Raw genomic sequence first — 57,671 nt, 5'->3', positions numbered from 1 at the left:
GACAAAGGGGTTGATTCAGTTATTTTAACTAGCGTATCAATAAGTTCTTTATTGGTTTTGATTTTGACAATACTTGATTAGGAGTGGAAGAGAAATGATGAGTAGACCAATTTTAAAAATATTGATATTCCTATTTGTGATTATGTGTATATGGAACATTTGCATATTTCTACTTTTTGGAGATTTATCACGTTCTTATGGATGGTTTCTGTATTCTATTAAAGCATTTAATTTCAGATTTAGCCCCAAGCCTTTATTATTTAGAATTGAAAACAACATTGAATTGATTTTCAAACAAGCAGCATACCACCAAAAAAATAAAATATATTATTGTAGAGACAGAGATTCTAATACATACTGTTTTAAGGGTACCATTTTACTTTTCCATTGACTTATTTCCTTAACTCTTTTGTAAATTACATGAAATTTTCACCTTGTGCACCATTCTTGATTTCAACTTTAGCTTCAGCTAATTTTTCGAACATTTCAATACTCATTACAACCATGCCTCCAATTCCATTGCGTAATATTTTCATGCGATTATAAGTCTTTGACTTTCACATATTTCTGTTTGCTGCTGTTTGGTTTGTCCGGTATTGTCATTTCAATGAAACCATGTTCCATGGCAGGTAAAAGATAATTCTTTCTGAAAGTGGGTCGATGTTTGATGCCTACAAGGTTCATCAGCTCATTATTGCTCAGTGGCATACTACCCATGACTGATAATAGTTTTATGACTTGTTCGGTAACTTGTACGCCAACTTGTTCGGTTTGTTCCAATTCCAACAATGAATCGTAGATAGCTTGAAGAAGAAAGTCAATAAATAGTTTTGAATCTGCGGCTTTGTCGCATACTCCAAATACCTTATAGTATTCATCCTGTCTTTCCTTAATCATTGACTCTACAGGAAGCCATCCGAATATTTTTTTCCATTTGTACAGTATTAGTGTTTGCCACATTCTTCCTATTCTACCGTTTCCGTCAGTGAAAGGGTGGATAAATTCAAATTCATAGTGAAAAACGCAACTCTTGATTAGAGGATGAACATCTGAAGTTTTACTCCAATGTATTAACTGTTCTATCTGCTCCCTGACCAAATGTGCAGGAGGAGCCATGTGAACCAGTTGTTCTCCTGCAAAAATGCCTACACCGCCACTCCTGAATTTGCCCGATTCTTTTGTGAGATCATCCATCAGGAGTTTATGTGCTGTCAGCAACGAATCTATATGGTATGGATTCAGGTCAAGGAGTTTTTCATAAGCTTCATAGGCATTTTGGACCTCTCTAATATCTTGCCCGGGACCGAGAACTCTTTTTCCATTGATAATAGCAGTGACCTGTTCTAATGATAATGAATTATTTTCGATTGCCAGTGATGCCTGAATAGTCTTGATCCGGTTATTTCTTCTCAACTTTGGATTTATTACATCAACTTCCTTTAAAATGATTCTGGTAATTAACTCCATAATATCAGCGACCAGATTTACTGTTTTTTCGCTTATTGTGAAAGGTGGTTTGTAAGCCATCATGCACCTCCGGAATATACTTGTTCTTATTATACCGTACAAGTTGATATTATGAAATAGTTAATTCACTGGAGGTTAATATAGTCAAGGCAAGTATAGTTAGGACTATACTAATCATATCTAATGAAAACTGCACCAAACCATAACCTGTCAGGCAATGGTTGGTTGTTTTGTTTGCCATGTCATAGACGGGCTCGTTAACGAAGGAAAGTCTTGATACTTCCCATGTTGAGAACCATCTCAGGGCGGTCATCAGAAGAGCCAAAGGAAAGATTGAGAATGACGACGTATCCGATCTTGACAAGTACCTTGACAGTCACCTTAAGCTGGAGCAGGTCTTTGACCAGTATGTTGCCCTCAAGAACATAAGGATAAATATATCAAAGATTGAGCAGAACAACATATCAAGGATATCCTGGGAAGATGTCAGCAAGACCTCTGGAGGAGAGGTGTTTGTAAGCGTATTCGTCCTTTTCATCTCCTTAATGAGCTATACAAGAGGTTTCCATACCGGAAAGAAGCAGCAGGGCAAGGTGATTGTGATGGACAATCCTTTCGGACCGGTATCATCGGGACACCTTCTGGAGCCGCTGTTCAAGATTGGCGATGGGGACCAAATTGGATTCATATAAAAAAGACCTAATGGAGATTCATCTTTTCCAAATGAAGAAAATTCGTTATAATGGAATTAACAGGTATGAAAAATAAATGATTAATGCCAAAAGGAGGAAAGCAATATGTTAGAATGGCTACAACAATTCAACCCGATTATTCAGGCGCTGTTTGGAACATTGTTTACTTATGCTTTGACCGCACTCGGAGCTGCTTTGGTTTTTTTCTTCAAATCAATAAACAGGATGGTATTGAATGGAATGCTGGGTTTTGCTGCAGGTGTAATGATTGCCGCCAGTTTCTGGTCTCTTCTTTCGCCAAGCATTGATATGGCTGAAGATTTGGGTCAGATACCGTGGATAACTGCCAGTATCGGCTTTCTTGCAGGCGGCGCATTTTTGTGGATTGTAGACAAGATACTTCCTCACCTTCACGATGGCTTAAAAACGGAGCATAGAGAGGGAATCAAAACCAACTGGCAGCGTAGCGTCCTGCTTGTTCTGGCTATTACACTGCACAATATACCGGAAGGGCTGGCTGTAGGTGTCGCCTTTGGAGCGGTAGCTTATGGCTTGCCATCAGCTTCGATTGCAGGTGCCGTCGCACTGGCTATCGGTATAGGGTTGCAGAACTTCCCCGAGGGTGCGGCAGTATCCATACCTCTGCGCAGGGAAGGTTTGAGTAGAAAAAAAGCATTCATGTACGGACAGGCTTCTGGAATTGTGGAGCCTATTGCCGGTGTTCTTGGAGCAGCCGCGGTCATATCCATGCGCCCAATTCTGCCATATGCCCTGGCCTTTGCGGCAGGAGCCATGATCTATGTCGTCGCTGAAGAACTGATTCCTGAAGGCAAGGTTGAAGCCACTGATTTTTCAGATGTTGCCACCATTGGTGTCATGTTGGGATTTGCCGTCATGATGATTCTCGATGTTGCTCTTGGCTGATTGAAAAACATATGGATACTCGGATTATCCTGCACAAATTTATGGGAATTTGAGATCTTCAGGTTAGTGTTTCAATAATTTTAGGGCTTGCTGATTTGTAATCTGATCAGCAAGCCCTAATTGTCATATTTTGTAGTTAGAAAAATTTATTGCATTTCGACAAGAGACTATTCTTATATTGGTAAACTTTTATCTTGAAGCTGAGAATCGCTGCATTTTATTTTGTTTTTCTTGCTGTACTTTAAGACAACAAATGACAACACTGCTGCAATAATGCCTGATAAAGCAAGGAATCCGAAAATCAGATTATAACCACCAGCTTCATACTTATCCATCCAATTGCCAAACATAATAGAATAGATGGAATCAGGCATATATCCTACAATAGAAATAATGCCAATTACTGTTCCCGTCATAGCTTTCGGAATTCCCACTTCGGAAACAATAGAAGTTATTACACCATATGACATCATAACTAATGCTCCGGGAATTAATGTGTAAATGCTTGCCAGTTGAGGATTAATATCTGCGGGTAATAATAGCACTGCGCCAAATAGACCGGATAGGATAACAAATGACACACAGAGCCATTTGCTTGTAGATTTGAAACATTTATCTACAAGTAACCCACCAACAGGAGCCAACAATAGAAGAAGATATGTTCTTATAGCTGAGAGAAACCCTGAATCCACCATGGAAATTCCAACAACTTCTGTCAGGTACGGAGTAAAATATGAAACGCTCATATAAAAACCATATCCACAAAACACAATAATTGAGATAATCCATACTACAGGATTCTTTAACAATTGACTTACATCAGCCATATGGAACTTAGGCTCTCCATCCTCTACACTTGGTATGCAATCTTCATCTTTGAGTAAAACCATCAGAATAATCGATACTACGATGGGTACAAATCCGCCGAAAATACAGGCGCGGAAATATCCGGCTTTCATGTCGATACCTGTCTGAAAAACATACACGGCCAAAATATTTATAATTGTCGCCGCAATTCCATTGCATGAATAATAAAGTCCATATAGAAATCCCTGCTCTTTTTCTGTGCCTATAATTCTTATTGTTTTCAATAACGAAGCCCATATAACAAATCCTGTACTAAATGCAAGTCCCATCCAAATGAGCATGGAAATTGCAAAATTCTCCATATTGAATGAATAAAGAAATACCAATGCAGATGTTCCAAGGCAGGAGAAGATAAGAGCTTTCTTTGTCGAAACCCTGTCTGCAATAATTCCCCCTGGAATGTATAGAATCATATTAGCAATCGTGTACGCAGTCATTAACAGCCCAGACTGGGTATTGCTAATATTCATACATGCAATATGTGCATCATAAAAAACATATTTTATATATGGAAGGAAATAGATTGAGCCACCTGCTAAACCGAGTGTAACTATAAGTAGATATTTACTAAATTTACTATTCATTGTAGACTCCTTTCATGTTGCTTGTTAACAAGCATTTCTCACTGGTATTAATACGCTCCAAGGCTTTTTCCAATAGAGCATACACTTTTTTTACCGATTCAATATCTAATGTTTCCGATATGGTATGTGCATTTAAAATAGTCGGGCCTATTGATATGGTTTCTTTAATTGAGGGGCAATTTCTCATGATGATGCCACATTCCAGACCGGCATGGACTTTTTCACAGACTGCTTCTTCACCGTACAAGTCACCATAGGTTTCTAAAAATATTTTTATAAGCTGTGAATCCTTCTTGTTAATCCACGCAGGATATTCATCTTTGTACACTGCTTCTCCACCCAAATGACGAAGTAGCCGCCTGATTTTTTTGACTTCATCCTGATACCATGATTCATAGGAAGAACGCAAAGTAAGCTCTATTGAAATGTAATTTCCGTTGTCTCTAACCATAGCTAAATTAGCAGAAGAACATAAGAAGTCTTCTGTTCTCTTGCGAACTCCATGAGGAAGATTTTCCAGAAGTAAAAGCAGCCTTTCCCTGCATACGTCTTCATACACAATAGAATTATATTCTAATTCTTCTGTTTTTATGGATAATTCCTTTTCCTCATCCCACCACTCGGTTTGACGATTTTCTATAAAACTGAATATTTCTTTTTCCAGCAACTTGTCATCGTCTATGTTAATGACTGCAGTTGCCCATTCGGGAATAGCATTGGAACGACTTCCACCTTCCAAAGAGTTCAGTTCATATGAATCATTGGGCAAAGTTTGCAGAAACCGTGTCATAATTGAAATTGCATTTTCATGCTTTTTTCCGATCTCCAAACCGGAATGGCCACCACCGCAACCCGTTACCATTACTTTAACTGTCTTGTTCTTTACGGAATGTTTTTTCTTCAACGGCAGCTTGCAGAGGGAAGAAATCCCACCTGCAGCTTCTATTGTAAAAACTCCTTCCTTCTCGCTATCCAAATTAATCATATATTTGCCTGATACATTTTCTTTTCGTACAGACATGGCCCCACCCATGGTTTCCTCCTCGTTTGAGGTAAACACGGCTTCTAAAGCTGGATATTCATTTTTGTCATTTTCCAGGAGAGCCAGTATCATAGCAACTCCAATTCCATCGTCTGCTCCAAGAGTTGTTCCGTTGGTACGCATTTTCCCATCTTCAACATGGATTTGATATGGTATTTTTTCTAGCATATTTTCGTTTTTTGAGTCCCATACCATATCGGTATGAGCCTGCAAAACGACAATTGGACTATCTTGTCTATTTCCTGGCTTTTTTATTATCACATTGTTTTCCTTGTCCCGAAAAACTTCCAGTCCCATTTTTTCACCTTTGTATACGAGGTAATCTGCTATCTCTTTTTCTTCAAAAGATACTCTGGATATTTTAGATATTTCATTAAAATAGTGAAATATACTTTCAGTATTCATATATCCTCCCTTGGTATTTTTAGTTTGTGAAATATTTGTGTGGATATTCTCCCGTACTAGTCTTCAAGGAACACGCAATCCACATCAAATCCAAAGAATCGCGGATTCAAAATTTCTAGAGCTCTGTCGGTTTTCCACAAATCGTGGCAGTGGAAACCTAATACATAAAGTTCCATACCTTCTTTACAATTTGGATTTGTAATTGGTTTACCGGTCAACTTATCAACTACGCAAATCAAATCGGGACAGGTTAAACGTAGTTTGTCATCCACCCACATCATCATATTTTCATTCTTGTACCATATCCTTGCTTCATGATTCCTATATTCTTCTATGCCTTCCAGATAAATATCGCCGAATGTGAAGCCATCTTTATTTTCCCAGTCTGTTTGCCTTGTAGCACATCCAGTAAATAACAGTTTACCGTTAGCGGCTTCCAAAATTGCCTGTACTGGATTTTTTCCTGAATTTTCCGCTTCCCGTCTTGCCTGACCTACTTTCTGTGCATGTGAGAGTGCTCCTGGAATTACTGAATTTTTCAGGTCTTTTCCTTTGATTGGATGATCGGTCATTCCCACTGCTCCATTGGTAGCAACTGCCATTGACCTTGTTAGAGATTCGGCTCTTGAATCTTCTTTAACTGTCGGAATAACTACAACATCCCCATAAATTGTTCCTACGGCCAATGGAGTAATCGGCTGGCCCGTTACATAGTAAGTTGAAAATTGAAGTTCCGGTACGGCTCTGCCGGCAGCATCTGCATCTACAATATATTTACCTGTTTTTGCAGCGATTGCCATTACTTCACCTGTATTACCTGCTCCATATTCAATGGAAACAACTCCATGGAAACTGGTCTGCATGTATTTTTCTAAAGCCTCCAAGGATAAAGCAATATCTGTTCCGTCAAAAATATCCTCTTCTAATTCCTGTTCTTCTGGAACCATACATCCGCAATAGTATGGATTTGCATAATATGCTTCATCCTCAATTTCATCAAAATCCAGCATCTTGAATTCTTTTCCTGATTTCCATTCATGTTCAACTACCGACAGCCCTTCTGCCAAAGAACCTCCGCCACCAGTTCCTAAAATCGCACAACCCATCATTATGTCCTTTAATTCTTGTAAATCTAGTTTTCTCATACCATTCTCCTTTTTTATTTTATGCGTGTATCTATATTGTAAATATATGTCTCGCACAATGCATTGTAGTTGAATACAATGAAAAAGAATCTTTATTGTAGATTTTCCAGCGGGCTCTTTACTTCGACGGTTGTCTGCATCGAGACAGTAAACGCTTCTCTGGTATTTATTGACAAATTTCTTTCAATAAATCTATAATAAGTGTAGAATTACTCAAATTCTTATTATGAAAGGAGTTAATTATGAGCATTACGGTTAAAGACATCCTACAACTGGATGTCTTGAAAAATGCAGAACTTATAGCCGGGAAGAACGGACTGAACAGAGAAGTTTTACGCGTTAATTTTACAGATTGCCCCCTGGAGCCAGAAGACCCCGGCTATAAATTAGTTGAAAAGGGAGATTTGTATATACATAGTTTCTATATAGATAGAATTGCAGACGATCTCATTTATAATATAATCCAATTTTATATACAGACAGAAAGCTCCTGCTGCATTGGCCTTAGATATTATATCAATCAAATCCCGGATAAAACTCTGGATTTAGCAAATAAAAATAAATATCCGATTATTATGATTGATGCTGATGTCCCTTATGGACAAGTCATCAAAGATATATCGGAACTGATTTTAACAGACCAGATAGCTCTAAACTCCGAAAATAAAATAAACAGACTTTTATATGATAGGTTGGATAGTCAGGAATGCAATGAGATTATGCAGTATTTGTCTCCGGATTTGCCATTAAAATATCTGTGCGTCTATATTAAATATTCGGAGCTTACATCTTTGCGTTTTAAGTTATTAAAAAGCGATTTATTTTCACAATTCCAGCTCAATTTCTTGCGTTATCGAAAAGGTGGCTTTTTAATCCTGGATCAAATCACACATCATGATTTTTCTCATACAATAAATTCTCTAATGAACCTTTTTGCTCATTATGGGAAAACTTTTTCTATTGGTGTGAGCAGCAGTTGTGAAGGATCCAGCGACTTTGCACGAAGCTTCAAGGAAGCTCATTCTACACATGAGGTTGCTGAGATAACAGGAAAAAAAATAACTTATTATAATGACTTGTCAATCTATAACTTACTGCAACCCTTGCGAAACCATGAAGCTTTGAAGGTGTTTTGTAAGAAAACACTTGAACCCTTGAAAGAATATGAAAAGCGTCATTCTTCAAATCTCATAGAAACCATTCGAATCTATTTGGAAAATAACGGTGATTACAAAAAAACAGCATATATTCTTCATACTCATGAAAATACAATACGGTTCAGGATCAAGAAAGCCATGACCATCCTTGGTATGGAAGATAATTCGTATACCTTTATCGAGCATCTTTCTCTTGCACTAAAGGCAGAATTATTGCTGTAATGTCCGGGTTGCAGTAAACAAGAAGATGAAAATGAAACAACCAACCAAAACCTGTGGGTGATGGTTGGTTGTTTATTTCTATGCCATTATAACTTCCAGGAGTTCTGTGGCCTTTCTGGCCTTCCTTGCTGCTCCGTAGCTGAACTCCACATGATCCTCCTGACCTGCCTTGGTTGCTATGTTGTCTGCAGTTGCAGGTATAGCAAGCTGGTCAATGAGGTTAATAATGTTTGCAGTCTTTTCCACTGCTTCGTCGGTGCAGTTTTTGCAGATGAACTTGGCGATGTCTGAGCTGATCACGGGAACAAGGTCCATTACATATCCAATCTGTGTATTCGAGCAGTTGCAGCCCATAACGGGTTCGAATCCGCCGTTCTGGTCGTCGAAAAGTGTCGGGTTGTCACATGTCACATTGTTTTCCTTGTTCAGGTTGAACCTCATGAACTCCATTGTGTTTGCCATTGACTGGTAGAGAGCTTCGTCCTTCTCCTTCATTTCCCGGCAAATAATATCGAAAAGCTTTTCAAACTTGTCGTAAGAAAGCACTGAATTTGCCTGCGTCACAGTTGAGCCGTTCATTGTAGCAAGTACTTCCTTGCATTCGAATTCAAAGGTTTCATCAAGTCCCGCCTTCTTGAAAGCTTCCTGGGCATTGATGATTTCTCCCTCGTAGTAGGCTTCCGACTCCTTGAATCCAGCTATGAACATTGCCATTTCCGCTAGGGGGGCAAGATCGCTTAGCCCTGTGGAACCAAGCTCGTGCATAACTGGAGATACTCCTGAATTGAAGATCGCCAGGTATCTGTCTATCAGCGCAGGCCTCACTGCCGAATATCCTCTTGCCAGTACGTTGGCCCTTATGAGAAGTGTTGCCCTTGTTATATTCTCATCCAGCGGATTTCCTATGTTAACCGCATGGGGATAAGGTATTGTCTTGTTCCACCTTATATGCTCTTCCGGCGAAAGTGCCGTATCCTTCATGTTTCCAAGGCCTGTGTTGATGCCATATACTACGGGAGCATCTCCAGTGAGCCACTGGTTTATTTGGTTTCTTGTCTGTGTGCAGAACTCCCTGGCGCTGTCTGCAAGCCTTACTTCCACATTTTTGTCCGACACTGCCTTGACCACTGTATCGATGTCCAGGTCGTGTCCGTTTATATAAATTATTTCCCTGTTCATATTTCCTCCTATTTAAGACTTCCAACTGCATCTTCAACAGCCGAAATCAGTTCGCCTGTGAATATCATTCTGTCAAGTTCGTTCATTTCGGGTATTATGTATCTGTTCGATTCAACAAGCTTTACGCTTTCCCTGATCCTGCTGTAGGCAGCCTCCGTACCCTTTCCAAGTTTAAGTTCGGGAAGCACCTTCCTTACAAGATCGATTCCCTGGCATGACATGAATGCCTCTATCATGAGTATCTTTGACAACAGTCCCAGAGAATCAACCACTCTTTTAGCCGAAGAGAAGGCAAGTGTCCTGTTGAGTCTTTCGTCCATTGAGGATCTTGTAGGAAGTGCGTTTGTCTTAAGTTCTCCAAGGATTGCAGTTCCTACTGCTTGAACAACTACGAATCCGTGGTTGTATCCCGGGTCCTTGTAGATCAGGTTTGTAGGAAGGCCGTAGGAGAAGTTGTGGTCGTTGAGCCTGAAAGCCCTTCTTTCCGAAATGTTTCCAAAGCCTGCAAGGGCGGTTATTGCCATGTCTGCAGCATATCTAAGCTGGGTCGACAAATCAAGGTCGCTTTCCATGTATTCTTCTATGCTTTTCTTCATGAAGTCAAGGGCATCCCTTGCTCCTCCGTGAGTTTGCGGTGCAGCCCTGAAGGAGATGGCATCCTGGCATCTCGGATGGGTGTCGTATCCGAAAGAGAATCTTCCCTTGTCGTCTGCAAACTCAGTGTCTTCAAGGATTCTCAACGTGTTTTCTGCAGAATTTTCCTGTTGCTTGAAAGGTCTTGAAATGTTGTGGAGTCTAAGATCGAAGGCTCCCCTTTCTCCCCTGATTGCCTCAAGGTTCAGGGCAAGGGTAAGATCCACTGCTTTTGCAAGGTTCATTGATTTCACAACGCCGTAGATGCCATAGGCTGCCGGAAGTACCTTGTGAAGAACTTCCCTCATGTTGTCTGCCATGCCTGCCAGGTCTCCTAGTACTTCAATTATAAAGTCTGCCTGTTCCTTTTCTGTTGCAAGAGACGCAGGTATGGATGGAAGGCTTGCCTCCGCCTTTTTTTCAAGTGCTGAAGCAAAATTTACCTTGTCTGAATATTCCCTTGCCAGTAAATATAGTGTCAGTGCTGTTATTGATTCCGGATAATGTGAATCAATGAGTTTGTTGTCTGATTTAATCTTGCCTGCAAGAAAATCAAAGTTAATAGTTTTAGTTTTCATGTAATCACCTCTAAAAATATTAAAGCAATTATCATGCCAGATTTCGAACAGCTATTTACAACGTATTCAGCAGTATGTGCATAAAATATTTGCATTAAACGCCATGGAAAAACTTTGCAATGCATAAAAATTATGCATATAATATATGTATGATATAGGGTTTCGCCTGGCAGGTTCCAAATATTTCGGCATTACAGTCTTAAATCTGTAGTTTCTCGAAGTCGGGATTACCCTGCAATGGGAAATTAATTTGATGATAAGGATTATGGGAGGTCATGATGGTAATAAAAAAGACCGGATCAATGAGCCATGAAGATATGGAATACTGCATGAAGATAGTGTTGAATACGGTGACGGAAGGGGCCATGGTAGCCGATACCGACGGCACAATCATGTACTACAACAACCAGATGGGTTTAATGGAGGGATTCAGAGCCAGGGATGTAATTGGAAAGAAGATAACCGAGGTCTACAAGGTTAGCCAGGAGACCAGCGAGCACTCCATTGTAATGAGGACCCAGACTCCAATCCTTGACAGGTACCAGGACTATTACTCCAACAAGAACCAGAAGATAACCTGCGTGGCAAGCACATACCCCATAATGAGAAACGGTGAACTCCTTGCAACATACTCGGTATCGAGAAGCGTCAACAAGGTGGCTGATCTTCTCAAGAGGACCAGGGAAATAGAAAGCAGCGCAGGACTCAATGCAATAAGCACGGAGAATAATACCAGATACACCTTTAAGAACATAATTACAAACAGCGAAAAGATAAGTTCCATAATAGAAAAGGCAAAGAAGTTCTCTAAATACAACAGCAATGTTCTCATATTCGGCGAGACGGGAGTGGGGAAGGAAATTTTCGCACAGGGAATACACAACTACAACTCAACGAACAAGAGACAGCCCTTCGTTGGAATAAACTGCTCGGCCATTCCGGACAACCTTCTGGAAAGCAGTCTTTTCGGTACCGTAAAGGGGTCATACACTGGAGCTGAAAACAAGATTGGACTCATTGAAAAGGCGGGCTTCGGCACACTGTTCCTTGACGAGATAAATTCCATGCCCCTGTCTCTCCAGGCAAAGATGCTGAGGGTCATACAGGAGAAGAAGTTCAGGCGCATAGGAAGTACCGAGGAGATCAGCCTCAACTGCAGGATAATCAGCTCCACAAACATCAGCCCTGAGAGGTGCCTCAGCGAGAACCTCATAAGGAAGGACCTTTACTACAGGATATCAACAAGCACACTGGAGATTCCACCCCTCAGGGAAAGAAAATCTGATATCCTTCCCTTGATCAACTATTTCATTGAGATGTATGGGTCAAAGTACGGACTTTTCAACCTTCAGGTAACGGACGATGTATACGAGATCCTTAAGGGATATTCCTATCCGGGAAATGTAAGGGAGCTTGAGAATATAATTGAATCGGCAATTACCCTTGCAGACGACGACCAGATTGTGGATGTGAACTGCCTTCCCGACAGGATTTACAGCGAAAGTGGAACTCCCACAAGGAAGAGGGAGGGTCTGGGAGAGTATCTGAGGAATGCTGAAAGGGACAGGATAATAGAGGCATTGGAGGAGAACGACTGGAACATATCGAGGAGCGCAGAGAGCCTCGGTATAGTGAGACAGAACCTACAGTACAGGATGAAGAAACTCAACATAAAAAAGATGAAAAGCCACGGAAACTGGTAAAAGCATATAAAATTTTATCAATAGAGGATTAAAACCAAGATTTTGTTAATGATAATTAATATCATTTGCGAAAGCTTTGTTGTATAATGAGTATATAAACAAGGAAATTCAATATTGGATTAAACAAATAGGCGGTGGAAAATATGATCGGTGAACAAATTTTTATAACAACGGTATTTGCGGCAGGATTCCTGTCATTCTTTGCACCATGCACCTTTCCCCTCTTGCCTGTATATATAGGCGTAATCACGGGAAAGGCTGACCAGAAGAAGGCAAACAGAGGGAAGTACAGGGTTAACCTTGTAGCTATAGGGAGGACAATGGTATTTGTGCTGGGGCTTTCGACAATTTTCCTAATACTGGGATTTGGAGCAGGTGCCCTTGGAAAATACATTTATGGAAAAGCATTCAGAATAATAAGCGGATCAATAGTAATAATACTTGGTCTATCCCAGATGGACATCTTCAAGCTAGACCTGTTCAAGTTCAACAAGTCTGTAAGGTTTGAAAGAAGCAAGAAGCACGATCTTCTGGGAACCTATCTGCTGGGACTGACTTTCAGCTTTGCATGGACCCCATGCGTGGGACCGGTCCTTGGAGCCATAATAGTGGTGGCATCAGGTGGTGGACAGGCTGTATACGGATTATTGCTTATGCTTGTCTATACACTTGGACTTGCGGTACCTTTCCTGATAATGGCACTACTTTCGGACATTCTTCTTGAGAAGTTCACGAAGATTGAGAAGCATCTTCTTACAATCAAGAGGGTCGGAGGAGCTATAATAGTGCTCATGGGAATACTGCTGATGACTCAGAATCTCAATGTGTTGACAGGATTCTTTGAAGGTCTGATTTAGGAGGAATAGAAAATGAACAGCAAGAAACTGATAATATTTATAATTGTTGCAGTTCTTGTTGCTGCAGGTGGAGCGTATATTTACAACAGTCAGAACAGCGACACTGCAATGAATGGAAATGAAATGACTGAAGATATGAATAGCATGGATAGTGACGACATGGATTCGGACATGGACAAGAGGGATGAAGGTATGACTGATGACAGGATGAACGAGGGAGAAATGGCTCCCGGTTTTACCCTTGCTGGTGTGGACGGTATGGAATACTCACTGGCAGACTACAAGGGTGAGAAGGTATACATAAAGTTCTGGGCATCATGGTGTCCTATATGCTTGTCGGAACTTGAAGCTCTGGATGAACTGTCATCAACAGCGGATTTTCCCATACTTACCATAGTATCTCCGGGACTTGGAAGTGAAATGGACAGGGATGAGTTCATAGAATGGTACAGGGGACTGGAGTACGACAACATAATCGTCCTCCTGGATGACGGTGGAGATATAGCTTCCGATTACATGGTAAGAGGCTATCCTACATCAGCATTTGTTGGAAGCGACGAAGTACTTATAGAGAGTCTTCCCGGACCTAAAACCAATGAAACTATAATTGACAAAATCCAGGGTATATATTAAAGAAGGTGATGAAATGAACAGCAGAATATTGATTGCGGTATTGCTTGTACTGGTGGTGGCTGCAGCAGTGTTTGTTCCAAGAATACTGAATACTGCCGGTGACGAGGATATGGTCTCCGAAGAGAAGGATATGGAGATTGTTGAGGAGGAAAACATGGAAGATATGAAAAATGAAGAAACCATGGCAGTCAAGGTCGACGAGAGTAAACTCAAGGACCTCTACCTTGCAGGAGGCTGTTTCTGGGGACTTGAGGAATACATGCAGAGGATTCACGGTGTATACGATGTGACATCGGGATATGCAAACGGAAATACGGAAAACCCTACATATGAAGAAGTATGCTACAAAAACACAGGACATGCGGAAACTGTACATGTAAGATACGACCCTGAAGAGACTGACATGAGAACACTGCTTCTTTACTACTTCAAGGTCATCGATCCTACAAGTGTGAACAGGCAGGGAAACGACAGGGGAACACAGTACAGAACTGGAATCTATTATACCGATGAAGAACAGGTTCCTATAATACAGGAAGTTATTGCAGAGGAGCAGGAAAAATACTCCAAGGAAATAGTGGTTGAAGTTGAAATGCTTGACGGATACTATCTTGCAGAGGAGTACCACCAGGATTATCTTAAGAAGAATCCAAACGGCTATTGCCACATAGACCTTGGTCTTGCAGACGAGATAATAATCGATCCTGCCAGGTATCCGAAGCCTGACGATGCATATCTAATGGATAATCTTACAGACCTGCAGTATGCAGTAACCCAGGACGCAAAGACTGAAAGGGCTTTTGACAATAAGTACCATGACTTCAAGGGAAAGGGAATATATGTGGACATAGTTACAGGAGAGCCTCTCTTCTCATCCATCGACAAGTATGATTCCGGATGCGGATGGCCCAGCTTTACAAAGCCAATAATTCCAGAGGTTGTTACCTACCATGTGGATGAAAGCTTCAACATGGTGAGGACGGAAGTGAGAAGCAGAAGCGGAGACTCTCATCTCGGACATGTATTCGACGACGGCCCCAAGGACAGGGGAGGAAAGAGATACTGCATAAACAGTGCTGCAATAAGGTTTGTTGCATATGAGGACATGGACGACGAAGGGTACGGATATCTCAAGGTACTTTTCGAATGATGCATCAGCCAAAGATATAGTATAATATAAGAAAAAGGATTATCGGACACGCCTGCGGGAGTGTTCGATAATTTGATGGCTTGATTATTACGCATGAGAAATATGATTAACGGCAGTATTCTGAAAGGTCAGGTGCAAAATGTACAAGCTATTGATAGTAGACGATGAACCATTCATAAGACGGGGGATAAGATCCCTCATCGATTATGGAAAATTGAATATTGAAAAGGTTCTGGAAGCTTCAAACGGCGAGGAGGCCTTGGATATCTATGAAAAGGAAAAGCCCGAAATCATACTGGCTGATATTAACATGCCCAGAATGAACGGGCTTGTTTTTGCTGAAAAGGTGAAGGTGGACAACAAGGAGATACTCATAGCATTCATTACGGGATACGACTATTTCGACTATGCAGTAGCAGCCCTTAGGACGGGTGTTGATGACTATATATTGAAGCCTGTATCCAGGAAGGATATCGAGGGAGTTCTGAAAAAATTCACATCAATTCTTGAGGATAGGAACCGTGACAAAAAGGTATATGAAATTGTGGACGGACTCAATGATGAAGATGCATTGGATGACGGTGGATACGGGGAGAAAATGAAGAAAATCATCGATGAAAATATAGGAAACCATGACTTTTCCCTTACATTCATGGCCGACGAGATGGGATTCAGCACAGGCTATCTGAGCACAGTTTTCAAGAAGACCTTCGGGGTTGCATTTCAGGAATATGTATTGGACAGGAGGCTTTCAAGGGCAAAGATACTTCTTTTGACGACGGACAAGAAAAACTATGAAATAGCAGACGAGGTGGGCTTTGATGATGTGAACTATTTCGGTACACGGTTCAAGTCTGCCTACGGCATGTCCCCTAAGCAATACAAGAAGAAGGTGAAGACCGATGATGACCAGGTTTAGATTTCTCAAGTACCTGAAGGTCCAGGTGTCCCTCTATTTCCTTACGGCAAGTCTTCTCATAATTGCTATCCTCGGATCCATAATGTATTTCAGCATATCAAATGTAATCCTTCAGGACGAGCTTGCATCCACAAGGGATTCCGTAGACAGAAGCGGCAGGTATGTTGAGCTGTACATAGACAAGGTAAAGGCACTTTCCTCCATGATCGCCAAGGACCGGGTTATAACAGGATATCTGGAAGGCAATGATGGAATACAGAGGGTCTCGGTAATGGACAGGATCGAAGATGTTCTTTCAACGGACGAGTTTCTGGTTTCTGTGATAATTGTCGGGAAGGATGGAGCTGTCATATCCAATGAGAAGGAACTGGATATGACAGTGTCCGATGACATGATGGAACAGGATTGGTACAAGGACGTGGTCTACGGTGACGGCATGCCTGTCCTCACCTCTATAAGGATGCAGGAGTTTTCCATGGACAAGGACAGTTGGGTACTGTCCATCAGCAGGGAGATTGTAGACGAGAATGGTGAAAATCTGGGAGTCCTCCTCATGGACATTGGCTACAGGGTCATCGAGGACTACCTTCAAGGGTTGGACCTTGGAAGGGAAGGCTATGCCTATATACTCAACGACAATTATGAGGTGGTATACCATCCCGATACGCTCTACTTCACAGATGATGAAAAAATCGGCAAGCTTGTGGACATACTCAAGATGCAGGACGGATACGACAGCAACATGGGAATACTCACCCACCACTACAGCATAGAGGGAAGCGACTGGATACTGACTGGCATCTCGACCCTGGATAACCTTTCCATGATCCAGAGACAGATTCTCGAGACCTTCGCAATAGCAGGTCTCATACTATTCGCCATAACCATGGGAAGCGGAATATTCATAGCGGGAAGGATAACGGACCCCATCAAGGAACTTGAAAAGGCCATGATAAATATAGACGAAAACCTTGATGCTGAAGTTGACGAAAAGGGATGCTACGAATCCATAAACCTGGCGAAACATTTCAATGAGATGACGCTTAAGATCAGAGACCTAATGGATGACATAAGCAGCAAGGAAAAGTATCTGAGGACTTATGAGATAAATGCACTCTACAGCCAGATAAATCCCCATTTCCTCTACAACACCCTGGATACCATAATATGGATGGCGGAGTTTGGAGAAAGCGAGAAGGTAATAGACATCACCAAGTCCCTGGCATCATTCTTCAGGCTCTCCCTAAGCAAGGGAGATGAGATGATAAGTCTTGAGGATGAACTGAACCATGCCAGGGAGTATCTCTTCATTCAGAAGCAGAGATACGAGGACAGGCTTGAATATGAATTTTCCGTGGATGAGGAACTATTGCAGATGATGGTTCCAAAGATAATCCTCCAGCCCCTTGTGGAAAATGCAATCTATCATGGAATCAGGGAGCTTGAGAAGGGAGGAAAAATCACAATATCAGCAAAAAAAGTGAAAAACACAGTGGAACTGTTGATAAAGGATGACGGAAAGGGATTTTCTGTGGACAAGATAGAAAAATCCGACATAAAGCTTGGCGGAATAGGAATCAGGAATGTGGATGAAAGGATAAAGCTCTACTATGGAAATGATTATGGTGTTGAAATAAGTTCTGAAGAGGGGAAGGGGACGGAGGCTCTGATAAGAATTCCGCTACTCCATCTCCCTTAGCTGTACTTCCATCCTGTTTGAGAGAATCTTGTATGACAGTACTGTCAGAACAGCTATTATCAAAAGGTCGACGGCTGTAATAAGCATTGGCGACAGTTCATTATTCAGCATTAGAAAGGTCAATAGGCCTAGCCCTAGAGTCACAAGAGATCCTATCCCCATTGATATGAGTACGTTCAAGTTCTGCTTTACGGCTCTCTGGGGATTGTCCCAGTCGAGGAGGGGACGGGTGATGTCTATAGCAAGACCGGCCATTACGAGAGGAATGGATCCTGCCAGGCCAAGCAGGGCTGAAGTCAAAAGACCTGTGATTCCTACAGGTATGTAGAATCTTATTCCTGTTGACACGATGATTATTGTCAGAAGCTGCAGCAGCATTGGGGACAGTCCCTTGCCAATTATCTGGTCTCTTGTTTTTACGGGAATTATCCTTGATATCCAGAATGTCTTTCCCTCCCTTGAAAAGGCTGACGGTGCCGTCGGATTCATTGCAGCAAAAAACATGAATCCTCCAGCCATGCCGAAGGTGAAGTAACTTTCGTACATTGAATAGAAGTTCCCGAGTTCCTCTATATCACCTGCAGTGCCTGTCAGGGAAGGCATGACAAGGAGAATGAAGGGGATGAGAATAACAATGCTGACACAGTTGAACATGTAGATGGGTGTCTTAAGCAGGGTGATCATGTCCGCCCTGAATATGGCGATGTAATTCTTGGAAACCCTTCCTGAAGCTTCTTCCAGTTCCTTGCTTGTCAATTTTCTTTTCTTTGCCTGTGCTTCCTTTCCTCCGATTATTCCACCCAGATATATTTTTTCGCTTACTGCAACCATTGCTCCAAAGGCTGCTGCATTTGCAGTAATTATCTTCAGGAAACTCGTGACTGAAGCAATTCCGGAGTCGGAAAGGCTGATTGAAGTCCACTTTGAAACAGGGAAGTACCTTCCCATCATATCTATGAGTACCCTGTTGTCCTTGAAGAGGGTAGCGATGAATTCCTGTTCCTGACCGGGAGGGATTTGCACCATGCTTCTCTGAATGACTATCTGTATTCCCAGAATTACAAACATGAAAAGGAACATTGACACCAGTCTTATGAGGTCTTTCTTGCCCTTGATATTGGTGGTCCTCATAAGTACAATTATCACTATTGATGCAAATGAGAGGGGAATCACTGGTGTCAGCAGGAATGTAAGTGCTGATTTCAGTATATATAATATGATATTGCCGCCAACAAGACTTTTGTTGATGACAAGTATTGGTATTAGGAAGACGGCCAACAGGACATATTCATACACAAGTATGGTTATGAATTTTGAAACAACTATGGTTTTTCCCTTCAGTGGCAGGGGGATTAGCATTTCCGTATCCCTTGAGAAATAGTAATAGGACAATACATACAAAAGCCCGAAGAAAAAGACGATAGATGATGCCATATAGTGGGCAAGGGTGGAGAAATAAAGCTCTTGATTGAGCATTAGCAACGATTTGCTTAATTGTTTCAAAAATGTAACATAATAGTGGTAGGTAGGCATAAGGGCAATTATTACAAGAATGAATATAAGGGGCTTTGCCTTGTCCCTAGTGGTTACACTGTTTTTCGGATTGAGGCCGTGAACGTTGAAGTTGTTCATAAGGCTGGCTTTTGTAAGAAATAGTATTTCTCTCATTTTTCTGTTACCTCCAGGAATATACGTTCCAGAGACTCCTCTTTTCCGGCTTTTTGCTTGAGTTCAGCCATTGTTCCTTCGGCTATTATCTTTCCTTTGTTAATTATTGCGATTTTGTCACAAATCTTCTCTGCAACCTCCAATACGTGGGTTGAGAAGAATACTGTCTTTCCGTTGTCACACATTTCCCTCATTATCTCCTTTAGGTTGAATGACGATTTTGGATCGAGTCCCACCATTGGTTCGTCAAGTACGAAGAGGTCGGGATCGCTTATGAGTGCTCCCGTAAGGACAATCTTCTGCTTCATACCGTGAGAATAGGAACTGATCAGGTCGTTTACTGCATCTTCAAGTTCGAAGGTGCTGAGATATTTTGAAATCCTCTCTTTTCGTTCATTTTTACCTACGTTGTAGACGTCGGCCATGAAATTGAGGTATTCTATTCCCTTGAGCTTCTCATAGACCTGTGGGTTGTCGGGCACATAGCTTGTGAGGAGCTTTGTTTCAAGGCTTTCTCGTACTGTGTCCTTTCCGCTTATGGAAATACTTCCTTCATCCTGCTTCAAAAGCCCCACTATCATTTTTATGGTTGTTGTCTTGCCTGCGCCGTTTGGACCCAGAAATCCGTAGATTTCTCCTTTTCTTGCAGTGAAGGAAATATTGTCCACTGCTTTTTTTGTACCCTTTGAATATGATTTCGACAGGTTTTTAATTTTCAACATGATATTTTAAGGCCATAACTGCTATTCCGGCCTTCCTCCTATGAATTATTGTAAATGTTTTCATACTAAATGATTTATCAAATTAATGTACTCAAATTATTGATTAACCATGATGAAATCGATAATATCGTCAAGAAGAGGAGGGTAAACGGTGTTTTCTACATAATATTCCTGGGGCGTAGGCTTTTCTGTGCCGAACATGAGAAGGTGGTTAAGCCCTTCATACACCTTGAACTTGAAGTTTTCCTTCTGGGAAAGAGTATCCTGCAGGAGCTCCAACTCACTGACGGGAATCTGATAGTCCCTGTCTCCCTGAAGGACAAAGACCGGTTTTTCAATTTTCTCTGCAAGTGCAACGGGATCGTACTCAGCCAGGTCTTTCCAGTAAGCCTTGTAGGCTCCGAATATTATTTCTCCTTCCTCTATGTCATCGGGATTTTTCATCAGGTGTGACTGGATTATTGCTTCATCCAGCTGTTTCTGTTCCTCTTCGGTTACTTTTCCGTCAAGGTTTACCAGGTATTCATACTGATAAGGAACTATGTCTGCAAGGCTGGTATATATACCGGAAGCCATTATATAGCCCCCGGCATCATCGGTGACCTCTGCAATCCTTGGCATGAGATAGGCTCCCAGGCTGTGACCCAGTACAAAGATATTGTCACTGTCGATATAGTCTAGACTTGAAGCGAATTTCACAGCTTCAGCGGCATCATCTATGGTTTCGTCATATACTGTGAATTCTTCCAGATTCACTATGGATGACTGATAAGTATAGGTTCTTTTGTCGTATCTTAGAACTGCTATACCCTTCTCGGCAAGGTAGTATGCTATATCCTTGAATGGCTCGTTGAGGCCTACGGTTTCATTCATGTTGTTGGGGCCCGATCCATGTACAAGAATCAACAGGGGATATACGCCTTCTTCTTTTGGAAGGGTTATCTTTCCAGTGAGCTTCCAATCTTCAAGGCCGAATTCAACATCCGCTTCCCTGAGGCCTTCCGGCACCTCGTCTTCGCCGAATGTATAAATTGTGAAATTCAATCCTCCAATCTTTCCGTATGAATCGAATATAACATTCATGTTGTAGTTTTGTTTCTCGAAGAGTGTTCCTATGGCAACGGACTTGTATGTTCCAAGGATTGTAACTTCATTTCCATTGAAGCTTATGAATTCTCCCGAAGTCTTCTTGAGTTCTGCAAACATTTTTTCGTATTCTTCAGGATTCAACAGTTCTTCCATCTGTTTGCTGTGGGGATGCTTGTTGTATCCGTCTATGTACCTGCCTTCCAGAAGGTCCTTCAGGTAGGCGGTGGCCATTTCAACAAGTTGATCGTCTGTCAGGTTTTCAGGCTCGTCAAATCCAAAGGTGTATTCCGAGAAGTTTATTCCTGCAAGTCGTCCCTTCTTGTCAAATACTACATTTACATTGAGTGCTCCGTATTCGAAGAGAGCTCCTGAAGTAAAGATAATATAGTCTCCCTTGATATTTGTTTCCGAACCTTTGAATTCCTTGAATTCACCCTGTTGTTTATAGACACCATCCATGATGTTCTTGTATTTTTCAGGATCGACAGCATCTTCCATTGCGCTGTCATGAGGATAATTGTTGTAGGCTTCTTCATATTTTTCATTGAAGAGGTCCTTTAAGTATTTATTTCCGGTTTCTTCAGCATACTTTTCGTCAGCTACGATATCCTCCTGCATTTCTTCAGGTGGTTCGTCTTTTTTACATGATGTGGAAAAAACAATAATCAAACATAATAGCAGTAAAAATGGTTTTTTCATAGTTGGTCTCCTTCCGGTTTTGTCTTTGATTTGGCATGGCCAAAGCAGAGTGACTGATTTCTTGCGCTGAGTCGAGCATAAATATTATCAGTATTTAAAATATATATAAAATAAAATGAATAACCTTACTGTTTTTATTATATAATAAATATAGACCATAAAAAAGGTGCTTATATATAAATATAGGAAGGAGGAGGATAATATTTTACCTGTTCGGTACTTGATGCAGCAAAAATGGGGAAGGTTGCATTAAAAATGCAGGCGAAATTGCAAAACCGTAAGATGAGCGCCCGTTTATTACAAATTCTTAACAAAATAATCGTTTTCCCTATTTCCACATTTTTTCAATTGTGTTACTATTGCTTTGAAGTTCAGTCGACGAAATTTTGATTTAGCATAATGTTTAAAGAATTAAAATTTATGATTTATGGAGGAACAAAAAATGAACGCTTACATTGAAAGAGTATTGGAAACTACAAAGAAGAGAAATGCTGCAGAGCCTGAATTCCTACAGGCAGTTGAAGAGGTACTAAAATCTTTAGAACCTGTTATAGAGAGACACCCGGAGTATGAAAAGACTAATCTTCTTGAGAGGCTTGTTGAGCCTGAAAGACAAATACATTTCAGAGTATCATGGATTGACGATGAAGGTAACGTACAAGTTAACAGAGGATTCAGAATCCAGTTCAACAGTGCAATAGGACCTTATAAAGGTGGTTTGAGATTCCATCACACAGTTTATCAGGGAATAATCAAATTCCTTGGATTCGAGCAAATATTCAAGAACTCACTTACAGGACTTCCTATAGGTGGAGGTAAAGGTGGATCAGACTTTGATCCTAGAGGAAAATCTGATGCAGAAATCATGAGATTCTGTCAAGCATTCATGTCAGAACTTTATAGACACATTGGACCTTACATTGATGTTCCTGCAGGAGACATCGGAGTTGGTGGAAGAGAAATCGGATACCTGTTCGGACAGTACAAGAGACTTCAAGGTGCATACGAGAACGGAGTGCTTACAGGTAAGGGACTTTCTTACGGAGGTTCATTGATCAGACCTGAGGCGACTGGATTTGGAGCTACTTACTTCTGTAGAGAAATGCTTAAGCATGAGGGAGAATCAATAGAAGGAAAGACTTTCGCAGTATCAGGATTCGGTAACGTTTCATGGGGAGCTTGTACGAAAATAACTCAGCTTGGCGGAAAGGTTGTTACTATTTCCGGTCCTGACGGATATGTATACATTCCAGACGGAATCAAAGGCGAGCAAATTGATTTCCTTCTAGAAATGAGAGCTTCAGGAAAAGACAAGGTTAAGGATTTCGCTGACAAGTACGGCGTTGAATATTTTGAAGGCGAGAAGCCTTGGGGCAGAAAAGTTGATGTAATCATGCCATGTGCAACTCAAAACGAGATTCATATGGAGGATGCGAAGAAAATTGTTGAGAACGGAATCAAGTTCGTATGCGAGTCTTCAAATATGCCTACTACAAACGAAGCACTTGAGTTCCTGATGGAGAACGGTGTGGTAATAGGACCTGGAAAGGCTGCCAATGCAGGTGGTGTTGCAACTTCAGCTCTTGAGATGTCTCAGAACAGTATGAGAATGTCTTGGACAGCAGAGGAAGTTGACAGGAAGCTTCAGGAAATCATGAAGAACATCCACGACAGTGCAACTGCTGCTGCAGGAGAGTACGGATTCGGATACAACCTAGTAGCCGGTGCAAACATTGCAGGATTCAAGAAAGTAGCTGAAGCTATGTTGGCTCAAGGTATTGTTTAATATAGATATAGTATAATAATAGAAGTAAACCAAGTCACAGTCTTTTTCAAGGCTGTGACTTTTCTGATGTTTTCTATTGCGCGAGAGACAAGACAAGTGCAAGATAGTTTTGCTTTATGCGGAATAAAATAATATAATTGAAGTATAGCTGAAATTATATTTTTTATCAGGAGGAGTTGTTTTGGATAATAATGGTGTTGAAAACAAAGGTAAAAAAGAAGGGTTTTTAGCCAGAAAGAATATTGAGATATCAGTGAAGAGATATCTTATAGACACATTGGGATTTATGGCACTGGGATTGTTTGGCACCTTGATAGTTGGAAGCATACTAAATGTAATAGGACAGAAGTCGGGAATCACCTTTCTGTCAGAGACGGTATGGCCCATAGCAAGAGCAATGACAGGGCCTGGAATTGGCGTTGCTGTCGCCTATGGTCTTCAGGCACCTCCGCTGGTCATGTTTGCGTCAACAATGACGGGAGCAGCCGGTGCAGCCCTTGGAGGTCCTGTAGGAGCTCTTTTGGCTGGACTTGTCGGTGCAGAGTTCGGAAAGCTTGTTTCACGGGAGACAAAGCTTGATATTATTGTAACTCCTGCAGTGACAATAATAACAGGAATGCTGGTGGGTACCCTTGTAGGACCTGGAATCAATGCTTTCATGACTGGATTTGGCAATCTCATAAATGCAGCTACAGAACTGCAGCCCATACCGATGGGCATTCTGGTATCTGTATTGATGGGAATAGCATTGACTTTGCCGATCAGCAGTGCAGCAATCGGCATTATGCTGGGTCTTGGAGGTCTTGCTGCAGGAGCCTCGGCAGCCGGGTGTTCGGCGCAGATGATAGTATTTGCCGTTATAAGTTTTGAAGTCAACGGCATAGGAGGATTGTTATCCCAGGGAATTGGAACTTCAATGCTTCAGGTCCCCAACATAGTAAAGAACTGGAAGATATGGATACCTGCCATTGCCACTTCGGCAATTACAGGTCCATTAGCAACTGCGTATTACGGAATGGAGAATACTGCCATAGGCTCGGGTATGGGAACGTCCGGACTGGTTGGACAGTTTGGTGCAGTCGAGGCAATGGAAGCTGCAGGCAAGGGAGGAGCTGAGATGTATATAGCAATTATTATAGTTCATTTTCTACTGCCTGCATTTCTTGGGCTGCTGTTTTACAATGTCATGAAGAAGATGAAGCTCATAAAGGCAGAGGATTTGAAGCTGGATATATGATTTACATCTTAAGGAATACAGCGGGTATAAGAAAGCGACCGAAAGGGTCGCTTTTATTTACATGACGTTCGAGATAATTCCGGTATCTGGGAATTAACATTCATTTGAACGTCAGATAATTCGAAGGACTCGATGTCCTGAGAATTTTATTATGCTGTTTTTCTCAGCATTGTTTTTACAGTATCATCTAAATAAGTATGATTTATTTCAGTTATGTCAAAATTGGCCAGTCTGAATGCCAGGTTCACAAAGAATCCTACAGAAATAGCCATAACGGCTGTTCCGATACCTACTTTACCGCCCATAAAGTATCCAAAGACTAATGCCAATGATTCTATTCCGCTTCTGATGGTCTTGACCGACAAGGGTGTTCTTTTCTTTATTACAGATACAAGGCCGTCTCTGGGACCTGATCCCCATCCTACACCAACGTAAATTGCAGTTGAGTAGCCTACTAAAAACATACCCATGAACATCATGGTGTAGCTCAAGTATATGTTTTTAAATATGGGAACCAAGTTATTGAACATAAGTAAATCTATATAGATGCCTACAAGTGCCATATTAGCAACTGTACTCCATCCGATTTTTTCCTTGAATATGAAATTGATGATTATAATAACAAATCCTACTAGAATGGTGGCTTGGCCTATGGTTAGTCCCAGCTGAAGCCCGACTCCCTGATGAAAAACAGTCCAGGGTGACATGCCCTGATCAGCATTAATGGTCATGGTGATGCCTAAAGCGTATAAAAATTGCCCGATGTTCATAATTAGAAACTTTTTAAACAAATCTTTCATATTTGCCTCCTGGAAATAAAATTTGAAATCAACTTAGTTTTAATCAATTGTACCACCTGTACAAGTGGTGTCAACGAAAGTTTTGTTTTTAACAGTATGTGCAGGTGACAATGCAGCCTTGTCAAAAAAATATTCAATCAGTATATAATGCAAGAAGGTGTGTTAAAACTTGCGCAATCAATAACGTTTTCCTATGAAAAATCAATAAAGGACGTTTCAAGGTTGAAATAATAAAGATTGGAAAAAGAAAACATAACTCAAGTTAACATGATATTAAATTCACAAAAAGATACATGTTTAATAAATATTACTCAGATATGCAATATAATAAAACATTATAAGAATGATGAATAATTATAAAAATATATTTACATTCTTGGTTTCTGATTTTTTTTGACAGTCCGTTAACAAAGGTTGTATATTTAGCATGGAGATATGTTGGAAAATGCTGTAACTAGCTTATTGCAACGCATATGTGTTATGTCTGGATATGAATGTTTTTGATTGCGCGTAACATAGGAAACGAAACATCTAAACGTTTCAAGATTGAAACGTACATAAAAATGCATAGTTTGAAAGGGAGGGCAATTGTTACGATTTGTTAATGAAATAGTTGTTTTTCCAGGTTTTCACTTTTTTTCTATTGTGTTAATATTGCTACTAGATTAGCTGACGACGAAACAGCAATCAAAATCAAAATTAAAATTTAAATTATGAACCTATGGAGGAAACAAAATGGCAGAAAAAACTTTAAATCCATTTGAGATTGTTCAATCACAAATCAAGGAAGCGTGTGATGCTTTAGGAGAAACACAAGAAGTATATGAAATGCTTAAGCAGCCAAAGTCTTGTATGGAAGTTGCTATACCAGTAAGAATGGATAATGGAGAACTAAAAATATTCGAAGGATTCAGATCTCTTCACAGTGATGCAGTTGGTCCTGGAAAAGGCGGAATCAGATATCACCAAAACGTATCAAGAGATGAAGTTAAAGCTCTTTCAGCTTGGATGACTTTCAAGTGTTCTGTTGCAGGAATACCTTACGGTGGAGGAAAAGGCGGAATCATAGTTGACCCAAGAGAAATGTCCAAGGGTGAAATCGAGAGAATGTCTAGAAAATTTGTTGAGCTTATATATCCAGTAATTGGTGAAAAAGTTGATATTCCAGCTCCAGATGTAAACACTACTCCTGAAATCATGGGATGGATGGTAGACGAATTTTGTAAATTGGAAGGAGAACAAAGAATCGGCGTATTCACTGGAAAGCCACTTGCGATAGGTGGATCTCTTGCTAGATTCGAAGCTACAGGTTACGGCGTTGCTCTTATGATGAAGGAAGCTTTCAGAGTTAAAAATATAGATATGAAAGGCGCAACTGTTTCCGTACAAGGATTTGGAAATGTTGGTAGATTTGCGGCACTTTACGCTCAGGAAATGGGTGCAAAAGTTATAGCTGTATCTGACGTTTCTTGTGCGCTTGTTAATGAAGATGGTATTGACATAGCGGCTCTTTATGAGTATGTAAATATTCCTGAAAACAAGAACATGATCAAAGGATTTGAAGGAGCTAGAGAATATGACAGAGATTCTATCTACGATATGAAAGTTGATCTGTTCGCACCATGTGCACTGGAAAACTCAATTACTTCCGAGACAGTTAAGCGTTTGGATGCTAAAATAGTTGTTGAGGGAGCTAATGGTCCTACAACTCCTGAAGCCGACAAGGTGCTCCAGGAAAGAGAAATACTTCTTGTACCTGATATCCTTTCAAATGGTGGTGGAGTTATGGTTTCATACTTCGAGTGGGTACAAAACCTACAGGGATATTATTGGTCTTTTGAAGAAGTTCAGGAAAAGCAGGAAGTTAAAATGGTTAACGCATTCAATGACATCTACAAGCTGATGGAAGAAAGAAATGTAACAATGAGAGTTGCTGCATTCATGATGGCAATTAAGCGTGTAGCAGATGCTATGAGATGCAAAGGATGGGTTAAGTAATCCAGAAATTCAATACTATATAAATATTAAAACACCTCTTACATTAATGTGAGAGGTGTTTTGCTTTATGAAGCGCTTAAAGGTATTGTTTCTCTAATGATTCCAGTGCTTTGATTCCGAGACTTGTAATAGTGGTGCCTCCTCTACCGTTGGACAATTTAACCAAGTTATATACTTGCATTACGGTAAGCATTTTTTTGATTTGTGCTTCGCTCAAGAATAGATCGCTATCTTTAGACATGCTCAATATGCTTCTTCTTCCTATTCTGGTTCTGTTTTTGTAGCTGGAATGCAAACACTCTAAAATGAATTTATAATTTTCGCGTTCTAGTTTTATTGTTTCAAAGAAACTCAACAAATTGTTATCTAAATCAGGATACATAACAGCGGATGGTGATTTTTGCCTTAAGATATTGTTTAAATCATATGGTGCAATAATATCCTTACCCAATGTATTCAGATACTCAACGCAGTTTTTAAGTTCCCGAATATTTCCTCCCCACGGATAATTTTTTAATATTTCAGTTGCTTCAGTGGACAGCTCGAAACCAGCTTTTATATTATTTTTTTGATTTTCAAACAACAACAATATGTCATCAGGTCGCTCTCTCAAAGGAGGAAGTGTGAGTGGAAGTACATTCAGTCGATAATATAAATCATTCCTGAATTTACCCTCTTCAACCAAATGCCATAGATTCTTGTTCGTGGCAGAAATTATTCTGATGTCAACAGGAATTACATTGCTGCCACCGACTCTCGTCACTTCTCTTTCTTCCAGTACCCTTAACAATTTTGCTTGCATAATGCTGTTGATTTCCCCTATTTCATCCAGAAATATTGTCCCTTTATGCGCCAGTTCAAAATAGCCTGGTTTCCCGCCTTTTCTGGCTCCGGTAAATGCGCCTTCTTCATACCCGAACAACTCACTTTCCAGAAGATTTTCAGGCAAGGCTGCGCAGTTCACTGCGGTAAAAGGATGATTTCTTCTGTTGCATGCATTGTGTATGGCTTGAGCAAACATTTCCTTCCCTGTGCCGCTCTCTCCATAGATTATCATTGACAGGTCAGATTTGGCTTGTTTCTCGGCCAGTTTTTTTATTTGTATGAATGAATTGTCGCAGCTCAAAATATCATCGAAAGTATATTTGGCATTATAATTTTTGCCAACGAGCTTGGAACGCAGAATAAACTGTGACTGCTCTTTTTTGTTGAAATCGTTAATGATGATTACTGCGCTTGAAGCCTCGTTGTATGTAGTTACGGGAACTGTCTTGATGGAAAGATCCTTTGAACTATATTTGATGATAGTAGGTTCGCTTTCCTTTAAGGTTTTGAATACATTTTCGAATTCAATCTGGGGAATGATGTCCTTGATTTTTGAATTCAGCAAATTGCTTTTCCCGCCAAGTATGGCAAATGCCTTTTCGTTGAAAATGTCAATACTGCCTTCTCTGTCAATAATGATAATGCCGTCATCAACAACGTTTAAAAGACTTAGAATCTGGTTTTTCAATAGATTGCTTTTGTTCAATTGAGATATGAGGCTGTTGTTGACAATTTTTATGGTTTTCAGATATTCAATAAAATAGTCTTGCGTCAACAAATGTTCCAGGTTCAAAGAAATTGCTATTTCTGTCAAAGTATCGACATCTATTACCCTGTGTCCAATATCTATTATTTTATCAACAAAATCCGGCACGATTTCTGACTCTCCAGGTGTGATTGCAACATCTGTTTTATGGAAACTTTCTATTCCCGGGAAATAAGGCAAATATTTCAAATGATCCAATCCCAAATCATGAAAGAGTACGATTGTTTCCATTGTTGTCTCAAAATCGGTGTTGACAACCAAAACAGTGGTGCCGGAGGGTATTTTTTGGATTTGTTCATATTGGCGGTTGTTTATTGTGTTTTTAAAGACCAGTACCTTTGAATTCTTCGGTATGCTTCTAATAGACTTGTGGTACAAAGAAGGTATTGAAGTCAAGAACAAATCGGCATCAATTACCTCGTCGATGGTATTGTTATCGTAGGAATATGAACTTACTTCAACATCATCCTTAAACAAATTTTTTAATGCGTTGGAATGAAAGTCGGCATATTCTGAAGAGGTGGTAATTATAGCTATTTTTTTCATAACGGTCGTATCCTTTCTATAATTCTATGGGATAATTATAGCATAACTTTATCCCGGTTTATAGATATAACATTGAAGTATTTCTGGTGTTTTATATATTGCATAAAAAATAATTAATTTAATATTAAAATGCAAAGGCCTGAATTAATTGAAACGGCTGGGTGATAGCTTGCTAATTGGATATTGCTTGTTGTGGTTTTTGCTTGTTGGATGGACGGACTTAAATTGGCATGCTTTGTGCTTATGTAGATAGGTGTCGACAAACTGAAAAAAATGAATTCATTGTTTCAAGCAAATCAAAGTTACAATCTTATACGTATAAGTAAAGTGAAAATATGTTAGGAGACTGGAATTGATGATTAGAAACAGAGGGACACAAATAATAAAGAAGGGTTCTGTAGTCAAAGGAAAAATGAACGAACCTGAAATTGCACCGATATATCTTACGACTGCCTTCCATGGAAAAGATTTGGATGATTTGGAGAAATACTATTCTGAAAAAGGTTATACTTACAACAGAATCAGGAATCCGAACCGCGATGCTCTTGCAGAACTGGTAACATATCTGGAAAATGGAGAAGATTCAATGATTTGCAGTTCGGGTATGGCTGCGATATCAACAATATTTCTTTCGATGCTGGCAGTGGGTGACCATGTTGTTGCAAACAACAATTTGTACGGCGAGACCTTGGACTTGTTGAAGTCGCTGAAAAGATATGGTATTGAAACAACGGTTGTTGATTTCAACAACTTGGAAGAATTGGAAAGTGCCGTAAGAAATGAAACAAAGGTGATATATACGGAAACAATATCTAATCCGCTTATGACAATAGTTGACATTGAAGCGGTTTCCAATATTGCCCATAGAAACAATGCAAGACTGATTGTGGACAATACATTTGCGACATCTCTAATGTTCAGGCCGTTGGATTTTGGAGCGGATGTTTCGATCAACAGTCTAACGAAATTTGCAAACGGTCACAGTGACGTGGTAGGTGGAGCTGCAACATCCTCCAAAGAGTTGATAGGCAAAGCGAAAAGTTTGCAGGCTCTGCTTGGCTGTACAATGGATTCCTTTTCATCATTCTTGTGTCAGCGTGGCATCAGGACGATGGATCTTCGTGTAAAAAGGCAAATGGATAACGCGAATGCCTTGGCAGGAGTCTTGGATCGCAACCCCAATGTGCTGGGTGTCAATTATCCGAATCTGGAAGGGCATCCACAACATGAATTGGCAAAAAGAATTTTTGAAAATGGTTATGGTGCAATGCTAAGTTTTGAGCTTCCGGAGGACAGGGACAAAGTCAACAGGTTCATGCAAGAACTGGATATAGTCAAATATGCCATGACTCTAGGGGGATACAGCACAACCCTGTCTTACCCTGTTCTGTCTTCTCATTTCCAGTTTACCAAAGAAGAAAGATTGAAGATGGGAATAAGCGATGGGCTGATGAGGGTATCGGTAGGCATTGAGGATATTGAAGATTTGATAAATGATTTTACGAAAGCCTTAAGGGTGTTTGAATAAATATTGGATTTACAGCAACAAAAACAACAGTTTATTTAAGTGCAAAATTAATGATTTTAATTAGGAGTGTTTTATGAAAGAATATAGGAAAATGAATATTGCGTTTGCATTAATACCTGTGCTTACATTAATAGCCAGCTTGATAGTATGTTTGAGGTATTTGGGCACCGGACCACATATACCGATTGTGTTTTCTGCGGCGGTAGCAGCTGCCGTTGCGATTGCAGCCGGTTTTAAATGGGAAGAAATTGAAAAATACATAATAGAAACTATGGGGAATTCGCTTCAAGCAATTGCGATTCTCCTCGTTGTAGGGATTCTTATAGGCACATGGATACTGGCAGGCGTAGTTCCGTCGATGATATATTATGGATTGCTTATAATATCGCCCAAGGTATTTCTAATTGTAGCTTGTGTTCTGTCTGCAATTGTATCGATTGCTACGGGAAGTTCGTGGGGTACAGTTGGAACAATTGGTATTGCACTAATAGGAATAGGTGAAACCATGGGTATTCCGCTCCCAATGGTAGCGGGAGCAATAATATCGGGAGCTTATTTTGGAGACAAGATGTCTCCCTTGTCGGATACTACCAATCTTGCACCTGCAATGGCAGGATCCGAACTTTTTGAACACATTAAGCATATGGTATACACCGTAGGACCAAGTATTTTGATATCCCTGGTGCTATATGGAATATTGGGAATAAAATACGGCAGCAGCACACTGGACGGATCCAATATTGAAATAATATTAAATGGACTATCCTCCAATTTTGTTATCAATCCAATACTTTTAGTACCACCGGTCATGGTAATTATTATGGTAATAAAGAAGGTTCCGGCTTTACCAGGATTATTTTTAGGAGCATTGCTGGCAGCTGTACTCGCTATGGCGATACAAAAAGCTTCCCTGGATGATGTGGTGAATGTAGCGCATTATGGATTCAGTTCTGATACGGGTATAGCTGTTATTGACAAGTTGTTGAATCGAGGCGGAATGTCGAGTATGTCCTGGACGATATCACTAATACTCGTGGCAATGGCATTTGGAGGCATACTGGAAAAGACAGGAATGTTGCATGTCATGATTGAAAAAATTCTTGCGAGGGCCAATAGCACAGGATCTCTTGTTTTATCAACAGTGCTTACATGTCTTGCGATTAACATCCTTACTGCAAGCCAGTATTTGTCAATTATCATAACAGGCAGCATGTTTAAAGAAAGGTATGCAGAGCAAGGCTTGCATCCCAAAAATCTTTCCAGGGTTCTTGAGGATTCGGGTACTGTGATATCACCGTTAATCCCGTGGAACAATTGTGGTGCCTTCATGGCATCCACTTTGGGAGTTGCGACCTTGGCTTATTTGCCTTATGCGTTCCTGTGTTATATTAATCCTATAATATCGGTTATATATGGATACACTGGATTAACTATAGAAAAGCTAGGTAATGATGAAGTTGAAACGGAGAGTATTTAACGAGTTTAGTTAATTCAAAAATTAAATAAAGCAAAGATAATATAGTATTTAATGATTTGTTCAACTTGTAATGAATTTATGATTATTAGGCAAACCCAAGTATATTATAGCTGTTTAAAGCCTTGAAAAATTGTTTAGAGTCAAGTGTAAAATGTAAAGATGATGAGGCTCTTTACTGACTGTTGATGTAATGAGGCTTTAAAATACTCAAATCGAGGGTGACATTTGTCACCCTCTCCTTTTGTTAAGGCAATCTTTTGTTGTTTATTTCAGGGTTATTAATCCTTAAGATTCTTAAGTTTATAGGCAACCTGATAATATTTTATATTATAACCTTCCTCGGTCAATATTTTGGCGATCCTTCTTGGTCCAAATCCATTTTTATTCAATTCTTCAATCATCTGGTCCATTTTATTGGTTTTGCTTATTAGGTTTGAGACAAATTCAATATTATTGTTATCTGCTTCAGTGTGTTTATCGACAATTTCTTCATCAGCGGGTATTTCTCCCATACCCATATCAGGAATATGATTTACATCTACAATTACATCCACGTAATTCTCTGAAGAAATATAATTGATTAAAGGTACGGCTTCATCTATGCTTGCAAATATTATATCCCTGAATTGTCTTATGTTTCGGGGATAATATCCGTTCAACAGTTTCTTTTTTGCTTCAGGCGTAAATTCAATGGATAAATTGATTTTGTATCTTTTCTTGCTTGAAGCTATGTACCTGTCGGCAAAGTTGTCTATGATGGTTCTTTTTTCAGAGAGCGTTCTTTCTCTCAAAGGAGGCAATGCCAGTATGTTTTGTGCCAGTCTCTGATACAATGCGGGTGTCAACACATCTACAAGGTTTTCTGTTGATGCGCCAATAACAATTACTTCTACAGGTATGTATTTTGTTCCGCCGATACGTTTGATTTTCTTGGATTCCAGGGACTTGAGAAGCAAATCCTGATAATTTTCAAGTCGATGAGTTTCATCGAGAAAAAGAATACCTCCATTGGCTATCTCAAACAGACCTTTCTTATTCTTGGATCCGGTATATGCTCCTTCGGCACTTCCGAATATCTCCATGGCTGCAATATCGGGATTTGTAAACTGAGCGCAATTCACTTCAACGAAAGGTGCATCCTTGCTGATGACGCCTATGCTTTTGGCATAATGGTATATGGCCTCTGCCAGCATGGTTTTTCCGGTACCTGATTCGCCGGTTATGATGCAGTGGCGTGGGCCGCCTAAAGCGCCAACGGTTTTCTTCGCTTTATAGATTGTATTTTTCAGGCTTTGATCCCAACCTATAATTTTTGAAAATATATCATCTCCGATTGTCATATCCAGATCTGATGATTTATCCATTTCGAATTCTTCTGAAAAAGTTGGTATTGATTTGGTTATGGCATGGGCTCCAACAAGCTGGTCGTTTATTAATATGGGGTAGCCCTTTGCCTTGTACTGATTGAGAACATTTGATCCCAATTCGTTTATTTCAATAGCTTTACCGGTAGTTAGAACTTGCACCAAAACACTGTCTTTATATATTTCTTCTATAGGCTTGCCTATCATCATTTCCTTTGTTTGTGAAAACATGCGTGCGTATTGGTTGTTGGCATAAACAAGCATCCCGTTTTGGTCAACTATACTCAGGCCATCGTCAAAGGAGTTGATGATTGACTTTAGCAGTTCTAAATTTTCTAAAATTGCAATATTATTTAGCATTTTTGATACTCCTTGGTAATTGGTAGACTACAGTAATTCAATGGCTTCATCAACACTACAGATTTTAACACCCAAAGTATCCTTCAGCATGCGAAGGCTTTGCTCAAAATCTATTTCAGGAAAAGTGGCAGTAGATTCCCGGGGGACAATCAGTTGATAATCCAGGTTGAAACCGTCTACGCAGGTTTGCCTGCCGGAAATATGAAGATATAATCCTGTAATAATCAATGTATCCACACCCAATTCTCTCAACAATAAATCGAGATTTGTTTTGTAGAATGCACTATAACTTCGCTTGTTTACTACATAGTCACCATCCTGTGGTGCAAGTTCGTCGACGACTTCAGCTTCCTTGGTGCCGGCAATAGCGTGGTCGCCCCATATTTCCAATTCTTTGTCTTCTCCGACGATATGTGTGTCATTGGCATATATAACAGGTACATCTTTCTTTCTTGCTTCCTCTGTCAGGCGAGCAATTGGATTAATGACAGATTTGCTTGTATCACGAGAAACTGCTCCTGTAATAAATTCATTTAAAACATCGATAACGATAACGGCATATTTACTCATTAGACTCTCCTTGAATTACTTTTTATCAATTAACAATATCCATAACTCAATTATAGGCAGAATAAATTAGATAAGTCAATTACTAATACTGATTCTTGCGTTTAACACTGGAATATTTTGTAACAATTTGTTAGTGATAATAACAATTTCTAACAGCGTTTTTGTATACTCAAATTTTTTGTTCACGGAATATTTGCAATTATGTTTGAATTTTTTGATTCGCAGAGGAGGATCTTAATATCATAAAGAACATTTCAAGCATGAAAGTGGACGTTTCAAACTTGAAATGCCGATAAAGGGCTAAAATTGAATTTATAAGGGAAATTAATCGAAAGTATTTCAAACTTGAAATGGACCCTCTGGATTTAAAGGGAAATAGGGCGAAAAAAGGGCGGTTTTTTTGGCATGTAAATTGCATAAGTAGAAATATATATTTATTTAGGAGGAATTATGAAAAAAATAGGTTTCATTGGTTTAGGAGTTATGGGTAAGAATATGGCTTCCAATATCTTATCTGCCGGATATGAGTTGACAGTATACGATGTTATAGAGGCTAATGTGGAAGATATGGTATCCAAGGGGGCCTTGGCAGGTTCTTCACCGGCGGATGTAGCTTCAAAATCTGAAGTTGTATTTACATCCCTTCCGAATTCTGCAATTGTAGAAGCCGTTGTCTTGGGAGAGAATGGTGTTCTAAGTGGTTGTGAAGAAGGAACCATCATAGTGGATTTAAGCAGTATAACGCCAAAATCAATTAGAAAAATACATAAAATATGCAGCGATAAAAATGTTGAGGTAGTGGATGCGCCTGTTAGTGGAGGAGCTGCAGGAGCTGAAAAGGGAACATTAACAATAATGATTGGTGGATCGAAAGAAGTAGTTGAAAAAATCACACATGTCCTTTCATCCATAGGATCGAAAATCAACCATGTAGGAGAAATAGGAGCTGGAGATACTGTTAAGGCCGTCAACAACCTGCTGCTTGGAGCAAACATGGTAGCTGTTGCGGAGGCTCTTGTTCTGGGTAAAAAGGCTGGTCTTCTTGCTGATACCATGTATGACATAATCAGTAAAAGTTCAGGAGGTTCATATGCCTTAAATGCCAAATATGACAACTATATTTCGAAAGGCAATTTCGATCCTGGATTCATGATAGATCTTCAATATAAGGATCTCCAGCTTGCAATAGACACTGCAAAAGACCTTCAGGTTCCTCTTGTGACAGGAAACATGGCGCAACAGATGTTTGAGGCTGCAAGGGCAGAGGGCTTTGGCAAGGAAGACATATCAGCTGTAATCAAGGTCTTTGAAAAATGGGCTGATGTGGAAGTGAGAAGCGAAAAATAATATATAAGGAAGTAAAAAATGTCAATTAAGGAAATGATTGTTGAAAAATCACCGTTGACTTTCGGTGATATTTTGGAAATTGCAGAGAGGAATGATGCGAGAGTCGTTGATGTCATACTGGAAGAAGCCCAGATAATGACAGGTCTTTCAAGAGAAGAGGTTCTCAAGGATGTAATGGTGGAACTGGAGCACAACCTTGAAGCGATACAAAGAGGAATGACTGATGGTGAAAGCCCTATCATGGGTACTGTTGGAGCGGATCTTACTGCAAATGGCATGGCTGAACTTTTCAAGGATGAATTTATCAACAGAGCGTTGATATACACGCTGTCAGCCCAGGTTGGAAACCATGTAATTGGACTTAATCCGTGTGCGGGAACAGGCGATTCATGTCCATATACGGGCTTTGTAAGAGCTATGAAGGATATGGACTATGACTGGAACACAATTGCTGAAACTGCAGCACTTATGCTAAAGGTGGGGTCCTATTTCAGAGTTGGAAAGACTACGACAGGATGCAATATGGAAGGATTTGGAGCTGGAGCTACAGCGGTTGCGGCAGCAGTGGTTTCCCTTAAGAACGGAACTCCAAAAGAAATGGAGAGAGCAATGGTTCTTTCAATATCTCCTACGGTTGCCGTTCCGTGCACTCCAAGGGTAATGGTTCCGGGACTTTGTGCTACGCATATTGGTGGAGCGATAGTTGTAGGAAACCTTAGTGCAGGGCTTGCGCTTAATTCAAATATTGAAGTTAATGTACCCATAGATGTAATGATGGTTATGGCTGCAGAGGTCCATCCTGTATCTGCAAAACAGGTCGTGCCGGTAGTGGTTGACTATCTTCAGCCTTTCTTCAAGACAAAGCCCGAAGTTGAGGCTTTGATAACCGATGAAGTGAAAGAAGCGGAAAAGGAAATAATGGATTCAATGCTTGTGAAGGCTGGCGAAAAGGCGAAGACAATCGCCAAGGGAGTTGCGCCTATAACCAACACTCTAGGAGAGGCTGTCGTTGGTGGAAGCAGCCAGGCTGTAGGATCGCCTACAAACACTGCAAGAATAGCCCATTATCTGGCAAAGGGAAAAGGCAAGATTAAAAAGGTGACCGTTGAACTATATCCTGAACTTTTTGCAAGAAGAGGAATAAACATGCCTGGTGTTGTGATGGGAGCCGTATTTGGAGCATCTACTGCCGATTACAAGATGTATAAGGAAGCTATAGGAATGACACGGTCAAAGGGTATTGAAATTGATGTAGTGAAGGGTACGGAGTATTCAATACAAAAGGTTACCATAGAAACTGATGAAACTACAGTAATGATTGATGCCCTCAACAGAGGCGGCGGAAGACTGGTTCTCAGAGATGCATCTCCATCAAGAGAAGAAGCTGAAAAAATTGCCAATGACCTTGGCATAGTGCTTGTGAATGCATAAAGGAGTTGATTGAAATTAATATTATTGAAAGAATAATAGCGAAACATGCAGGCGTTGATACGGTAACTGTCGGTGAAGAACTGAGCATGGATGTGGATCTTGCCATAGCCCATGACGTTACAGCGCCTATGGCAATAGAACAGTTCAAGAAAATCGGAGTAGAGCATGTATTCGACAAGAAAAAGATAGCACTTGTATCCGATCATAATATTCCTTGTGCCAGTGTGAATTCCAGAGTGCAGCACAAGACACTCCAGTCTTTTGCAGACGATTATGGAGTGCATTATTACGGAAGAAGCGAGGGAGTTATCCATCAGGTTATAAGTGAAGAGAACCTATATAAGAAGGGCGACATAATAGTCGGTGCGGATTCCCATACCTGTACTGCCGGAGCTTACGGAGTGGTGGCGATACCTGTTGGATCCACTGAACTGGCAGCTGTCATGGCTCTTGGAAAGATAGACTTTGAGGTTCCCGTAACAAACCTTATATCAATAGATGGAGAACTAAATCCGGGAGTATATGCAAAGGATATCATCCTCCACGTAATAGGGAAATTCGGAACAAATGGATTTACAGACGAAGCTGTAATATTTTCGGGAAATGTAATACTTGGACTTACAAACGAAGAAAAAATGACTATTTCAAACATGATGATAGAAATGGGAGCAATGATAGGGTTTATCGACCAGGGAGATGAGGAAATTGGAGAAGTTCACAAGACTTACAAGATAGATGCATCTTCCATAGTTCCTTGTGTAGCATGTCCGTCATCACCAGGAAATGTAAAGCCTGTGGCTGAAGTGGCAGGAGTCAGGATCAACCAGGTTGTTCTTGGCAGCTGTACTAATGGAAGATATTCCGACATGAAAATTGCTGCTGACATACTAAAAGACAGAGTTGTTGCACCAGGAGTAAATATGATAGTAGTGCCCGGTTCGAAATCCATAGCACAGAGAATGGATGATGACGGACTGACGAAGATATTCAGGGATGCAGGCGCAATGGTTACAAATCCGGGATGCGGACCTTGCTTTGGAGCACATCAGGGACTCTTGAATTTCGATGATGTGGCTGTTTCATCAACAAACAGAAACTTCCCGGGAAGAATGGGTCACAAGGACGCAAGCATATATCTGGCTTCTCCAAGGATTGCGGCTGAAAGTGCTGTAGAAGGTTGTCTGACAGTTCCGGGAACTGTAGAACCATTGGAGGTGAAGTGATGGAAAAGATAGTAGGAAGAGGATTCCTGTTTGGAGAGAACATAGACACTGACCAGGTGCTTCCGGGTTTTGCCATGTCTTACCCGCCTGAAGAGCTTAAGAAGGTTGCCCTTTGCGGGAGCAGCATACCTGATTTTGCAGAAAGGGTTCAACCTGGTGACATAATATTGGCTGATGACAATTTTGGATGCGGTTCTTCAAGGGAACAGGCACCTTTGGCGCTTAAAAGCACAGGAATGGGAGCCATTATATCAAGCTCCTTTGCAAGAATATTCAGAAAAAATTCCATTAACATCGGGTTGCCCGTGATGGTGACGGATGCGATGGAAATGATAAAAGCGGAATACAAGGAAGGAGATATGCTTGAGCTTGATGTCGAAAATGCGATATTGACCAATTTAAGATCTCAAAATAAATATAAGTTAACAAAGCTTTCACAAACGACTTTTGAAACATTGGAAGCGGGCGGCTTGATAAACAAGGTTAGAATAAAACTAATTAACAGAGGTGAAATCAGTGAGTAAACAAAGACCGAACACGGAAAGAATTATTAGAGAAAATATGGATCGTATTAGAGCATACGAAGATGCATTTGGAGTGAAGATGCCTTGGGCTGATGAAGACGGAGTGGTTCACGACCTTCCTGATGCATACCCAAGGGAGGTTTGCGGAGTAGTAAGAAGCGGTTACAGGATATCTGAACTTGGAAGAAAGGCTGCTGAAACAGGCATACCTGTAATGAATCCTATACTTGGAAGAAATTCGGCGGAAGAGACATGGAACGAGTCTGAAGCAATGCACAAAATGGCTGAAAAGCTTGGAGTTAAATTTTTCCATTTCGTACACTCTGAAGCAACAAGACATATCGATCCCCTGGACGGACTTGAGCTAATAGAACAGTCAAGGGGAAAGGGAGGAATCACTCCTGCCGGAGAAAGAGAATATGTGCAAAAAGGCGGCGGATCTGTTCATCCGATGAGAATCAACGCAACCGGAGACACTACTTACCTGAACGTACTTAATGCACTTGTTGCGGGATTTGACGGTACGGATATAGGTCCTGTAGTTCACGTCCATTTTGGAGGCAGGGGAATCCACGACTTCAGGACGAAGGTTGAAAGCGGATACAAGGCTATACAGATCTGTGCTGAAAACAATATGTTCATACAGTTGGATACCCACAAGCATATCAACAACATCATGGGAACAGACGGAATGGCACTGGCAATGTGCATGCTTTCAGAAGGACTTGCAGTAAAGGCGGGAATGGACCCTGCACTTAGCGGAATTCAAATGAATGTAGCTGGAATAAACCTCATTGCGGACCTTGCCCTTGTTAAGGCATTCAGGGAATCTATTTGGAGCGAGTTCATAATATCGGTACCTGAAACATTCCAGAATCCTCCTGCAGACCTTATTGCAGAGCAGGGACATTTCGCGAGAATGGCTCTAAGCGCAAAGCTTGCAGGAGCGAACTTCTACAGACCTAAGGCTGCAGAGAATGTTGGAATACCAACAGGAGAATCCATGGCCAAGGCAATGTGGGCGTCTCAAAACGTTTTTGAAAATGTACACAAGGTTGAAATAAACGACCCTGCAATTGACAAGAGAAAAGTTGAAATCCAGGAAGAAGCAATGGCAGTTCTTACTGCGGCGCTAAAGCTTGACAAAATGCTCAAGGTTGAGGAAGTAAATGCAGACTTCTGGAACAAGTTTGAAGATACAGAGCTTATAGACCTGATAGTTGAAGCAGGTAGAAGCGGTATCCTTGATACACCAAGATCTGGTGGCTGGGACCTGAAGAGATTCGTTAAGACCCACAGGGATACTGACGGTATCAGAAGATATATTAACGGACACACTCCGCTGGGAGTAGACGAAAAATATATGCCTGTATCCTATTCGGATGTAAAGGTGGAAGAAAGAGCACCAATAATCTACAAGGAAAAAGTGGTTATGGCTACAGTTGGAGCAGATGCACACGTTGTAGGAATTAATATGATAAAGGAAGCCATCGAGCAGGCTGGATACGAAGTTATATTCCTTAGAGGAATGAACCTTCCTGAAACGGTAGCTGAGGTTGCAGCCGAAACAAATGCTTCTGCAATAGGAATAAGCAATCTTCTTGGACTTGGAGTTGATCTTTTCCCAAGAGTTGACAAGCGTCTAAAGGAACTTGGAATCAGAGACAAGGTAGCACTGTTCGCCGGTGGAAGAATTGCTGAAAAGGAAGAAGAGCATGAAATGTTCGAGAAAAAGATTAAGGAAGAAGGAACTGGATTTTTAGGAGTTGATGCATTCTTTGGTCCAGGAACAGACCCCAAGGATACAGTAGACTTATTAAATGAAAAACTTGGAAACAAGTAGGAGGTACTGACATGAAGCAGGACAAGACACGTGTAGTAATAATGAGAGCAGGAACGAGCAAGGGTATATTCATAAATGAAGAAGTTCTTCCAAAGGATGATGCTGAAAGAACAAGCAGAATTCTCAGAATATTTGGAAGCCCTGATATAAGACAGATAGACGGGCTTGGAGGAGCTGAACCCCTTACAAGCAAGATGGCTATTATTGGAAAGTCCACAAGAGAAGATGCCGATGTTAACTATACATTCGGCCAGGTATCATATGTTGCTCCTACAATCGACTATTCAGGAAACTGCGGCAACATTTCTGCAGGGGTAGGACCTTATGCAGTAGACGAGGGACTTGTTGAAGTTACCGAGCCTTACACTACAGTAAGGGTGCACAATACAAATACCGGCAAGATTCTTGTAGAGACAGTGAAGGTGGAAGATGGTATAGCAGTAGTGGATGGAGACTATGCAATAGCAGGAGTTCCTGGAACAGGACAGAAAATTGAAATAGATTTTTCCGATACTGCAGGTTCAAAGACAGGAAAGCTTCTTCCTACTGGAAATCCTGTTGACAAGATGACAATATCAGAAATCGGAGAGATTGAATTTTCACTTGTTGATGCTGCAAATCCGGTTATATTCGTAAGAGCAAAAGATTTGGGACTTACAGGAATAGAAACACCAAGTCAGATAGACAAGGATGAAAGAATACTTGGCATTCTGGAAGAAATCAGAGGAAATGCCGCAATTATTATTGGAGCAGCAAAGGATCTTGATGATGCACTTAAAAATGCACCTGCATTCCCAATGGTTGCATTTGTATCAGAATCACAGGATTATACGGCATTTGGTTCTAACAAAAAAATTGGTGAAGATGCAACAGACTTTGTTTCAAGACTTATGTTTATGCAGGTAATCCACAAGACTTATGCCGGAACAGGTACCATATGTACAGGCGCTGCAGCAAGAATTGAGGGAACACTGGTAAATGAAGCAATGAAAGCAAAGAACAAGGGACAGGAAAGCATATTGAAAATCGGCCATCCATCAGGAACAATCACCATTGATGTAGAGGCACACAAGGATGACAACGGCTGGATACTTGACAAAGCTGCCATAAACAGGACTGCAAGAAGAATAATGGACGGTTTCTGTTACACACCTGCCGGGGAGTAATTAAATGGAAAGGTACGATTTTCATATAATTGATATAGGAAGTACCTATACAAAACAAAGACTGTTCAGAAACAGTGAGTTGGTGGCTACAGTTCAGTCGCCAACCACTGTAAAAAATGTATATTCAGGCATAAAGAACGGACTTGATTTGATGAAGGAAAGTCTTGACGAAGAGAAAATAGAGGCTGAATTCGTGCTGTCTTCAAGCAGTGCTGCAGGAGGTCTAAGAATGGTTGCCATTGGTTACATGATGAGGGTTACTGCAAAGGCGGCAAAGGAAGTGGCAATGAATTCAGGGTCCAAGATACTTGAAATCCTGTCAAATGAGGATCCTGCTGATTTTCGGGTTCAGGTTTTAAAGGAAATAAGCCCTGACATAATACTTCTTGCCGGAGGAACCGATGGCGGAGATGAAAAATCAATAATTGAAAATGCCGAACTGATTGTTCAAAGTGAAACAAATGCGGTAGTTGTCATAGCGGGTAATCTCAATGCACAGAGGAAAGTAGCCAAAATTCTCAAGGCTGGAAACATCAATCACATCAGAGTACCCAATATCATGCCTACAATACACGAGTTGCGGGTGAAGGAAGCAAGAGAAGCAATTCATATGGAATTCATCAAGGAGATTACCAAGGCTGAAGGACTTAATGCTCTGCAGCAGGTAATAACCAATGATAAGATCATTCCAACGCCTGGAGCGGTCCTCATGGCAGCAGAGCTTCTTGCCAAGGGAACCTACAAGACCGAAGGAATAGGAGAACTTGTAATAGTCGACCTTGGCGGGGCCACTACGGACATACATTCTGTGATTCCCCAGATGGAAGAGCTTGATGCAGAGGAAAGAGGCCTTGTAGTAACAAATGAGAAGCAGATGTCTTACAGGACCGTTGAAGGAAATCTTGGATTGAGGATAAGCGCCGTAGGAATTATAGATGCAGTTGATTCAAGGATAATACTTGAAAAAAGAAATCTTAATACTGCAGAAATGGTTCATGAGTTTGAAGAGTATTGTGAAATGGTTGAGGAAAATCCGTCTCATCTGGCATCAAATGAAAGAGAAGAGCTTTTCGATACTCTCCTTGCAGAGACTGCAGTGGAAGTTGCCTTGAAAAGGCATGCAGGAAGATATGCATCGGAAGCGGACGCCTTCAAAGGATATAATACCGGAATGCCTATTGGAAGAGACTTGAGAAATGTAGATCTTGTCATAGGTGTCGGCGGTATATTTTCACATAATGATGAAGAGAAAAGCAAGGCTATCATAAGAGAAGCCTTGAAAGATAGAAACATGTCGTTGCTTCCTAAAAATCCAAAAATCATCATCGACAAGGATTATCTGCTTTTTGCAGCAGGAAATATAATGGAGCAGGACAAGGATTATGCCATGGAAGTCTTGAAAAGGAAATTTTTGGCAGAAAAATAATAAATTATTCGGGAGATTAAAATGAATGCAAGAGTTGAATTGAAGAAAATGTTGGAAGCAAAGGAAATTTTGGTAGCGCCGGGAGCTCATGATGTGCTCACGGCAAGAGTTATAGAACAGGCGGGATTCAAAGCTGTTTATATGACAGGATATGGACAGGCTGCAAGTGCGCTTGGAAAGCCTGATGTAGGTCTTTTGACCCTTACAGAAATGGTTGACAGGGCTGCGAAATTTGTAAGTGCAGTAGATGTTCCTGTAATTGCAGATGCGGATACTGGATTTGGAAATGCACTAAGCGTAATGAGAACTGTAGAACTTTATGAGAAGGCAGGAGTGGCTGCCATACAGCTTGAAGATCAGGTGGCACCTAAGAGATGCGGGCACATGCTTGGAAGACAAGTTGTCCCTATGGAAGAAATGGTTGGAAAAATTGAAGCTGCCAGAGAAGCTAGAACAGATGAAAATATGCTTATTATTGCAAGAACAGATGCAAGAACAAATCACGGTTTCGAAGAAGCGCTTAAAAGAGTTAAAGCCTACGAAGCTGCAGGGGCGGACATAATTTTCCTTGAGTCACTGGAAGCTGAAGAAGAAATGGAGATCCTGAACAAGGAAATAAAAGCACCAACTTTGGCAAATATGGTTGAAGGTGGAAGAACTCCTTTATTCACAAATGCAAAATTGCAAGACCTTGGTTACAACCTTGTAATCTGGCCTACAGCATCGACATATGTCACTGCATTCATGATGCAGAAGCTTATGAAGGAATTGATGGAAAAGGATACAACTGAAGGAATGATGAATGAGATGATTGAATTCCCTGATTTCAACAAGCTTATAGGACTTGAAGAATATAACGCGATGGGAAAGAAATTTATTAAGTAGGAAATTTTTGGCATCCTTGATTGTTCACCGAATAAATGAAATGATCATCCTGCCCGATATTGCAAATAGACTGCAGAACAGTGAATGGCAGTATTGAGTCGGGATATGAAAATGACAGGATTAAAATATGATGGGATGCTGGATTTTTTAAAATATATTTGGAGGTTTTTATGTCAGTATTAATTATTAAAAATATTGGAACAATGGTCTCGGGAGATATCAAGAATCCAATATTGGATGCAAATACAGTAGTAGTAGAGAATGGTGTGATTAAGGAAGTAGGTGGAGTGGAGATTGAGAAAAAATATACTGCCGAAAGTGTTATTGATGCAAACGGTACCACACTTATTCCCGGTATAATAGACACTCATGTACACCCTGTTTTGGGAGATTTTTCACCTAGACAAAGTATTGTCGGATTCATGGAAAGCTCGGTACACGGTGGAATAACAACCTTCATATCTGCGGGTGAGCCCCATACTCCAGGAAGACCAAAGGACAGAGCAGGTACAAAGGCTCTGGCAGTATTGGGAAAGAAAAGCTCAATGAATTTCAAGCCAGGTGGAGCAAAGTTCCATGGAGGTTCACTCATTCTTGAGCAGGGACTCATAGAGGAAGATTTTAAGGAGCTTGCGGCTGAAGGTGTTGATGTAGTTGGTGAAGTCGGTCTTGGTACAGTAAAGAAGCCTGAAGATGCAGCGCCTATGGTCAAATGGGCCAAGGAAAATGGAATGACAGTAATGATGCATACAGGTGGAACAAGCATTCCAGGCAGCAGTTCAATATCAGCCAATGACGTAATTGCTACTGATCCTGATGTTGTTTCGCATATAAACGGCGGACCTACTTCAATACCTGTAGAGGAAGTAGACAAGTTGATAGATGAAACCGAACTGAGCCTTGAGGTTATCCAGTGCGGAAACTTTAGAATACTTAAACATGTTGCGGAGAGGCTTGCAGAGAAAGGCCAATTAAACAGGATTCTTATGGGAACTGATGCCCCTTCCGGCACAGGAGTTATACCTCTAAGTCAGATAAGAACCATGTCATACCTTGCATCATGCTGTGAAGGTGTTTCGGCTGCAGAAGCAATCTGCATAGGAACTGGAAACAATGCTGACAAGTTCAAGCTGAACAGAGGAAAAATTGAAGCGGGAAGAGAAGCTGACTTTGTAATAATGGATGCACCTATGGGTTCTGCCGGAAAAGATGCTTTGGAGGCACTGGAAGTAGGAGACCTTCCGGGTATTGCATTTGTTATTGTTGATGGAAATGTTGTAGTCAAGAAAAGCAAAAATACACCACCGGCAACCAGACAGCCGTCAATAGTTTAATTTAGGAGCAAGCAAATGATAAATATTGATTTGGAAAAATGCATAGGGTGCAAGCTTTGTGAAAAAAATTGTCCCCTGGATGCTATTAAAGTAACAGACAAAAAAGCTGCAACAAATGATGCATGCGTAAGCTGTGGAATCTGTTCAAGGGTATGCCCTGTAGATGCAATAGAAAAAACTGTTGGAGAAAAGGACAGTGCAAATGAAACATGCACTCACTGTCCTGTAAGGTGCTCAATACCTGTAGGGCAGACAGGTGCCTGTAAAAGATACACAAACAACAATGGAACACTTGAAAGAAACAGAAAGCTTGTAGTTGAGGCAATAACAAATGAACCGGCAATAAGAAACCTTCCATACAAGCCCTTGATAACTGCTGTTGGAGGAGGAACAAACTATCCGTGCTGCAGACCGGCTCCGTACATAGTACAGGAGAAGGTGGAAGGCGTAGACGTTGTGACTGTCGTTACTGAAGCACCCCTTAGCTATAGTGGCGTAAAGGTCAAGCTTGACACAAACCTCCATATCGGTGAAGAAGGAGCAAAGGTAAAAAGAGATGGAAAGCTTGTTGGTATGGTTACTACCGAGGAATATGGTTCAAAGATGCTTACAATCGGTGGTGCAAACCTTCTAAGCAACGGTAATGACGGGTTCATAGTTGCAAAGACGATTGTAGACCTTGCAAACGGCAGAAGAGTGACTCTTAAGGTTGATCAGGGAAGTAAACTTGAAATTCAGCAAGGTCACGCTCCTATAATCGACGGACAGGAAGAGAAGCTTATGAGAGTTGGTTGCGGAAGTGCTACCATAGGTATGTTTGCCAAGAGATTTTCTGAAGTCGTTGATGAAGCTGTAATACTTGACTATCATGTTATAGGACTTTTGTCTGAGCATATGGCTGGAGCAGACGTTGGAATGAAGTACAGCGGAGTTGTTCCATTTGGAACAAAGTCTACAGTTGGAAGATACTTTGGTGTACACGGCCACGGCTGGGGTGGTACTGAAGTTATGAATCCAAGAGATGCCATAGTTTCTGTGGATATGAACCTTGCAAAAGAAGGTATGAAAATATTGGTAACGGAAACCACCGGACAAAAGGCTGCCCTTTTTGCTGTAAAAGCTGACGGTTCTGTTGAGTCCGTTGACATGACTCAGGAAGTAATGGATGCTGTCAATCTTATAAAGGAAACCTGTGAAGTGTCGAAGACTTCGGTAATCTACACTGGAGGAACAGGAGGAAGTGCAAGAGCTGGAGCTGTTAACTTCCCCAAAAAGCTTTCTGATGCGGTCCACAATGAAGAGATAAATATGACTGTAGCTGGTGCGCCTGCGTTCATACTGCCTGGTGGAGGAATCAACTTCATGGTTGATGTATCGAAAATGGTTGAGGAATCTACAACTTGGGTACCGACGCCTGCGACAGTTGCACCAGTTGAATATACAATGACAAGAGAGAAGTATGAAGAGCTTGGCGGACATGTTGCCAGCATAAGAAGCAAAAAAGAAGTAATGAAAGAACTGGGACTTTAGAATTATGCTTCAGATCCTTGATGAAAGCAGGACCTTTCTAGACTATGGTCCCATCCAGATGGTTATTGATATAAGGACCAATGGCAAGGGACAGGTGAAAATCGCCGAAAAAGTTGCACAGGACCTGATTGAACAATTCAATAGAATGCTGGTATATATGAAAATAATAAAATCCCATGAAAGCTATAGAGTAATGGGTGAATATCCGCTTGTATTGAACAAGATGATATCTGCAGTAAATCTATTAGGGGACAGTTCTTTCAGCCCCCTGGCAGCAGTGGCAGGTTCCTTTTCCGAATATGCCCTTGAACGGGCATTGAAGTATGGAGGAGAAAGAGTCATAGTTAACAATGGAGGAGACATTGCACTCAAAGACTTGACAGGCAAGTCATTCATTGTTGGAATTCCGATTGAAGACCTTACTCAGGGACTCAGGATTGAAATAACTCCAGAAATGAAGATTGAAGGAATATGTACAAGCGGTCTGGGAGGAAGAAGCTTCACTAAAGGAATAGCCACAAAGGCAGTAGCCCTTGGACAAAAGGCTTCGGTTGCTGATGTGTGTGCAACTTATCTTGGAAATATGACCAATGTGGATGACCCCAATATCATAAGGGTGCCGGCTGAAGAGATTGATGAAGGAACAGATATACCGGGGCATTTGATAACTGTAAAAGTAGGCAAAATTGATAGACAAAAGAAACTTATGGCGTTGCTTAATGGATTTGAAGCTGCAGAAGGATTGGTTGAAAATTCTATAATCACAGGTGCTGCAATAGTGCTTGAAAAGGATATATTGACAATCCCTGAAGGGATTGCAGTAATAAAATAAAACTACAGGAGAGTACAAAATGGATGTTAAAGATATTAAAATCAGAAAATTTTATACAAATGTTGAGGAAATAAACAGCGACGGTGGAAAAGAAATAGAAGGAAATCAGCATAAGAGAGTTGCAATATGCGCTGTAATAGAGAATCCATTTGCTGGAAAATATGTTGACGATTTGGAATTCCTTTCAGATTGGGGAGCATACATAGCTCCAATCATGGTGGAAAAGGGACTTGCCGCTGCAGGACTTAAGCCTGAAGAAGTAGAGTCATACGGTAAAGGTGCAATAGTAGGTGCAAACGGTGAACTGGAGCATGCTGCCGCAATTATGCATCCAAAACTTGGAAAGCCTTTCAGACAGGCAATTGTAAGAGGTCTTGCTCTTATTCCTTCAAACAAGAAAGTAGGAACAATGGGCACGTCTTTAGACATCGGATTAAACCATAAGGATGCAGCGTTCATCCGTACTCATTTCGATTCAATGGAAATAAGAATTCCCGATGCTCCAATGGCTAATGAAATAGTACTGGGTCTTGTAATCACAAACTGCGGAAGACCTCATCCAAGAGTTGGCGGACTTACAATAGAAACTGCTAAATTCGAAGACGGTTTGAGATAATCAATCAACGATGGACCTGTTCTGAAAATTTACCGGAACAGGTTTTATCTAACATATGGCATTGCAGAATTGAAAGCTTGCATTTCAGAAACGAAATCATCCGAATCTGCAGAAATAAATATCGGTAAATAATTGAGATGATATTGATAAATATGAGGGGAGAATAAAAGATGGAGAATTTTAAGAGAGTTTTTGGAAATAAAGATTTAGGAAGAGCAATAGATGTTGGAACAAGAAGAGGAGAATTTCTCTTCAGGATGAAGGAATATGCCGGATCTTATGAAAAACTTATAGGAATTGATATAAATGTTGATGAATTGAACAATTTGAAATCAAAGGAAGAACACAATATTAAGTTTCAGTTCATGAATGCATACAATCTGGAATACCCTGACAGGTATTTCGATGCAGTATCAATTTCAAATACCTTGCATCACTTGAATGATATGGGAAGTGTACTGCAGGAAATGAAAAGGGTGTTGAAGGTAGGAGGATATTTTATAATCAACGAGATGTTTCATGATTGTTGTGACAATTCAAGGAATACCCATGGAATGCTCCATATCCTTGAGAGCGAAATAGATACTGAACTGGGAAAGATACACAACAGAACATTTGAAAGGGAAGAGATAATAAGGGTGGCATCAAGTCTTGGATTGAATTCCTTGGAGATAACTGAATACAATGAGACATTGGAGTATGACATGAAAATCGAGAAAAAGCTTGGGAGGTTGGATGACATGCTCTTGAAGGCAGTGAATTCAGATAAATACGAATATTTCTGTCAGAGTGCAGAACGCATAAGGTGCAATTATAATAATTACGGTATTAAGAGGTGCACTCAGCTGCTGGTAATAGGTAAAAAATAATTTGTTATTGTTGTGCAGATAAGAGGTGAATATGAATTCTGATATAAAAAATGACAAAACACTGGAGATTCTTTTGGAATCCATGAGTATTATTTCAAAAGTGACGATGGGTTTTGTAACTGTAACGGACAAAGATGGATATAGAATAAAGACTGTGGATTCTGAAGGGAAAGAAATTGTAGAATTGAGAGGAGTATTCTACAGGCTGGCCTGTGAGGCAGCATTTGAGAATAAGCCCAAATACGGCATGTCACAGATTGAAAACGGTGTTGAAGCATGGAGTATTCCTGTTGGCGAATATGTATTATGTGCCAGCAACTACGAAAGGGTAAAAACATACAGGGAATTAAAAAACTCTCTTACGGAGTCCTTGCCGGTTATTGCAAAGGTTGTTGGTGGAGAAGCTGTATTGTTTGACAAAGGGGGTACCAGAATTGCTTCCTTCGATTCTGATGGTAATGAGAGCAAGGCATATCTGGGTAATGTTTCTGAAGCTGCAAAAGAAGCCATGACCAGCCAAATGCCAGTCATAGGGGATTCGAATTATATTATGGGTGCTTCGGCAGTCAGGATACCGATTAATAAGGAATTCGGTTTTGGATTCAATAATGACGATACTATGAAAAAAAATCAGAAGCTTTTAAGTGAAGTCAAGAAACATCAAAATGCGAAATACAATTTCGAAGACATAATTGGTGAATCAATGGAGATGAGAAGAGCAAAGGAAGTTGCAAAACTTTCTGCCAAATCGATCTCCAGCGTTCTTATAATAGGGGAGACGGGCACGGGTAAGGAACTTTTCGCCCAGTCCATTCATAATGAAAGCAATAGGAAAGACCAGCCCTTTGTAGCAATAAACTGTGCTGCAATACCGCCCAATCTTATGGAAAGCAGTTTTTTTGGGTATGAAAAAGGATCATTTACAGGAGCGGTAAAGGAAGGACAGCAGGGTGTTTTTGAGCAGGCAAACGGAGGAACCTTGTTTCTTGATGAAATAAGCGAAATGCAGATTGACTTGCAGAGCAAATTGTTGAGAGTTCTTCAGGAGAGAGAAGTGAAGAGGATAGGAGGAAAAACCAACATTCCTCTTGATATAAGGATCATAGCAGCAACAAACAAGGACATGGATAAGCTGATAAAGGAAAACAAGTTCAGGTTGGATTTGTATTACAGACTTAATGTTATTGATATACCGATTCAACCGCTGAGAAGAATTAAAGATGACATTCCTCTCATAGTAAGGAACCAGATAAGAAGGATGAATCAATCTTTTGGTAAGTTTATACAGGGAATAGATGATGAAGCCCTTGAACTGCTGGTTAATTACAAGTGGCCGGGAAATGTCAGGGAACTTGTTAATGTTATAGAAAAGGCGTTCAATATGAGCGGCAACAGCAGGTATATAACAAAAGAGCATTTGCCAAGCAGATTTCATAGTATAAATATAAGCTTGAGCAGTGATCGCACCAGTCTGTGCGAGATTATGCAGGAATATGAAAAAAGGGTGATTACGGATATACTTGCAAAAAACAATGGTTCCAAAATAAAGACGGCTGAAAAGCTGAATATAAGTACTACAACTTTGTGGAGAAGGATAAAGGAGCTTGGCATTTCAGAAAATGAATATATAAGGGAATAATATAATAGGCATTTCAGTATTGAAAAACGGGGGTTACAATATTGAAATGCCTTTTTTGCTTGTTTGGGCTGTGTTTTAGCCATTTAATATGCATGTTTCAATTTTGAAATGAATTTGTTGAATTCAGGAGCTTGAAATGCCTGAAATCACAACAAAAAACATGGCATGCAAATTGCATATATATAAGTGGTATGACAATGGTACTGGAAATATGTTTGGTTATGAATGAATGTGTTTGAAAATGTTAGAAAACGTTCGATAATGCAATAGTAATAGGAGGAAATATGAAAGGTTTTAATTATTTTAATCCAGTAAGCATGGATGAAGCACTTAAGCTGATTGAAGCAAAAGATGAGTCGACTTATTTAATAGCCGGTGGAACAGATTTAGTGTTGGAGTTGAATGAGAAAAAAATCCATCCTGAGAGAGTAATAAATCTTAAAGGCATCAAAGAGTTGAGTTTCATTAGAGAAGATGATGGATTTATTAGAATAGGTGCAGGAACGACATTTACAGAGATTTCAAACAGTGAACTGTTACAGGAATGTGCAGTTGCTTTTGTGCAGGCCTGCAGCAAGGTTGGTTCTACCCAGATAAGGAACCTGGGTACTGTCGGAGGAAATGTGGTTACAGGATCTGCCTGTGCCGATTCGGTGTCTGCTCTTACAGCTTTCGATGCAGTTGCTGTTTTGAAAAGCAGCAGGGGAAGCAGAGAAGTACTTGTAGCTGATTTCTTTACACCTAGAGAAATTGAAGACAATTGTGCAGGTTGTAAAAAGAGTATAGCAGGCATTGAAAAAGACGAAATACTTTTTGAAGTCTATTTCAAAAAAGGTGGAAACAGGGAGTTTTCCGCTTTCAGAAAGCTTGGAAAAAGAAGGGCGCTTGCAAAATCAATTATGACTGTAGGCATGGTTGTCAAACTTGGGGAAGATGAAGTGGTTGAAAGATGCAGTCTTGCTCTGGGCGCTGTCGGAAGCCATCCATACAGGGTTGAAAGCGCTGAAAATATACTTGTTGGTAAAAAACTTGATAATAAGACTATTGAAAGCTGCCTTGAAGAAGTATCGGATATAGTGGTTCAAAATATTGGATCTAGAGCGTCTTGTCCTTTTAAGAAGGAGAGCGTGAAGGGGATTGTAAGAGAAGTAATTACATCTATTAAGACTCAAAGCATTCAGTAATTATTTTAATCCTAAACAGGAGGAATGAAAATGGAAAAGATAAATATAAGTTTTATTTTAAATGGAGAAAATGTAACTGTAGAAACATACTCCAATAAAAGGCTGGTAGACCTTTTAAGGATCGATCTGGGCATGACAAGCGTCAAGGAAGGATGCAGTGAAGGTGAATGCGGTGCATGTACAGTAATACTTGATGATGAAGCTGTGACAAGTTGTACCGTACTGGCACCACAGGTAGAAGGTAGAAAGGTTACAACAATTGAAGGACTTAGTGTAAATGGAGAACTTGACAGACTCCAGGAAACATTTATGGAAAAGGGTGCAGTACAGTGCGGATACTGTACACCTGGAATGATTTTGTCTGCAAAGGCTCTTTTGATGAATAACCCAAACCCTTCAAAAGAAGAAATAAAGACTGCAGTTGAAGGGAATCTGTGTAGATGCACCGGTTATACGAAAATTATAGAAGCTGTGGAAGCGGCTATAGAATAAATGGGAGATGATAGATCATGAGTGTTGAAAAAAAAGAATCGACTGAAATGAAAAATAATGTTGCTGAACACCTTGATGAAAAATTCAATGTTGTCGGTAAAAGTGTAAGAAGGAAAGATGCACTGGACAAGGTTCTTGGAAAAACTAAATATGTAGGAGACTTGAATCTTCCAGGTATGCTTTATGGTGGAGTAAAGAGAAGTGAGTTGGCAAGTGCGAAGGTTGTGAGTATAAACACTGATAAGGCAAAGACTCTTCCGGGAGTGGCAGCAGTCCTCACTTACGAGGATATTCCAGGTAAAAATCTCATTGGAATCATAAACAAGGATGAACCCATTCTTGTAGAAGACAAGGTAAGAAGGTATGGAGATGCCCTTGCGGTGGTGGCAGCTGAAAGCGAAGAAATACTTGAAAAGGCTCTTGGACTTATAGAGGTTGAACTTGAAGAAATAGAGGGCGTATTCACAATAGAGGATGCTTTGAGAGAAGACAGTCCGAAAGTTCACGGCGAGACAAACATCCTTTCTCAAAAGACCATGAAAAGAGGAGACGTTGAGGAGGCATTCAAGAAGTGTGATGTAATTGTTGAAAACAGCTACTATACTCCATCCATAAATCATGTCTTCATAGAGACTGAAGCTACAATAGCGAAATTTGAAGAAGGAATACTTACGTTCTGGAGTTCTACACAGAATCCTCACTATGACAGAGGTGAAGTGGCAGTAATGCTTGGACTTCCTCTTAACAGAGTAAGGAGCATCCAGGGCAATACTGGAGGGGGATTCGGCGGAAAGCTTGATATTTCAACACAGTGTCATGCTGCCCTTCTGGCCTACTATACTGAGAAGCCTGTGAAAATGATCAGGAAAAGACAGGAGTCGATGCAGGTATCCTCAAAGAGGCATCCTCATTATATGACATTCAAGACTGGAGCTACGAAAGACGGAAAGATACTGGCAATGGAAGCGGAACTGAAGCAGGATACTGGAGCTTATGGATCTTACGGACTGGCTGTAATAACCAGAGCTATGGTTCACGCACAGGGACCCTATGAAGTGCCAAATATTAAAATCACTTCAACCATGGTGTATACCAACAATCCTATGTGTGGAGCGATGAGAGGATTTGGAGTTCCCCAAGTTGCCGTTGCACATGAGACGCAGATAGACATGCTGGCTGAACAACTTGGTATCGACCCTATAGACATGAGGTTCAAGAATTGTTTCAAGGTTGGAGCAAGAACAGGAACAGGACAGTTGTTAACAAACAGTGTTGGCATCAGGGATACTATCATTGCCGCCAGAGAAAAGGCAAGAGAAGAGATAGACACAATTGATGCGGAAGAAGCAGCTAGTTAGAAGGAGGAGACAATATGATAAAAAAAGGCACAGGTGTGGGATGCATGTGGTATGGAATAGGTAATACCGGATTGCCAAATCCTGCAGCAGCATTTGTAGAAGTTCACGCAGATGGTTCGGTCACTGTACTGGCAGGAGTTGCAGATATCGGACAGGGATCGGATACGGTAATGGCTCAAATTACTGCAGAAACGCTGGGAGTAACATTTGACAAGGTAGTTGTAAGATCCGCTGATTCAGGAGTAACTCCTGAGGGTGGAGCGACTTCAGCCAGCAGACAGACTTATATTTCAGGGAATGCATGTCATTTTGCAGCGCTTGAAGCAAGAGACAATATTATAAAGGTGGCAGCCGAGCTTCTTAACTGCAGCGAAAAAGATATAATATTAAAAGACAATAAAGCTTCAGTAAAAGGTGATGAAGAAAAATCAATTGCTTATACAGACATAATGATGGGACTAAAGGCAAGAGGACTTCTTGCACTGGGAAAAGGTCAATACAATCCCAGTACAATCGCTCTTGATGGAGATATGCAGGGAACACCTTACGAGACTTATGCATATGCAACACAAATTGCCGAAGTTGAAGTCAATACTGAAACAGGCGAAGTAAAGGTAGTTAATATTGTATGTGCTCATGACGTAGGGCAGGCAATAAACAAAAGAAATATAGAAGGACAGATTGAAGGTGGAGTGGCAATGGGAATAGGATTTGCCCTCACAGAGAAGGTTGACATTAAAGACGGAATTGTAAAAAATGCCGACCTGAACAATTATATTATCCAGACTACTCAGGATATGCCGGAAATACATTCCATAGTAGTTGAAGATCCTTCATCGACAGGTCCGTATGGTGCCAAAGGAGTTGGAGAACCGGCTCTTGTCCCGGTAGCGCCAGCAATACTTAACGCAATTTATGATGCCGTGGGAGTAAGAATAACACATCTTCCTGCAACTGCAGATGTTGTGTTGAAAGCAATCAAGGAAAAAGAAGGAAAGTAACACAGAAAACCGAGTAAAACCGGCCCTCATCCCGGTTTAATTACTGGACCATTGATTCATAGTATGGACTTGATGGTCCAGTGGGAGTAAAAATAACACATCTTCCTGCAATTGCAGATGTTGTGTTGAAAGCAATCAGGGAAAAAGAAGGAAAGTAACACAGAAAACCGAGTAAAACCGGCCCTCATCCCGGTTTAACTACTGGACCATTGATCATGGTATGGACTTGATGGTGCAGTGATATAATAAAATAAATTTATTGGAGGAACAGATTTGAGTAATGCAGATGTAAACAACAATGTGAAAAAAGAGAGTTTTTTGAAGAGAAAGAATATTGAGATTTCTGTAAAGAGATACCTTATTGACACTTTGAGCTTCATGGCTCTCGGATTATTCGGAACACTGATAATCGGTAGTATCTTAAACGTAATCGGTGGAAAGCTTGGAATCAAGTTGCTGACGGAAACAATTTGGCCTATTGCGAGAGCTATGACGGGACCTGGAATAGGTGTTGCAGTAGCCTATGGACTCCAGGCACCACCCCTTGTAATGTTTGCTTCAACAATGACTGGAGCGGCTGGAGCAGCACTTGGTGGACCTGTAGGTGCACTTTTGGCAGGATTGGTTGGTGCTGAGTTTGGTAAACTTGTCTCCAAAGAGACAAAGGTAGATATTATTGTGACTCCGGCAGTTACAATTATTGTAGGTGTACTTGTAGGAACTCTTGCAGGACCTGGAATCAATGCATTCATGACTGGTTTCGGTAACCTCATAAATGCAGCTACGGAGCTGCAGCCGGTACCTATGGGTATATTGGTTTCGGTACTTATGGGTATAGCACTTACACTTCCAATCAGTAGTGCAGCAATTGGTATCATGCTTGGTTTAAGCGGACTTGCAGCTGGTGCTTCTGCGGCAGGCTGTGCAGCCCAAATGGTGGTGTTTGCGGTAATCAGCTATGAAGTGAACGGAGTTGGAGGATTGATTTCCCAAGGACTTGGAACTTCAATGCTTCAGGTGCCCAATATAGTGAAAAACTGGAAGGTTTGGATACCTGCAATTCTTACATCAGCAATAACCGGACCGTTGGCAACAACAGTGTTTAAGATGGAAAACACTTCAATTGGTTCAGGTATGGGAACATCAGGACTAGTTGGACAGTTCGGTGCAGTAGAAGCTATGGAAGCTGCAGGCAATGGCGGAGCCGGTATGTATATGGCAATCCTTGTTGTACACTTCGTGCTTCCTGTAGTAATCGGACTTGGAACGTATAAGGCAATGAAGAAAATGAACTTAATAAAACCGGAAGATTTAAAACTGGATATATAAGTTGAATTTTTTCATTCCAGAATAAATCTGTTAAGTTGTAAACTAATATATGCCACCTTTATGGTGGCATGTATTTTTGAACTTATATTTGAATTAGAGTACTCTATTGAATTAATTGATATATGAAAAACAAATCATGTATTCTGTATTTAACAATTTAAATACGACATAGTTTAATGCCTCAATAAATTATTAAATAGAAAATACGGATTGAATTATGATTCGTACCATATAACCCGAATTAAACTGAAATATAAAAACAGAAACAAGGAAGGAGAAACAACATGTGTGAAAACTGCAACGTAGCAGAAATGGAAAAGAAGTTCAAGGATGAAAACGTGGACCTGAACT

General features: G+C 40.6%; 47 protein-coding genes. 34 read left to right on the top strand and 13 right to left on the bottom strand.

Features of this window, described 5'->3' with window-relative positions; all coding sequences use genetic code 11:
• Positions 1-540: 540 nt before the first annotated feature.
• A complete protein-coding gene (locus BUB05_RS00245) occupies positions 541-1,527 on the bottom strand; it encodes a Fic family protein (RefSeq protein ID WP_342747067.1) in 987 nt (328 codons plus the stop codon).
• A 449-nt stretch (positions 1,528-1,976) separates the two neighbouring features.
• Here BUB05_RS00245 and BUB05_RS00240 point away from each other — a divergent pair, with 449 nt between their 5' ends.
• Both BUB05_RS00240 and BUB05_RS00235 read left to right on the top strand, forming a co-directional pair.
• Positions 1,977-2,159, top strand: coding sequence for a hypothetical protein (locus BUB05_RS00240; RefSeq protein ID WP_073045376.1), 183 nt, complete (start codon positions 1,977-1,979; stop codon positions 2,157-2,159).
• 105 nt (positions 2,160-2,264) lie between these two features.
• Positions 2,265-3,083, top strand: coding sequence for a ZIP family metal transporter (locus BUB05_RS00235; protein ID WP_073045374.1), 819 nt, complete (start codon positions 2,265-2,267; stop codon positions 3,081-3,083).
• Between the two features lie 173 nt (positions 3,084-3,256).
• Here BUB05_RS00235 and BUB05_RS00230 read toward each other — a convergent pair whose 3' ends face one another.
• From BUB05_RS00230 to BUB05_RS00220, 3 genes are read right to left on the bottom strand one after another with little or no spacing between them, the layout of a single operon-like run.
• The gene (locus tag BUB05_RS00230; RefSeq protein WP_073045372.1) at positions 3,257-4,534 is read right to left on the bottom strand and encodes an MFS transporter; all 1,278 of its coding nucleotides are present in this window, start codon (positions 4,532-4,534) and stop codon (positions 3,257-3,259) included.
• Positions 4,527-5,981: a beta-Ala-His dipeptidase gene (gene pepD / locus BUB05_RS00225; protein ID WP_073045370.1), complete on the bottom strand. Its 1,455-nt coding sequence runs from the start codon at positions 5,979-5,981 to the stop codon at positions 4,527-4,529. The genes BUB05_RS00230 and pepD overlap by 8 nt, the downstream gene beginning before the upstream one ends.
• A 56-nt stretch (positions 5,982-6,037) precedes the next feature.
• The gene (locus BUB05_RS00220) at positions 6,038-7,126 is read right to left on the bottom strand and encodes an S-methyl thiohydantoin desulfurase family protein (protein ID WP_073045368.1); all 1,089 of its coding nucleotides are present in this window, start codon (positions 7,124-7,126) and stop codon (positions 6,038-6,040) included.
• 242 nt (positions 7,127-7,368) lie between these two features.
• On the opposite strand from BUB05_RS00220, the gene BUB05_RS00215 reads away from it, so the two are divergent.
• Positions 7,369-8,505 (top strand): PucR family transcriptional regulator, encoded by a 1,137-nt coding sequence (locus BUB05_RS00215; RefSeq protein WP_073045366.1) that lies wholly within the window; start codon positions 7,369-7,371, stop codon positions 8,503-8,505.
• Positions 8,506-8,583: 78 nt separating this feature from the next.
• Here the strand turns inward: BUB05_RS00215 and BUB05_RS00210 are convergent, their stop codons facing one another.
• Together BUB05_RS00210 and BUB05_RS00205 are read right to left on the bottom strand one after the other, a co-directional pair.
• Positions 8,584-9,684, bottom strand: a complete 1,101-nt coding sequence (locus BUB05_RS00210; RefSeq protein WP_073045364.1) for an aromatic amino acid ammonia-lyase — start codon at positions 9,682-9,684, stop codon at positions 8,584-8,586.
• Between the two features lie 8 nt (positions 9,685-9,692).
• Positions 9,693-10,895, bottom strand: coding sequence for an aromatic amino acid lyase (locus tag BUB05_RS00205; RefSeq protein ID WP_073045361.1), 1,203 nt, complete (start codon positions 10,893-10,895; stop codon positions 9,693-9,695).
• A 278-nt stretch (positions 10,896-11,173) separates the two neighbouring features.
• Between BUB05_RS00205 and BUB05_RS00200 the strand changes: the two genes are divergently transcribed.
• The 6 genes from BUB05_RS00200 to BUB05_RS00175 all read left to right on the top strand — a co-directional run bounded on the left by BUB05_RS00200 (position 11,174) and on the right by BUB05_RS00175 (position 17,856).
• Positions 11,174-12,598: a sigma-54 interaction domain-containing protein gene (locus tag BUB05_RS00200; RefSeq protein ID WP_217683713.1), complete on the top strand. Its 1,425-nt coding sequence runs from the start codon at positions 11,174-11,176 to the stop codon at positions 12,596-12,598.
• Between the two features lie 143 nt (positions 12,599-12,741).
• A complete protein-coding gene (locus tag BUB05_RS00195) occupies positions 12,742-13,455 on the top strand; it encodes a cytochrome c biogenesis CcdA family protein (RefSeq protein ID WP_073045359.1) in 714 nt (237 codons plus the stop codon).
• A 12-nt stretch (positions 13,456-13,467) separates the two neighbouring features.
• Positions 13,468-14,088, top strand: a complete 621-nt coding sequence (locus BUB05_RS00190) for a TlpA family protein disulfide reductase (protein WP_175548483.1) — start codon at positions 13,468-13,470, stop codon at positions 14,086-14,088.
• A gap of 13 nt (positions 14,089-14,101) precedes the next feature.
• Positions 14,102-15,238 carry a peptide-methionine (R)-S-oxide reductase MsrB gene (gene msrB / locus BUB05_RS00185; RefSeq protein ID WP_073045357.1) on the top strand — a complete coding sequence of 379 codons (1,137 nt, stop codon included), beginning with the start codon at positions 14,102-14,104 and terminating at the stop codon, positions 15,236-15,238.
• Positions 15,239-15,377: 139 nt separating this feature from the next.
• Positions 15,378-16,157 (top strand): response regulator transcription factor, encoded by a 780-nt coding sequence (locus BUB05_RS00180; RefSeq protein WP_073045356.1) that lies wholly within the window; start codon positions 15,378-15,380, stop codon positions 16,155-16,157.
• Positions 16,141-17,856: a cache domain-containing sensor histidine kinase gene (locus tag BUB05_RS00175; protein WP_073045354.1), complete on the top strand. Its 1,716-nt coding sequence runs from the start codon at positions 16,141-16,143 to the stop codon at positions 17,854-17,856. The genes BUB05_RS00180 and BUB05_RS00175 overlap by 17 nt, the downstream gene beginning before the upstream one ends.
• Here the strand turns inward: BUB05_RS00175 and BUB05_RS00170 are convergent.
• The 3 genes from BUB05_RS00170 to BUB05_RS00160 all read right to left on the bottom strand — a co-directional run bounded on the left by BUB05_RS00170 (position 17,839) and on the right by BUB05_RS00160 (position 22,034).
• Positions 17,839-19,524, bottom strand: a complete 1,686-nt coding sequence (locus BUB05_RS00170) for a putative ABC transporter permease subunit (RefSeq protein WP_073045351.1) — start codon at positions 19,522-19,524, stop codon at positions 17,839-17,841. The genes BUB05_RS00175 and BUB05_RS00170 overlap by 18 nt on opposite strands.
• Positions 19,521-20,246: an ABC transporter ATP-binding protein gene (locus tag BUB05_RS00165; protein ID WP_073045349.1), complete on the bottom strand. Its 726-nt coding sequence runs from the start codon at positions 20,244-20,246 to the stop codon at positions 19,521-19,523. Before BUB05_RS00165 ends, BUB05_RS00170 begins: the two co-directional genes overlap by 4 nt.
• Positions 20,247-20,342: 96 nt before the next feature.
• On the bottom strand, positions 20,343-22,034 hold the full coding sequence (locus tag BUB05_RS00160; RefSeq protein WP_073045346.1) for an alpha/beta hydrolase: 1,692 nt from the start codon (positions 22,032-22,034) through the stop codon (positions 20,343-20,345).
• Between the two features lie 442 nt (positions 22,035-22,476).
• Between BUB05_RS00160 and gdhA the strand changes: the two genes are divergently transcribed.
• The gene (gdhA, locus tag BUB05_RS00155) at positions 22,477-23,820 is read left to right on the top strand and encodes an NADP-specific glutamate dehydrogenase (protein WP_175548482.1); all 1,344 of its coding nucleotides are present in this window, start codon (positions 22,477-22,479) and stop codon (positions 23,818-23,820) included.
• Positions 23,821-24,001: 181 nt separating this feature from the next.
• Entirely contained in the window at positions 24,002-25,057 is a 1,056-nt protein-coding gene (locus tag BUB05_RS00150; RefSeq protein WP_073045338.1) for a PTS sugar transporter subunit IIC, read from the top strand.
• A gap of 149 nt (positions 25,058-25,206) precedes the next feature.
• Here the strand turns inward: BUB05_RS00150 and BUB05_RS00145 are convergent, their stop codons facing one another.
• A complete protein-coding gene (locus tag BUB05_RS00145) occupies positions 25,207-25,857 on the bottom strand; it encodes a YczE/YyaS/YitT family protein (RefSeq protein ID WP_073045336.1) in 651 nt (216 codons plus the stop codon).
• A 735-nt stretch (positions 25,858-26,592) separates the two neighbouring features.
• On the opposite strand from BUB05_RS00145, the gene BUB05_RS00140 reads away from it, so the two are divergent.
• The gene (locus tag BUB05_RS00140; protein WP_073045334.1) at positions 26,593-27,855 is read left to right on the top strand and encodes a Glu/Leu/Phe/Val family dehydrogenase; all 1,263 of its coding nucleotides are present in this window, start codon (positions 26,593-26,595) and stop codon (positions 27,853-27,855) included.
• A 76-nt stretch (positions 27,856-27,931) separates the two neighbouring features.
• On the opposite strand, the gene BUB05_RS00135 is transcribed toward BUB05_RS00140, so the two are convergent.
• Positions 27,932-29,992: a sigma-54 interaction domain-containing protein gene (locus BUB05_RS00135; protein WP_073045331.1), complete on the bottom strand. Its 2,061-nt coding sequence runs from the start codon at positions 29,990-29,992 to the stop codon at positions 27,932-27,934.
• A 355-nt stretch (positions 29,993-30,347) separates the two neighbouring features.
• Here BUB05_RS00135 and BUB05_RS00130 point away from each other — a divergent pair, with 355 nt between their 5' ends.
• From BUB05_RS00130 to BUB05_RS18980, 3 genes are all read left to right on the top strand, one after another.
• Complete coding sequence (locus BUB05_RS00130) at positions 30,348-31,520, top strand: trans-sulfuration enzyme family protein (RefSeq protein WP_073045327.1); 1,173 nt, start codon at positions 30,348-30,350, stop codon at positions 31,518-31,520.
• 73 nt (positions 31,521-31,593) lie between these two features.
• A complete protein-coding gene (gene nhaC / locus BUB05_RS00125) occupies positions 31,594-32,997 on the top strand; it encodes a Na+/H+ antiporter NhaC (RefSeq protein ID WP_073045324.1) in 1,404 nt (467 codons plus the stop codon).
• Between the two features lie 51 nt (positions 32,998-33,048).
• Positions 33,049-33,123, top strand: a complete 75-nt coding sequence (locus BUB05_RS18980) for a hypothetical protein (protein WP_139257915.1) — start codon at positions 33,049-33,051, stop codon at positions 33,121-33,123.
• 152 nt (positions 33,124-33,275) lie between these two features.
• Here the strand turns inward: BUB05_RS18980 and BUB05_RS00120 are convergent, their stop codons facing one another.
• Together BUB05_RS00120 and BUB05_RS00115 are read right to left on the bottom strand one after the other, a co-directional pair.
• Positions 33,276-34,721: a sigma 54-interacting transcriptional regulator gene (locus BUB05_RS00120; protein ID WP_073045322.1), complete on the bottom strand. Its 1,446-nt coding sequence runs from the start codon at positions 34,719-34,721 to the stop codon at positions 33,276-33,278.
• A 27-nt stretch (positions 34,722-34,748) separates the two neighbouring features.
• Positions 34,749-35,291 (bottom strand): cysteine hydrolase family protein, encoded by a 543-nt coding sequence (locus BUB05_RS00115; RefSeq protein WP_073045319.1) that lies wholly within the window; start codon positions 35,289-35,291, stop codon positions 34,749-34,751.
• A gap of 450 nt (positions 35,292-35,741) precedes the next feature.
• Here BUB05_RS00115 and BUB05_RS00110 point away from each other — a divergent pair, with 450 nt between their 5' ends.
• From BUB05_RS00110 to BUB05_RS00020, 19 genes are all read left to right on the top strand, one after another.
• Positions 35,742-36,638: an NAD(P)-dependent oxidoreductase gene (locus BUB05_RS00110; protein ID WP_073045316.1), complete on the top strand. Its 897-nt coding sequence runs from the start codon at positions 35,742-35,744 to the stop codon at positions 36,636-36,638.
• Between the two features lie 18 nt (positions 36,639-36,656).
• Positions 36,657-38,069, top strand: a complete 1,413-nt coding sequence (locus BUB05_RS00105) for a serine dehydratase (RefSeq protein WP_073045313.1) — start codon at positions 36,657-36,659, stop codon at positions 38,067-38,069.
• A gap of 5 nt (positions 38,070-38,074) precedes the next feature.
• The gene (locus BUB05_RS00100; protein WP_245819690.1) at positions 38,075-39,292 is read left to right on the top strand and encodes a 3-isopropylmalate dehydratase large subunit; all 1,218 of its coding nucleotides are present in this window, start codon (positions 38,075-38,077) and stop codon (positions 39,290-39,292) included.
• Positions 39,292-39,816, top strand: coding sequence for a LeuD/DmdB family oxidoreductase small subunit (locus BUB05_RS00095; protein ID WP_073045309.1), 525 nt, complete (start codon positions 39,292-39,294; stop codon positions 39,814-39,816). The genes BUB05_RS00100 and BUB05_RS00095 overlap by 1 nt, the downstream gene beginning before the upstream one ends.
• On the top strand, positions 39,809-41,659 hold the full coding sequence (locus tag BUB05_RS00090) for a cobalamin-dependent protein (protein WP_073045306.1): 1,851 nt from the start codon (positions 39,809-39,811) through the stop codon (positions 41,657-41,659). Before BUB05_RS00095 ends, BUB05_RS00090 begins: the two co-directional genes overlap by 8 nt.
• 11 nt (positions 41,660-41,670) lie before the next feature.
• Positions 41,671-42,825 carry a 2-methylaconitate cis-trans isomerase PrpF family protein gene (locus BUB05_RS00085; RefSeq protein WP_073045303.1) on the top strand — a complete coding sequence of 385 codons (1,155 nt, stop codon included), beginning with the start codon at positions 41,671-41,673 and terminating at the stop codon, positions 42,823-42,825.
• Positions 42,826-42,829: 4 nt separating this feature from the next.
• On the top strand, positions 42,830-44,251 hold the full coding sequence (locus BUB05_RS00080) for a glutamate mutase L (RefSeq protein WP_073045301.1): 1,422 nt from the start codon (positions 42,830-42,832) through the stop codon (positions 44,249-44,251).
• A 21-nt stretch (positions 44,252-44,272) separates the two neighbouring features.
• Positions 44,273-45,136: an isocitrate lyase/PEP mutase family protein gene (locus BUB05_RS00075; protein ID WP_073045298.1), complete on the top strand. Its 864-nt coding sequence runs from the start codon at positions 44,273-44,275 to the stop codon at positions 45,134-45,136.
• A gap of 170 nt (positions 45,137-45,306) precedes the next feature.
• The gene (locus BUB05_RS00070) at positions 45,307-46,470 is read left to right on the top strand and encodes an amidohydrolase family protein (RefSeq protein WP_073045295.1); all 1,164 of its coding nucleotides are present in this window, start codon (positions 45,307-45,309) and stop codon (positions 46,468-46,470) included.
• A gap of 15 nt (positions 46,471-46,485) precedes the next feature.
• Entirely contained in the window at positions 46,486-48,000 is a 1,515-nt protein-coding gene (locus BUB05_RS00065; protein ID WP_073045292.1) for a DUF362 domain-containing protein, read from the top strand.
• A 4-nt stretch (positions 48,001-48,004) separates the two neighbouring features.
• Positions 48,005-48,832 (top strand): UPF0280 family protein, encoded by an 828-nt coding sequence (locus BUB05_RS00060; protein ID WP_073045289.1) that lies wholly within the window; start codon positions 48,005-48,007, stop codon positions 48,830-48,832.
• A 19-nt stretch (positions 48,833-48,851) separates the two neighbouring features.
• The gene (locus BUB05_RS00055; protein WP_073045285.1) at positions 48,852-49,448 is read left to right on the top strand and encodes an amino acid synthesis family protein; all 597 of its coding nucleotides are present in this window, start codon (positions 48,852-48,854) and stop codon (positions 49,446-49,448) included.
• 170 nt (positions 49,449-49,618) lie between these two features.
• The gene (locus BUB05_RS00050; RefSeq protein WP_073045282.1) at positions 49,619-50,317 is read left to right on the top strand and encodes a class I SAM-dependent methyltransferase; all 699 of its coding nucleotides are present in this window, start codon (positions 49,619-49,621) and stop codon (positions 50,315-50,317) included.
• Positions 50,318-50,348: 31 nt separating this feature from the next.
• Positions 50,349-51,956: a sigma-54 interaction domain-containing protein gene (locus BUB05_RS00045; protein ID WP_073045278.1), complete on the top strand. Its 1,608-nt coding sequence runs from the start codon at positions 50,349-50,351 to the stop codon at positions 51,954-51,956.
• Between the two features lie 284 nt (positions 51,957-52,240).
• Positions 52,241-53,140 carry an FAD binding domain-containing protein gene (locus BUB05_RS00040; protein WP_073045276.1) on the top strand — a complete coding sequence of 300 codons (900 nt, stop codon included), beginning with the start codon at positions 52,241-52,243 and terminating at the stop codon, positions 53,138-53,140.
• A gap of 30 nt (positions 53,141-53,170) precedes the next feature.
• Entirely contained in the window at positions 53,171-53,632 is a 462-nt protein-coding gene (locus BUB05_RS00035) for a (2Fe-2S)-binding protein (protein ID WP_073045274.1), read from the top strand.
• Between the two features lie 17 nt (positions 53,633-53,649).
• Positions 53,650-54,990 carry a xanthine dehydrogenase family protein molybdopterin-binding subunit gene (locus tag BUB05_RS18910; protein WP_281257981.1) on the top strand — a complete coding sequence of 447 codons (1,341 nt, stop codon included), beginning with the start codon at positions 53,650-53,652 and terminating at the stop codon, positions 54,988-54,990.
• Positions 54,991-55,004: 14 nt separating this feature from the next.
• On the top strand, positions 55,005-55,991 hold the full coding sequence (locus BUB05_RS18905; RefSeq protein WP_073045271.1) for a xanthine dehydrogenase family protein molybdopterin-binding subunit: 987 nt from the start codon (positions 55,005-55,007) through the stop codon (positions 55,989-55,991).
• A 273-nt stretch (positions 55,992-56,264) separates the two neighbouring features.
• Complete coding sequence (locus BUB05_RS00020) at positions 56,265-57,320, top strand: PTS sugar transporter subunit IIC (protein ID WP_245819688.1); 1,056 nt, start codon at positions 56,265-56,267, stop codon at positions 57,318-57,320.
• Positions 57,321-57,671: the final 351 nt, after the last annotated feature.

It is taken from the genome of Dethiosulfatibacter aminovorans DSM 17477 (assembly GCF_900142005.1).
In the GTDB taxonomy this organism is placed as follows: Bacteria; Bacillota; Clostridia; order Tissierellales; family Dethiosulfatibacteraceae; genus Dethiosulfatibacter; species Dethiosulfatibacter aminovorans.
Note: the sequence above shows the minus strand (reverse complement) of the source record. Positions and strands in the feature narration are given on the sequence as shown.

Coding starts and splice junctions, on each gene's coding strand:
- gdhA (WP_175548482.1), top strand. CDS start 22,477: ATGAACGCTTACATTGAAAGAGTATTGGAAACTACAAAGAAGAGAAAT.
- BUB05_RS00110 (WP_073045316.1), top strand. CDS start 35,742: ATGAAAAAAATAGGTTTCATTGGTTTAGGAGTTATGGGTAAGAATATG.
- BUB05_RS00210 (WP_073045364.1), bottom strand. CDS start 9,684: ATGAACAGGGAAATAATTTATATAAACGGACACGACCTGGACATCGAT.
- BUB05_RS00170 (WP_073045351.1), bottom strand. CDS start 19,524: ATGAGAGAAATACTATTTCTTACAAAAGCCAGCCTTATGAACAACTTC.
- BUB05_RS00245 (WP_342747067.1), bottom strand. CDS start 1,527: ATGGCTTACAAACCACCTTTCACAATAAGCGAAAAAACAGTAAATCTG.
- BUB05_RS18910 (WP_281257981.1), top strand. CDS start 53,650: ATGAGTGTTGAAAAAAAAGAATCGACTGAAATGAAAAATAATGTTGCT.
- msrB (WP_073045357.1), top strand. CDS start 14,102: ATGAACAGCAGAATATTGATTGCGGTATTGCTTGTACTGGTGGTGGCT.
- BUB05_RS00215 (WP_073045366.1), top strand. CDS start 7,369: ATGAGCATTACGGTTAAAGACATCCTACAACTGGATGTCTTGAAAAAT.
- BUB05_RS00205 (WP_073045361.1), bottom strand. CDS start 10,895: ATGAAAACTAAAACTATTAACTTTGATTTTCTTGCAGGCAAGATTAAA.
- BUB05_RS00040 (WP_073045276.1), top strand. CDS start 52,241: ATGAAAGGTTTTAATTATTTTAATCCAGTAAGCATGGATGAAGCACTT.
- BUB05_RS00065 (WP_073045292.1), top strand. CDS start 46,486: ATGATAAATATTGATTTGGAAAAATGCATAGGGTGCAAGCTTTGTGAA.
- BUB05_RS00120 (WP_073045322.1), bottom strand. CDS start 34,721: ATGCTAAATAATATTGCAATTTTAGAAAATTTAGAACTGCTAAAGTCA.
- BUB05_RS00140 (WP_073045334.1), top strand. CDS start 26,593: ATGGCAGAAAAAACTTTAAATCCATTTGAGATTGTTCAATCACAAATC.
- BUB05_RS00055 (WP_073045285.1), top strand. CDS start 48,852: ATGGATGTTAAAGATATTAAAATCAGAAAATTTTATACAAATGTTGAG.
- BUB05_RS00035 (WP_073045274.1), top strand. CDS start 53,171: ATGGAAAAGATAAATATAAGTTTTATTTTAAATGGAGAAAATGTAACT.
- BUB05_RS00060 (WP_073045289.1), top strand. CDS start 48,005: ATGCTTCAGATCCTTGATGAAAGCAGGACCTTTCTAGACTATGGTCCC.
- BUB05_RS00085 (WP_073045303.1), top strand. CDS start 41,671: ATGAAGCAGGACAAGACACGTGTAGTAATAATGAGAGCAGGAACGAGC.
- BUB05_RS00165 (WP_073045349.1), bottom strand. CDS start 20,246: ATGTTGAAAATTAAAAACCTGTCGAAATCATATTCAAAGGGTACAAAA.
- BUB05_RS00135 (WP_073045331.1), bottom strand. CDS start 29,992: ATGAAAAAAATAGCTATAATTACCACCTCTTCAGAATATGCCGACTTT.
- BUB05_RS00230 (WP_073045372.1), bottom strand. CDS start 4,534: ATGAATAGTAAATTTAGTAAATATCTACTTATAGTTACACTCGGTTTA.
- BUB05_RS00115 (WP_073045319.1), bottom strand. CDS start 35,291: ATGAGTAAATATGCCGTTATCGTTATCGATGTTTTAAATGAATTTATT.
- BUB05_RS00220 (WP_073045368.1), bottom strand. CDS start 7,126: ATGAGAAAACTAGATTTACAAGAATTAAAGGACATAATGATGGGTTGT.
- BUB05_RS00105 (WP_073045313.1), top strand. CDS start 36,657: ATGTCAATTAAGGAAATGATTGTTGAAAAATCACCGTTGACTTTCGGT.
- BUB05_RS00045 (WP_073045278.1), top strand. CDS start 50,349: ATGAATTCTGATATAAAAAATGACAAAACACTGGAGATTCTTTTGGAA.
- nhaC (WP_073045324.1), top strand. CDS start 31,594: ATGAAAGAATATAGGAAAATGAATATTGCGTTTGCATTAATACCTGTG.
- BUB05_RS00080 (WP_073045301.1), top strand. CDS start 42,830: ATGGAAAGGTACGATTTTCATATAATTGATATAGGAAGTACCTATACA.
- BUB05_RS00190 (WP_175548483.1), top strand. CDS start 13,468: ATGAACAGCAAGAAACTGATAATATTTATAATTGTTGCAGTTCTTGTT.
- BUB05_RS00130 (WP_073045327.1), top strand. CDS start 30,348: ATGATTAGAAACAGAGGGACACAAATAATAAAGAAGGGTTCTGTAGTC.
- BUB05_RS00175 (WP_073045354.1), top strand. CDS start 16,141: ATGATGACCAGGTTTAGATTTCTCAAGTACCTGAAGGTCCAGGTGTCC.
- BUB05_RS00095 (WP_073045309.1), top strand. CDS start 39,292: ATGGAAAAGATAGTAGGAAGAGGATTCCTGTTTGGAGAGAACATAGAC.
- BUB05_RS00075 (WP_073045298.1), top strand. CDS start 44,273: ATGAATGCAAGAGTTGAATTGAAGAAAATGTTGGAAGCAAAGGAAATT.
- BUB05_RS00160 (WP_073045346.1), bottom strand. CDS start 22,034: ATGAAAAAACCATTTTTACTGCTATTATGTTTGATTATTGTTTTTTCC.
- BUB05_RS00180 (WP_073045356.1), top strand. CDS start 15,378: ATGTACAAGCTATTGATAGTAGACGATGAACCATTCATAAGACGGGGG.
- pepD (WP_073045370.1), bottom strand. CDS start 5,981: ATGAATACTGAAAGTATATTTCACTATTTTAATGAAATATCTAAAATA.
- BUB05_RS00050 (WP_073045282.1), top strand. CDS start 49,619: ATGGAGAATTTTAAGAGAGTTTTTGGAAATAAAGATTTAGGAAGAGCA.
- BUB05_RS00235 (WP_073045374.1), top strand. CDS start 2,265: ATGTTAGAATGGCTACAACAATTCAACCCGATTATTCAGGCGCTGTTT.
- BUB05_RS00145 (WP_073045336.1), bottom strand. CDS start 25,857: ATGAAAGATTTGTTTAAAAAGTTTCTAATTATGAACATCGGGCAATTT.
- BUB05_RS00195 (WP_073045359.1), top strand. CDS start 12,742: ATGATCGGTGAACAAATTTTTATAACAACGGTATTTGCGGCAGGATTC.
- BUB05_RS00200 (WP_217683713.1), top strand. CDS start 11,174: ATGGTAATAAAAAAGACCGGATCAATGAGCCATGAAGATATGGAATAC.
- BUB05_RS18905 (WP_073045271.1), top strand. CDS start 55,005: ATGATAAAAAAAGGCACAGGTGTGGGATGCATGTGGTATGGAATAGGT.
- BUB05_RS00070 (WP_073045295.1), top strand. CDS start 45,307: ATGTCAGTATTAATTATTAAAAATATTGGAACAATGGTCTCGGGAGAT.